Source organism: Stenotrophomonas sp. VV52 (assembly GCF_002893095.1).
Taxonomy (GTDB): domain Bacteria; phylum Pseudomonadota; class Gammaproteobacteria; order Xanthomonadales; family Xanthomonadaceae; genus Stenotrophomonas; species Stenotrophomonas aracearum.
On the sequence record NZ_PKQQ01000001.1, the window covers coordinates 626760 to 682077 of the forward strand.

The window sequence follows — 55318 nt, forward strand, 5'->3', positions numbered from 1 at the left end:
GCCAACCGGGCAAAGCGCATGGATTCGCCGCACATGCGCGACATCCTGCCGCAGGGCGATGAGGTATTCGTCGACGCCGGCTATATCCGCGTGTTCCAGGATATCCGCGGCAAGCACGGCTCCGAAGGCGACTACGTGATGACCCGGCCGCTGCGCGGTCCGCTCAATGGCACCAAGGTCGACCACGCCACCGATGCGTGGGACACCATCGACTGGCTGGTCAAGCATGTGCCGGAAAGCAACGGCAAGGTCGGCATGCTCGGCTCGTCGTATGAAGGCTTCACCGTGGTGATGGCGCTGACCGACCCGCATCCCGCGCTGAAGGTGGCCGCGCCGCAGAGCCCGATGATCGATGGCTGGATGGGCGACGACTGGCTCAACTACGGTGCCTTCCGCCAGGTCAACTTCGGCTACTTCACCGGCCAGCTGGCCAAGCGTGGCAAGGGCCCGTCCATTCCCAGCGTCGGCTACGACGACTACACCACCTTCCTGCGCGCCGGGTCGGCCGGCGACTATGCCAAGGCCAACGGCATCGACCAGCTGCCGTGGTGGCACAAGCTGGTGGAACACCCGTCCTACGACGCGTTCTGGCAGGAACAGGCGCTGGACAAGCGCATGGCCAGCACCCCGTTGAAGGTGCCGACCATGTGGCTGCAGGGCCTGTGGGACCAGGAAGACATGTGGGGCGCAGTGCACAGCTATGCGGCGATGGAACCGCGCGACACTGGCAATACCCTCAATTACCTGGTGATGGGCCCGTGGCGGCACAGCCAGGTGAACTATGACGGCGCCAACCTGGGCGCACTCAAGTTCGACGGCGACACCGCGCTGCAGTTCCGCCGCGACGTGCTCAAGCCGTTCTTCGACCAGTACCTGGTCGATGGCGCGGCCAAGGCCGATACCCCGCCAGTGCTGATCTACAACACCGGCGAGAACCATTGGGACCGCCTGCAGCAGTGGCCGCGTACCGCCGCGCAGACCAAGCCGCTGTACCTGCGTGCCGGCGGCAAGCTCTCGTTCGAGGCGCCGCAGGCGGGCGAGGCGACCTATGACGCGTACGTGTCCGACCCGGCCAAACCGGTGCCGTTCGTGCCGCGCCCGGTGCGCTTCGCCGACCGCGACATGTGGACTACGTGGCTGGTCAAGGACCAGCGCTTCGTCGATGGTCGCCCGGACGTGCTCACCTTCGTCAGCGAGCCGCTGACCGAACCGCTGCGCATCGGCGGCGCGCCCCAGGTGAACCTGCAGGCGGCCACCAGCGGCAGCGACAGCGACTGGGTGGTGAAGCTGATCGACGTGTATCCGGACCAGGTGCCTTCGACGCCGGAAATGGGCGGGTATGAGCTGGCGGTGTCGATGGCGATTTTCCGCGGGCGCTATCGCGAGAGCTTCAGCGAGCCGAAGGCGATTGCCGCGAACCAGGTGCTGGATTACAAATTCGGCCTGCCCACCGCCAACCATGTATTCCAGCCCGGCCACCGGGTGATGGTGCAGGTGCAGTCGACGCTGTTCCCGCTGTACGACCGCAACCCGCAGACCTTCGTGCCCAACATCTACCTGGCCAAGCCGGGCGATTACCAGAAGGCGACCCAGCAGGTGTGGCACGCACCGCAGCAGGCGAGTTTCATTTCGTTGCCGGTGTATTGATCGAAACGAAGGTGCCGGGCCGCGTGCCCGGCACCTTGTGCATCATTCCGCGACGTTGGAGCCCGACACGCTCGGGTAATCCGTATACCCCTCGGCACCACCGCCATACAGGGTGTCCGGATTGAAATCCGACAACGGAACGTCATTGCGCAGGCGCTCCACCAGGTCCGGGTTGGCGATGAATGCCCGGCCGAAGGCGATCATGTCGGCGTAGCCACTGGCAATGGCCGCCTCGGCGCTGGCCTTGTCGTAACCGTTGTTGGCGATCCACGACCCACGGAACTTCGCCCGCAGCGCGGCGTAGTCGAACGGAATGTTGTCGCGTGGACCGCCGGTGGCGCCTTCGATGACATGGATGAAGGCCAGCTCGCCAATCGCATCCAGGCGCTCCACCGCGCGTTCGAACAACGGCTGCGGGTTGGAATCGTGCGCGTCGCTGGCCGGGGTGGTCGGCGACAGGCGTACGCCGGTGCGCTCCGCGCCGATCTCCGCGACCACCGCACGCACCACTTCCTCAAGGAGACGCGTGCGGTTCTCGATGCTGCCACCGTATTCGTCGGTGCGATGGTTGCTGCCATCACGCAGGAACTGGTCGATCAGGTAACCGTTGGCGGCATGCACCTCGACGCCGTCGAAACCGGCGGTGAGCGCGTTGCGCGCGGCCTGGCGGTAGTCCTGGACCACCCCGGGAATTTCCTCCAGGCGCAGGGCGCGCGGCGCGGACACGTCTTCGAAGCCGTTCGCGGTGAAGGTCTTGGCATTGGCACGGATCGCGCTGGGCGCCACCGGGACTTCGCCTTCCGGCAGCAGGCTGGTGTGCGAAACGCGGCCCACATGCCAGAGCTGCAGCACGATGCGGCCGCCCTCGGCGTGCACCGCGCCGGTCACCTTGCGCCACGCGTCGATCTGCGCCTGGCTGTAGATGCCGGGCGTATCCAGGTAGCCCTGGCCCAGCGGGCTGATCTGGGTCGCTTCGGCAATGATCAGCCCGGCGCTGGCGCGTTGCTGGTAGTACTGGATCGCCAGCGGATTCGGCACGCGGCCTTCGATGGCGCGGTTGCGGGTCAGCGGGGCCATCGCGATACGGTTGGCGACCTCGATCGCGCCAAGCCGGGTGGGAGTGAACAACGTTCCGTCAGTGGACTCTGTCATGAAAGTGCCTTGGGGGATGGGAAATCGTGCAGGGGTACGACACCCAGCATAGGGGCGCGTGCGTTGCAGCGATGGGAAGCATTGTTGCGGGGCCTCCCGTGCACGTTGTGTAACGTTTTGCAGGCGTAAGGTGGGATCGAATCCAGGCAGAGGCAAGCGCAATGATCGATTATCAGCTGAAGGGCAAGGTCGCCATCGTTACCGGCGGCGTCTCCGGCATCGGCTTGGCCGTGGCCGAACTGTTCGCCGACTCCGGCGCGGCGGTGGCGGTGTGGGACCTGAAGGACGACGCGGTGCAGAAGACCGCCGAGGCGATCCGCGGCAAGGGCGTGAAGGCCATCGGCATCGCGTTGGACGTCACCGACGAAGCCGCCGTGGAAGCGGCGGTGCAGCGCACCGTGCAGGAACTGGGTGGGCTTGATATTGCAGTCAACAACGCCGGCATCGGCGGGCCCTCCGCGCTCAGCGGCGATTACCCGATCGACGGCTGGAAGCGGGTGATCGACGTCAACCTCAACAGCGTGTTCCTGTGCCAGCGTGCCCAGATCCAGGCGCTGCGCAAGGCCGGCAAGGGCGGCAGCATCGTCAACATGGCCTCCATCCTGGGCCAGGTCGGCTTCGCCAACTCGGCCGCCTACGTGGCGGCCAAGCACGGGGTGGTGGGGCTGACCCAGACCGCCGCGTGGGAGCACGCCAGCGACAGGATCCGCGTCAACGCGGTGGGCCCCGGCTTCATCGCCACGCCGTTGCTGGACAAGATGGATCCGGCCGTCAAGAAGGCGCTGGAGGCCAAGCACGCGCTTGGACGGCTGGGCAAGGCCGAGGAAGTTGCCGCGCTGGTGGCCTGGCTGGCCAGTGACGATGCGTCGTTCGCCACGGGTACGTATTACGCCATCGACGGCGGCTACCTGGCGCAGTAATGCGGCGCAGCAGGGGCGGATGCACCGCTCCTGCACGTCGCGCTCACATCCCATTTCACGGAATTCCCACGACGATCAGGCAACGCTCCACCCATCGCCACTGGAACCTGATGGGAATGGAACAAGATCTATCGATCCTGCTGCGCATTGGCGCTGCCATGCTGTTCGGCGGCGTGCTCGGCATCGAGCGCGAAATGGGCAAGCATGCGGCGGGGTTGCGCACGCACATGCTGATCGCCGGCGCGGCCGCGTTGATCGTTGGCCTGGGCGACAGCATTGCCGAGCATTTCCAGCAGGAGCGCTATCGCGACCTGCTGCAGGTCGACCCGGTGCGTCTGATCGAGGCGGTGGTGGCGTGCGTGGGGTTCGTGGCCGCAGGAACGATCCTGCGCGGCAGCCGCGAGGACGAGGTCAGCGGGCTGACCACGGCCAGTTCGCTGATCATGGCCGCGGCCATCGGCATCGCGGTGGGGATCGGGGAGTACGTCATCGCCATCGGCGTGAGCGTGCTGTGTGTGATCGTGCTGACGGTGTTCCGCCGTCTGGCCAAGAAGCTGGAGTAGTCGTCATGTGCAGCGAGCGACCGTTCGAGATCCAACGTATCGACCACGTGGTGCTGCGGGTGCAGGACCTGCAGCGTGCGTTGGCCTTCTACTGCGACGTACTGGGCTGCACGGTGGCGCGCGAGCGCCCGACCCTGGGAATGATCCACCTGCATGCGGGCAGTTCGATGATCGACCTGATCAGCGTGGACGGTGCGCTGGGCAGCCGCGGTGGCCCGGCCGCCGGGGCGCAGGGCCGCAACCTGGAGCACCTGTGCCTGCGGATCGAGCCGTTCGACGAAGAAGCGCTGCGCGCGCACCTGCAGGAACAGGGCGTCGCGGTGGATGGGCAGGTACGCAGCAACCTGGGCGCGGAGGGAGACGGCCTGTCGCTGTACCTTCGCGACCCGGATGGCAACGCCGTCGAACTGAAGGGACCGACCAGCCCCTGCTGCGGCTGACTTTGGTCTAATGGGCGGACTGCATTCGCATCCGCCATGGTTGGACCATGATCATCTCCGCTTCCACTGATTACCGCGCTGCCGCGCAGCGCCGGCTGCCGCCGTTCCTGTTCCACTATGCCGACGGCGGCGCCTACGCCGAGCACACCCTGCGCCGCAATGTCGACGACCTGGCCGATATCGCCCTGCGCCAGCGGGTGCTGCGCGACATGGGCGCGCTGAGCCTGGAGGCCGAGCTGCTGGGCGAGCGCATGGCGATGCCGGTGGCGCTGGGGCCGGTGGGGCTGACCGGCATGTTCGCGCGGCGCGGCGAGGTGCAGGCCGCGCGCGCGGCGGCCAGCCGCGGCATTCCGTTCACGCTGTCGACCGTGTCGGTCTGCCCGATCGAGGAAGTGGCGCCGGTCATCGGCCGGCCCATGTGGTTCCAGCTGTACGTGCTGAAGGACCGCGGCTTCATGCGCAACGCGCTGGAGCGGGCCAAGGCAGCCGGCGTGACCACGCTGGTGTTCACCGTGGACATGCCGGTGCCCGGCGCGCGCTACCGCGATGCGCACTCGGGCATGAGCGGGCCGAACGCGGCGATGCGGCGCATGCTGCAGGCGGTGACCCACCCGCGCTGGGCGTGGGACGTGGGCCTGCGCGGGCGGCCGCATGACCTGGGCAATGTTTCAGCGTATCGCGGCAGCCCGACCGGGCTGGCGGATTACATCGGCTGGCTGGGCAGCAATTTCGATCCGTCGATCTCGTGGAAGGACCTGGAGTGGATCCGCGAGTTCTGGAGCGGGCCGATGGTGATCAAAGGCATCCTGGACCCGGACGATGCGCGCGACGCGGTGCGGTTCGGCGCCGATGGCATCGTGGTCTCCAACCATGGTGGGCGGCAGCTGGATGGCGTGCTCTCCACCGCACGGGCATTGCCGGCGATTGCCGCAGCGGTCAAGGGCGAGGTGGAGATCCTGGCCGATTCGGGCATCCGCACCGGGCTGGACGTGGTGCGGATGCTCGCGCTGGGCGCCGACGGCGTGCTGCTGGGGCGCGCGTTCGTTTACGCGCTGGCCACGCATGGCGAGGCCGGCGTGGCCAACCTGCTGGACCTTATCGCGAAGGAAATGCGGGTGGCGATGACGTTGACCGGCGCGCGGACGTTGGCCGATATCAGCGAGGATTCGTTGGTGCAGCGCAGCCGGGCAGAGCCCGGCTCTACTCACATTTAACTTCGGTAATCACGTTGTTCCTGTCGATGAACACGCGGAGGCGGTCGTCGCGGGTGGCGCTGGCGGTGATGGTGGCCGGGCCGATCGGGTCGATCAGGCCGGCGCCGCTCTGCTTGAGCAGGGCACGCATGTTGGCTTCGTCGGCCGGCTTGCCGATGGCCCAGGCCAGCGGTTCGGCATGGCACTGGCCACTGCCGGTGATGTGCGGGCCCGGCGCGGTGGCGCAGGCTGACAGGGACAGGGTGGCCACTGCCACCAGCGTAATCAGACTGCGCGAACGAAGTGCCATGGGTCGCTCCTGCGGGGGCCAGCGCTGACCATACCACCGCCGCACGGCGCGCGCTCAGTGCGCCTGGCGGGCATGCGTGGTCGAGGTATCGCCCAGCGCGGACCACACCTTCTCCAGGTGCTGCACGAACACCGGCGGTGCAGAAGCCAGGCTGGGGCTTTGGTGGCGTTCGCCGTCGAACCGCGCCTGGCCGGCGGCGTCCAGCCGGGTTTCGCCTTCGATGCCGTAGCCGGTGCTGCCGTCGATCAGGCTCACGTGCAACTGGTGCGGGTCGCTCCCGTTGCCGCAGAACGTATGGCTGGCCAAGGTGATCTCGGCCTGGCCGTCGCCGTCCAGGTCGGTGGCGCCCACGTGCTGCAGCAGCCAGGCCGCCTCCAGCACCGGACCGGCACAGGGCTGGCGGATCTGGCGTTGCCACTGCTTGGTCCATCCCTTGCGGGGCCCTGACCGGACGTACAGCCGCGCGGTCAGGATCGCCACGTCGAGCGAACCGCTACCGGTCGGGTCGTTGATCACCGCCGCGCTGCGTTCCAGCACCAGCACCCCTTCGCCATGCAGATCGCGGTAGTGCACGCGGCGTAATGTATCGTCGTTGCCGGGCATGGGGTCGGCCGCCACATCCTGTGCGGAGAGCAGGGTCAGGCCGGGCAGCTGCGCGGAAGGCGCGGCGTCGTCACAGGCGGCGAGGGCAGCGCAGACCGTGCCCAGCAGGGCAGGGCGGAGCAGGCCGATCAGGCCGGGAGCAGGGAGGCGGGCGTTCATGGGAGATCTGCTGCGGAACGGAAGCGATCATGTCCCGTGACCTCCGCGATGACCATGCAGGGCGTCGCTATCAGCCCGATTTCCCGGATTTGCTGCAATGCAGCGAGAAACGTAGGACTCCGCTGAACCGGGGGCGCAGCAGGCAATCGTCAAACAGCCACGCTATAGTGACCGATCAATGCGGTGCCCGCTTTCGCGCCCGGGCTGTCTGGCGCGTCGTATCCAATCACATTCATGACTGCTGAAACGACTACTCCGCCGACCGATTCCACCCAGGCTTCCGGCCCGCTGTTCTACCGCCAGCCGCTGCCGCTGCAGTCGGACAAGCACGCCAACTGGCGCCTGCGCCCGGGTTCGCTGGCCTTCGCTGCCGACACCAACGCCATTCCGGCGGTGATCGGCGAATTCGGCATGGCCGCCCAGCACTTCCCCATCCTGTTCACCGGCAAGGACGCTGCGCCGATCGTGGCGGTGGGCCTGGCCCGCAACAACCTGTTCGTCAATGACGGCCGTTGGGCCGACAACACCTACGCTCCGGCCTACCTGCGCCGTTACCCGTTCGTGTTCATGCAGTCCGAGGAAGACGGCAACTTCCTGCTGGCGCTGGACGCCGATTCGGAGCAGGTCAACCAGGGCGAGAACGAAGAAGGCGAACCGCTGTTCGTCGACGGCAAGGCGACCGAGCTGGTCGACAACGCCATGAAGTTCTGCGCCGACTTCACCCGCGAACACGAGCAGACCCGTCAGTTCAGCGCCGCGCTGCTGGCCCAGGACCTGCTGGTGGACCGCAGCATCGACGTGACCCTGAACAACGGCGAGAAGATGTCGGTCAACGGCTTCCACGTCGTCGACGTCGAGAAGTTCGCCAAGCTTCCCGACGACATCATCGTCGCCTGGCACCGCAACGGCTGGCTGGCGTCGATCCACCACCACCTGAGCTCGCTGGCGCGCTTCAACGCGCTGGTGCAGCGCCAGAGCGAGCAGGCCCAGGCGGCCTGATCAACGCGACAGTGCCGGGCAGAGCCCGGCACTACGTGTGGACGAAAACGGCGACCCTTGAGTCGCCGTTTTTCATTGGTAGAGCCGGGCTCTGCCCGGCTGCTTCACCCCCAGCTCTGGATCAACTCCAGTACCTGCGGCTCACGCGGCTTCTGCAGCAGCTCCGGCAGCAGCGCGTCGTAGGCGGCGCGGTAGTCGGTGGACTGGTGGGCCAGGAAATCCTGCACGGAGTCTTCGTCCCAGCGCTCGTACAGGGTGAACAACGTGGGGTCGTTGGCATCGCGGTGCAGGTCGCAGGAGATGAACGCCGGTTCGTCGGCCATGCGGTCGATCAGCGCGTGGACCGCGTCCAGCCAGTCCTGCACGCGTTCGGGCTTGACCTGGAGGCGGACGTAGAAGGTCAGGGGCACATCGGTGGCAGTCATCCGGCGGTTCCAAGCGGGGGGTGATGGCCATTGTAGCGGGTTGTCCGAGTACACCGTTTCAGATGGCAAACCGACGTTAGGTGACGCATTTGAACCCAAATGCGGTCCTCACTTACTCCGCGGTAAATGAGTGTGCTATTAAGTCGGGGCGCCGCTGGCGCACGCTTCAGGGGAGGGTCTACGCAGGTTAATTGTGACGTACGTCACGGCGTAGCTGTATCCGCTTGAAAGTCGTGAAGGACTTTCTCCGCAACTGACAAGGACAGGGGATGGAAGCACTACGTGGTTTCACGGGGTTGATGCTCGGTGTTGGCCTTTGCGCGGTTGCCGCCACTTCCCGGGGCGCCGAGCCCTATCAGGAATACAGCAAACGCATTGAAGCGGCGCAGACCCTCACCGCGCTCAAAAGCGAGTTGATGGGCGACAGCGTCAGCGTCTACAACGGCGCTACCGACTTCTCCGTTACCGACATCGAGCTTGCAGGCTCGGGCATGCCGGTCAGGCTCACCCGGCGGCTTTCGGTGGAATTGACGCCGATCGGGTGCAGCGCAGCGAGTGCGTGGCCAAAACCAGTGGCCAGGACCTGTACTACGTTCTGAGCACGCCCAACCAGTTCGATGTCATGTCGCTGGTATCGAAGGAACTGAGCGGGCCGGGCATTCCACAGCCGCTGCTCTGGACCTACGCCTACACGCGCGAGCGTCAGGCGCTCTGGGGCGGTGGCCAGCCGACGCCGTATCCCTGTCAGAGCTGCCCGACCACCAAGGCCAATACGGTCAATCAACCGGATGGGTCCCGGATCGTCTACGACTACGGCTTCCTGTATGCGTGGAATGACGGGCAGCTGATGGGGTCCACCACCTATGACCCGGCCGGCAACATCCTTACGTCCACCCGTTCCGAGCTGATGAGCGACGCGCAGCTGGCGACACAGCCGTTCTACCCCAACTACGGACTCAGGGTCGGCGGAGATGACATCGGCACCCTGAAGGTGCGCCCGATGGTGAGTACCAGTGTGACCCAGCAGGGAGCCACCTATTCGTCCACCACCAACAGCTTTGACGCCTACGCCCGGCCCACCAGCGTCACCCGCGGGGCGGCAGTATCGACAGTCATGGCAAGGCTCCGGAAACGCGACGTCGGGGAGGGCGCGCGCCCGCTGTTCAGGCACGCGCTGTGACGGTTACGTGCGCAGCCTAGTGATGCCGTTCTCACGCCGAAATTGGCCCTTGGGCCCATGCCCACGCATGGACCCAAGGACCAATTGCCGGGTGCTTGGGCCAGGCCCAGCATGGCGAGGGAGGACAAGGGCGTGCAGGCTGGCGCCGAACCCTGACCCTGTTGGACGGCGCGCAGCGACTGCGCAAGCGGAGGTTGCATGCATACGCACACGATCCAGGCGCTTACCGCCGCACTGCTGCTGGCGTTCGGCGCCGACGCGGCTGCTGCGCCGCCGGCCGCGTCCACACCGGCGGTGGGCAGCCCGACCGCGAAGACCTCGTTCTCGAAGGAGCAGCTGGACCAGATGCTGGCCCCGGTTGCGCTGTATCCGGATTCATTGCTGGCCCAGGTGTTGATGGCCTCCAGCTACCCCGGTGATGTCAGCGACGCGGTCGCCTGGTCCAAGGCGCACCCGGACGCCAAGGGCGAAGACGCCGTGCGCCAGGTCGCCAACCAGGCCTGGGACCCCAGCGTGCAGTCGCTGGTGGCGTTCCCGCAGCTGCTGGCCGTGCTCGGCCAGGACCCGGCATGGGTACAGAAGATGGGCGATGCGTTCCTGGCCCAGCCCGACGCGGTGATGGACTCGGTACAGCGGCTGCGCCGCCAGGCCGAAGCGGCTGGCAACCTCAAGACCAATGAACAGCAGAAGGTGGCCACCCAACCCGGCGCAGAGTCCTGGACGCCGCCAACCATCGTGATCGAATCGGCGCAGCCGGACGTGGTGTACGTGCCCAGCTACAACCCCAGCGTGGTGTACGGCAGCTGGGCGTATCCGGCGTATCCGCCTTACTACTACCCGCCCCCGCCGTACTACTACCCGGGCGGGGCGCTGCTCAGCTTCGGCATCGGCGTGGCGGTGGGCGGTGCGTTGTGGGGCGACCTGGACTGGGGCCATGGCGATATCGATATCGACGTGAACCGCTACAACGAATTCAACAGCAACCGGCAGATCAACCGCAACGACAGCAAGTGGAAGCACAACGCGGCCAACCGTGACGGCGTGCCCTACCGCGACAGCGCCACCCGCGAGCGCTTCGCCGGGCAGCGCGACGGCACCGCACAGCGCGAAGGTTATCGCGGGCGCGACGACGCCCGTGCGGCCGAACGCGACCGTGCCCGGCAGTCGATGGAAAGCCGTGGTTTCGAGCCGCCTGCCACCAGCAACCGGGAGGCGCGCGAGCGGGCCGGTGCATCACAGCGCGAAATGGGGCAGCGAGCCGGCGGCGCCGGCCACGGTCGCCCGCCTGGCAGCCAGCACGACAATGCCTTCAGCGGCGCGCGCAATCCGCATCAATCGTTGTCCGATGCCAACCGGGGCCATCGCAGCATGCAGAGCTCGCAGCGCCCGGCCAGTTCGCGTCCGCAGGGCAGGCCGATGAGCCGGCCGGCGGCCGCGCCCCGTGGTGGTGGCGGCCGTCGCCGCTGAACGGAGACTTCCCATGATCGTTCGATTATCCGTGTTGAGCCTGGCCTGCACCGCGTTGCTGGCGCTGCCGGCTGCGGCCCAGCAGACCTATCCCACGCCTGCCGCCGCAGCCGACGCGCTGATCGCCGCACTCAAGGTGCGCGACCAGCAGCCGGAACAGGTGGCCACCGTGCTCGGTGCCGACTGGGAGCTGTACGTGCCGCGCAACAGCATCGACCGCCAGGACGTGGACGCGTTTGTCGCGGCTTATCAGGTCAAGCATGCGATCAAGGCCGGTACACATGGCCGTTCGCTGCTGGCGGTAGGCAACGAGGGGTGGACCTTCCCGTTGCCGCTGGAGAAGACCAGCGGCGGCGTGGCGTTCGACCTGAAGGGTGCCGAGCCGGAGCTGCGCGCGCGCCGGATCGGGCGCAACGAGCGCGAAGCGGTGCAGGCCGTACTGGCCTATCGTGACGCCCAGTTCGAGTACGCCGAGCGCGACCGAAATGCCGACTCGATACCCGAGTACGCGCAGAAGCTGCGCAGCAGCGAGGGCAAGCACGATGGGCTGTACTGGCCGGCCGATGCAGGCGGTGAGAGTCCGCTGGGCCCGTTGTTCGGGGATGAAACGCCGGATGGCGAATGGCACGGTTACCACTATCGGATCCTGCTGGGGCAGGGCGCGTCGGCGCCGCGCGGCGCGTATCCGTATACGGTGGCGGGCGCACTGACCCGGGGCTTCGCACTGGTGGCGTGGCCGGCGCATTACGGCGACAGCGGCGTGATGACCTACACCGTCAGCCATGCCGGCGAGGTGTTCGAGAAGGACCTGGGGCCGGATACGGATAGGGAAGCGCGCGCGATGACCTTGTTCGATCCGGACAGCAGTTGGCAAGAAGTGCCGACCCCGTAGTGCCGGCCGCCGGCCGGCTCCCATGCCATCAGGGGCGCCCTTCCCAATACTCCTTCGGCACGATCTTCGCCGACTCGGGATCCGCTTCGTAGTTCGGCGACATGATCTGCACCCCGGCCGCATTGAACGCATCCTGGATGTTGGCATGCAGTGCGCTGCGCACCTGCCAGCGGCGACCCACCTCGACCACCCGCGCGCGCAGCGTGTACCCCACCGCGAAATCGCCCAGTTCGGATTGCACCACGTGCGGCGGCGGCTGCAGCACCACGCCGTCGGTCGCCTCCGCCGCCTGCAGCAGCAATCGGTGCACCTGCCGCCACGGCGCGTCATAGCCGATGGTCAGCGCGGTCTCCAGCCACATCCCAGGGCCTTCCGGGTCGCGCGCGTAATTGCGCAGCTGCCCGGAGAGCACCACGTTGTTGGGGAAGCTGATCTCCACCCCCAACGGCGTGCGCAGGCGCGTGGTGAACAGCCCGATCTGCTGCACCACGCCTTCCGTGTCGCCGATCCGCACCACGTCGCCGAGCGCCATGGTGCGCGAATAGAGCAGGGTGAAGCCGCTGGCGGCCTGGCCGATGATGCTCGACGCGCCCAGCGACACCATCAGGCCGACGAACACACTCAAGCCTTTGAACGCGTCGGTCTCCGCGCCGGGCAGGTAGGGATAGGCCATGGCCAGCGCGAACAGCCAGATCACCACGGTGACGATCTTGCGGGTCGGTTCGGCCAGCGGCTGGTCGATGCCGACGAACTGGAAGCGTCCCGTTGCCACCCCGTCGAAGACGATGCGCACGGCCTGCACCACCACACGCGCGGCCAGGAAGATCAGCAGCGCGGTGAACAGGTCCGGCAGGGCCAGCAGGGTGGCCTGGCCGAACTGCGAGAAGCGGCTGGCGATCCAGCCGCCCATCGCGTCGGCCCAGGGCTGCGTGTACGGGAAGCGACCGAACACGAAGCGCAGCCATTCTTCCAGCAGCACCAGCACCAGCAACCACCCCACCAGCCGCCCGAGGCTGCGCGCACTGGTGACCAGGCCGAACAGCAGCTGGCGCGCGGAAGGACTGCGCAGCTGCTGCACGCGATGCTGCACCAGCGCGTCGACCCGGCGGCGCATGCGCCGCGCGCACCAGCGCACGAACCACAGCAACGCCCCTGCGACCAGGGTGGCCAGCAACGCCCATGCCGCGCCGCCCAGCAGCCGTTGCGGCAGCCGCGCCTGTTCGGCCGCGTCCACCGCCACCTGCATGCGCTGCACGGTGCGCTGCTGCAGCTGGGCGAAGCTTTCGTTGCCGAGCACGTCGCGGTCGGCCGGTGTCAACACCGTCACCAGCTGGCCGCCCGCCAGCAGCACCACGCCCTGCGGCACCGCCTGCGTGGTCATCGCCGCATGCCCCGGCAGGTCGACGATGCGCGCCAGGTTGGCTTCGGCCGCACGGGCGCGCATGGCCGGGCTGTTGCCGTACAGCGGCGCGCGGAAGGTGACCAGGTCGCGGTTGAACCAGTGCGCGGTGGCGGTTGGCGCGGCGGCGGTCGACGCTGCCGCCGGCGCGGGTGGCGGGGTAGCCGCAGCCACGCCGGGCGCCGCAAGCGCGGCCAGCAGGAACAGGCGCCGCGCCAGCCGCCAGGCCAGCGGGTGCGGAAGAGAACGAGCGCGTTGCTGGATATCCATGAGGTCACCGGCTCATTGCGACGATGCGCTGCTGCGCAGCCCGACCAGGCGTGCCACCAGCAGGGCCAGGAACAGCTGGCCGGTGATCGCCTCCAGCGTGGCCAGACCTCGCGCGACCTGGCTGACCGGGGTGATGTCGCCGTAGCCGAGCGTGGCCAGGGTGACGAAGCTGAAGTACAGCGCGCTGCCCATGCCGAGCCCATCCTGCGCCGGCTGCCCGCCGACGGCCATCGAGCCGGGGGAGATCGCCGACACCGCAGCGAACACCACGCCGCCGCACAGGCCCAGCAGCAGATACGCGCTCAGCGCCGCGGACAGGTGTTCGCTCTGCACCCGCTGGCTGGACAACGCATAGCGCACTGCATGCCAGGCGGCTACGGTGGCCAGCACGCCCCATAGCACTGCGCCGCTCAATGCCAGCGCGCCGCCGGCATCCCGTGCCCACCAGCGCAGGCCCTGCGCGACTACGACCAGCACCAGCAGCAGGTGGCGCTGTACGCGCTTGCCGATGGGAAACAACGCGGCCAGCAGGCTCACGCACAGCAGCAGCTCCATCACCCGGTGGCCGAACGACAGCGCTTCCAGCAGCGGCCCCAGGGTCAACGTGACCAGCAGCGCGCCGAACAGGATCGCGTAACGGTGGCGGCGCAGCAGCACGGGCAGGGGCGGGTGCATCGGCGGTCATGCCAGGTCGGGCACGAACCAGAACAGCGTGGCCAGGATTGCGTACAGCCCGAGCAGCTGCACACCGCGCAGCCAGTCGGAGCGTCCGTCGCTGGCGACCTGGCCGGTGATGATCACTGCCACCAGCACGCTCAGCAGCAGGCCGGGGCCGAATTCCAGGCTCATCGGCGCCGGCCCGACGACATAGCTCAGCAGCACCAGCAGCGGCGCCACCAGCAGCGCGAGCTGCACGCCCGAGCCCAGCGCGATCGACAGGCTGAGGGTCATCTGGTTCTTCCGTGCGGCCACCAGCGCAGTGGCCTGTTCGGCGGCACCGCCGATCACGGCGAGCACGAATACGCCGGTGAAGGCGTCAGAGAAGCCGAGCTGGTGGCTGGCGGGTTCAACCACCCCGACCAGGATCTCGCTGAGCCAGATGATGCCCAGGCTGGTACCACCGAGCAGCAGCGCGGCGCGGGCGTTGGACATCGGTGCGCCGTGCATGTCGTGGGCGGCGTGGTCGGCACCAGCGCCGCTGCGCGACGCGCGCAGGGTGAACACCACCGTGGCCACGTAGACCAGCAGCAGCACCCCCGACAGCACCAGGCTGATGTCCTGCAGGGTGTCGGCGGCGCCGGGCACCACCGCCTTGTAGGACGCCGGCAGGATCAGCGTGAACACCGCCAGGGTCAGCATGGTGGCCTGCATGCGGGCGCTGCGCGCGTCGTAGCGCTGTTCACCGTTGCGCAGCCCGCCCAGCACCATCGACAGGCCGAGCACGAACACGATGTTGCCGATGATGGTGCCCGCAATCGACGCCTTGACCATGCCGTGCAGGCCTTCGCGCAGCGCCGCCAGCGCGATGATGAACTCTGCCGCATTACCGAAGGTGGCGTTGAGCAGGCCGCCGATGCTGGGGCCCAGGCGCGAGGCCAGCGCCCCGGTGGCGCGCGACATCAGCGCCGCCAGCGGCACGATGGCGAATGCGGTGGCGCCGAACACCAGCAGGGCGCTGTCCGGCATCACGTAGTGCAGCACGATGGCCAGCGGAACCAGCAGCAGCATCCAGTACATGGGGATCCTTTATTGGGCGTCGGGCGCAGGCACGGGTTGCGCGCTGTAATCGCCACCCAGCGCCAGGTACAGGTCCACGCGCCGGCTCAGGCGGTCGCGGCGCAGGCTGAGCAGGGCCGAGCGGGCAGCCAGGGTCTGCATGTCCTGCGCCTGCACGGCGCGCTGGTCGGCGCGCCCGATCCGTTCGGATTCGCGCACCTGGCGCGCGGCCTGCTCGTTGGCGGACAGTGCGTCGGACAGCAGTGCTTCGCGCTGGGCCAGCACGCGTTCGGCCGTGAGCGCATCTTCCACTTCGGCCAGCGCCACCAGCGCACGCCGCGCATAGTCGGCCACCGCCTGCTTCTGTTCGGCCGAGCGCAACCGCACCTGGCCGCTGAGCGCGCCGCCGGTGTACAGCGGCACGATGCCGGTAGCCGAAACGCTGGAGGTAGTCTGCTCGAGGTCGTCGCGGGTGCGCACCGCTGCATTGCTCAGTCGGCCATAGCCGGCCGACAGGGTCAGCGTGGGCAGCATCGCCGCGCGTGCTTCGCCGACCTTGTCGAAGGCGGCGGCGACGCGGCGCTCGGCGGCGTACAGGTCCGGGCGGCGGTTCAGCGCGTCGATGGGCACGCCGGCCGGTACCGCAGCCGGCAGCGGGGTGAGCGTGGTCGCCGCCTGCAGGGTGGCGCCGGGATAGCGCCCAAGCAGGATTTCCAGCGCACGCGCAGCACTGCGGCTGGCCAGTTCGGTCTGCTGGCGCGCGTCCTCGAAGGTCGCTGCGTTCGCGCGTGCGGCCAGCGTGTCATTGGAGCTGCCGGCGCCGATCCGCTCGCGCTGCCCGGCCAGCGTCGCCAACTGCTGCGCGCTGGCGGCCACCCCGGTGGCCAGCTGCAGCTGCAGGCGTGCCTCGGTGGCGGTGAACCACGCGCGTGCCACGCCCGCTGCCAGCGACTGCTGCGCATAGCGGTAGTCGGCGTTCTGCGCGTCGCTGGCGGCCATGGCGGCGTTGCGCGCATAACGCAGCCGGCCCCACAGGTCGATCTCCCAGCTCATGCGCAACATCAACCCGCTCAGCAGCGGCACGAGGTCGGCGATCGGTTTGGAGCCGGCGCGACCGATCAGGCCGATCGCCGGTCGCAGTTGCGCCTGGGCGATGTCGACCTGTGCATTGGCCTGTTCGACCCGGCTGGCGGCGATCAGCAGGTCCGGGTTGCGGTCCAGCGCCTCATGCACCAGTGCGGTGAGCTGCGGGTCGTTGAATGCGGCCAGCCAGCCCCGGTCGACCTGCGCCTGGCTGGCCTGTGCCGACCAGTTCGGCGGAATGGCCACCGTGTTCAGGGCCTCGGCGCGGATCTGCTCGGCGGTCGGCTCGGGCGCGGTGGCGCAGCCGGCCAGCGCAATGGCCAGTGCGAGGCCGGCCATGCGCGGCAGTGGCGGGCGACGGGATGCGGGCGGGCGAGGGTCCATGGCCGGCTCAATGCAGCTTGAGGACGAGCCAATCCAGCTTGCTGCCCACGCGCAGGATCACCCGGCGCACGATGTGGATCAGCTTGCCGTGCTCGGTGTAGATCGCGCCCTGGCCCTGCGCGCCCATGGCGATGAAGGTGTCGCGGTCGCGCCCGTCCGGCCGCAGCCGCACCGCGATGCGGCCCGGTGGCAACGGGGTGGCGCCGCTCTGCGGAATCATGCCGCTGATCGGCAGCTGGCCGGTGCCGGAGGCCCACACCACCGAGTCGACCCGGCACTTGATGATGCGGTTGGGGTACACCTTCAGCGCGATCTCGGCCTCGTTGCCGGGCGCCACGTTGCCCAGTTCGTTCTGCGCGAACATCGCCAGGATCCACTGTTCGCGCTCGACGAAGGTCATCACCGGGGTCAGCGGCAGGCTGGCGGCATAACTGCCTTCGCGCAGCTGCAGGTTGATCACGCTGCCGTCGGCCGGGGCGCGGACCACGGTCTGCTCCAGCTGCCAGCGCGCTTCCACTATCTGCGCCTGCAGCTGCACCAGCCCGGCCTGGGCCTGGGCCACTTCGGAAAGCTTGCCGTCCTGGGTCTGCGCTGACAGCTTCTGCTGCACCTGGGCCATCTGCGCGGTGGTGGAGACCAGGTCCGAACGCAGGCTGGCTGCTTCGGTCTGCGCCTGTTCGTGGTCGAAGCGCGAGCCTGCGCCCGTGCTGGCCAGCTCGCCGGTCTGCTGCTGGCGGCGTTCGGCCAACTGCAGGCGCACCGCCAGCGCTTCGCGGGTGGCGCGCGCACCGCGCAGCTGTTCGCCCAGTTCGCGCTGGTAGGCGTCGGCGCTGTCCAGCTTGGCCGACAGTTCCGGTAGCTTGGCTTCCAGTGCGGCCAGCTGCTGCTGGTAGGGCACCGGGTCGATGCGGAACAGCACGTCGCCCTTGCGCACCGGGCGGTTGGCTTCCACCGGCACCTCGATCACCCGGCCGGTCACCCGCGGCACCACCTGCACCACGTAGTTGATCGCGCGCACGTCGGCCGACGAAGGGGCGACCACGTTGAGGACCAGGATCAGCGCGGTCATCGCGAAGATCGGCAGCGAAATGACGATCACCTGCGAAACGAAATTCCACGGCAGCCATTTGAACTTGAAGAAGATCAGCCAGACGAAGAACGAGTAGATGAGCAGCAGGATGATTTCCATGGCCTAGCCCTGCGTTCCGTGGGTGGGGTCCGGGCGGCCGGCTTCGACCGCGGCCAGCCGGCGTTCCAGCTGGTCCACCCGCTGTTGCCACTGTTCGGCGGTCGGCACGCTGGGCTCGGGCTCCAGCGGTGCTTCCACCCGCGCATCGTGCAGCGGCGCCAGGGCCGCGTCGTGGTCGTCGTGGCTGGCCTTGTCGGTGCCGTAGGCGATCTTGTGCAGGACCGGCTTGGTGTAGGCCCAGAGCCAGGCCAGCGGCCAGAGCAGGCCGCCGAACAGCAGCGAGAGCAGGCACAGGGTCTTGATCGCGTCCAGCTGCGGGTGGTGGCGCTGGTGGGCGATCTTCTCCGGCAGGATGTGTACCATCCAGAACACCGCGATCAGCACCACCGGCACCACGATCAGGGCCAGCCAGGCGATGGCGTTGGCCATGGTGTCCAGCGCGTCGCCGCTGAGGAAAGAGGCGTGGGCGTCCGGCGTCCAGCACAGGCCCATGGCCAACAGCAGAAGCCAGGCGGGCAGCGCCAGTGGCGATGAACGGTTCATGGTGCCTCCGGTCGGCCGGCGGGTGAGGGGGAACGCCGTCTGCGATGACGCTCGATGGCGGCCTGGGTGGCGCCGATCAGCGCATCCCCATCGACCGGTTTGCACAGGTAGGCGTCGGCACCGCGGTCCAGCGCCTGCTGCCGGCTTTCCGGGTTGTCGCTGCCGGTGACCACCACCACCGGAATCCGCAGCGACTGCGCCTTCATGCTGTCGAGCACGTCGAAGCCGCTGGGGCCGGGCATGCGCAGGTTGAGGATCACGCAGTCGGGCAGGCTGCGTGCGGCATGGCGCAGGAACTCCGACCCCGATTCGTAGGCCAGTACGTCGAACCCGGCCGAACGGAGCAACCGGCGCAGCGCTAGCCGCACGTCGTCCTCGTCGTCGACCACCGCAACCACTGGCGCTCGTGCTGTCATTGGCCGAGAACATCGCCTGCACCGCCTGCGTGGGCAATTGGCCCTTGGCCCCATGTCCGCGCCCAACCGGTAGTTTTGCTGGCCGCACTGCGTAGTTATTCGGATGACCACGCGGCAGGCCCGGGTCTAGGCTGGAGGCCAATCCACGAAATGGGAGTCGTGTGTGATGAAAGCCTTTGCGATTGCGGTCCTCGCTACGGCGCTGGTTGCCTGTACGACCACGCCCACCGTCCACACCGACTTCGACCCGAGTGCGAACTTCGCCTCGTTCAAGACCTACACCTGGGCCATGAAGCCGCAGGGCGGCTCGCCGCTGGTGACCCAGCGCATCGTGGACGGGATCGACGCGCGGCTGGCCGCGCGCGGCTGGACCCAATCGCCCAACGGCGACGTCGCCTTGGCCGCGCATATCGTGACCAGCCAGCGGCAGACCCTGGATACCTTCTATACCGGCAGCAACATGGGCGGCTGGGGCTGGCGCGGCGGCGGCTGGGGCGGCGGCATGGGCATGGGCTCGTCCACCACCACGGTACGCACCTACGACGTCGGCACGCTGGTGGTGGACATGTTCGACGCCAAGAGCAAGCAGGCGGTCTGGCGCGGCACCGCCAGCGCCACCGTGCCGTCTTCGCCGGACCGGGTGAACGCCACCGTGGAAGCCGGCCTGGACAGGCTGTTTGCCAGCTTCCCGCCGGGCAGTGCACCGGCCAAGTGAGCGCGCACCACCTTTGACGTTTCACCGCGCGGCGTCGTGCCGAGGCCCATCCCTCCCACCGGCACGATGCCGCGCACTTTTTGACGAGGTGCAGCGTGACGACACGTGCGAGCGCGGCCGTGCTGTGCCTGGTGTTGGGTTGGCTGGGCCCGGCGCACGCCGCTCCGGAGCACGGCCTGTCGGTGTTCCGTGACAGCGAAGACGATCGCTTCGACATGTCACGCTGGCTGCTGGAGCACCGTGGGTTCCTGCCGGTGCCGATCATCATCACCGACCCTGCGGTGGGCAACGGCGGTGGCCTGGCGCTGGCGTTCTTCCATCGGCCCGCGGACACCGCCGCCACGCGGCCAGGCAGCGATGGCCGACAGCAGATGGTGGCGCCGGACATCTACGGCGGCGCGGCGATGCGCACCGAGAACGGCACCAAAGCCTACGGCATTGGTGCCTCGCTGCATTTCGACGAAGACCGCTGGCGTTACCGCGGCGGCGTGGCCAAGACCTCGATGAACCTGGGCTTCCATACCCCGGGCACGCGGCTTCCACCGCTGGAGATCGATTACAACCTGGACGGCCTGATGTCGTTCCAGCAGGGTTTCCGCCGGCTCGGCTACCAGGACCTGTTCCTTGGCCTGGCCTGGATCTACATGGACCTGGACGTGGGCTTCGATGTCGCCTCGGACCGTGTGAACTTCACCCCGCCCGAGCTGGCCTCGCGCAGCTCCGGGCTGGGCATGTCGCTGCAGTACGACAGCCGCGACAACACCTTCACCCCCCACAGTGGCTGGCTGGGCATGGCCGAAGGCAACTTCTACCTGCCCGGTATCGGCAGCGACGGCGCCTTCCAGAGCTACCGCGCGCATGCGTTCGGCTACTGGCCGCTGCTGGACAAGCGGCTGGTACTGGGCGGGCGCGTGGACACGCGCTGGGCCAATGGCGAGATCCCGTTCTACCGGCTGCCGTACATCGACCTGCGCGGGATCGGGTCGGCGCGCTACCAGGACACCCGCGCGGCGGTGCTGGAGACCGAACTGCGCTGGAACATGACGACCCGCTGGGCGTTGATCGGTTTCGTGGGCGCCGGGCGCACCTGGGGTCGCCACAACAGTTTCGGCGACGCCGACAATGAAGTCTCCAAGGGCGTGGGGTTCCGTTACCTGATCGCCCGCCAGCTGGGCATGCATGTCGGCGTGGACTACGCATGGGGCCCCGAGGACTCGACCTTCTACATCCAGGTGGGGAGTGCATGGCGATGAAACGCTGCCTTGGCTGGTTGCTGCTGGCGCTGCCCGGATGGCCGGGCGTGGCATGGGCGGCAGAGGAAACCGAAGTGCTCAACGGCAACCAGTGCGGGCATCGCGAACCGGGCGATACCCGGCCCCGGATCGGCGTGGCGCTGGGCGGCGGTGGCGCGCGCGGCATCGCGCACGTGCGCATCCTGCGCCAGCTGGAAGCGCTGCACATTCCAGTGGACTGCATTGCCGGCACCAGCGCCGGCGCGCTGGTCGGCGCGCTGTACGCCTCGGGCAAGACGCCCGAACAGATCGAGAAGGTGGTGCTGGACACCAACTGGATGGCGATGTTCAGCGATACGCTGCCGCGCCGCGAGCGCTCGCTGCAGCGCAAGGGCGATGACTACGAGCAGCTCGCACCGATTGGCATTGGCCTGGGTGGGCAGGGCAAGCGCATCCAGCTGGCCGGCGGCATGGCGCAGGGCGAACGGTTGATCGCGCTGTTCGAAACGGCCACCGGCGGCAGCCGGGTCAGCGGCGACTTCGACGATCTGTCCATTCCGTTCCGTGCCATCGCCACCGACCTCAATACCGGCGAGGCGGTGATCCTGGACCACGGCAGCCTGCCGATGGCGATGCGCGCCAGCATGTCGCTGCCCGGCATCTTCCGGCCGATCACGATTGGCGACCGGGTCCTGCTCGACGGTGGCGTCTCCAACCAGGTCCCCATCGACGTGGTCCGCGCGATGGGCGCCGACCGGGTGATCGCGGTGGACGTTGGCACGCCGCTGACCGAGCTGGACCGCGACGCCAGCCTGGTCGATGTGATCGGCCAGCTGAGCGGCTTCCTCACCACGCGCAACGCGCAGCGGCAACTGGACACCCTGGGGCCGCAGGACCTGCTGATCTCCCCGCCGCTGACCGGCAAGGTCGCCACCGGTGACTTCGACAAGGCGCCACTGGCGCTGGAGATCGGCCAGCAGGCGGCCGACACCGCCACGCCGGCATTGCGCGCCTTTTCGCAGCCGGAGGCCACCTACCAGCGGTGGTACGCGACCCGCGAACAGCGTGCGGCCAGCGCTGCGCCGGCGCCCATCGCCTTCATCGAGGTGGAGAACCACACCCGCTACGCCGACGCACTGCTGTTGTCCTACCTGCCGGTGGAGATCGGCAAGCCGCTGGACAGCAAAGGCATGCAGGAGGGCGTGCTGCGTGCCTACGGCATGGATACGCTGGCCAGCATCGGCTATCAGGAGACCCGGCGCGACGGCCGGGTCGGCGTGGTCATCACTGCCTATGAGAAACCCAACGGCCCCGCCTACCTGGAGGCCGGGTTGCGGTTGAGCAACGACCTCGACGGCAACCACGAAAGCAACCTGCGCGCGGGCCTGCTGTTCGCGCCGTTGTCGCCGTACGGAGCCGAGGCGCGGGTGACGTTGCAGATCGGCAGCGAACCGGCGATCAGCGGCAGCTACTACCACCCTTTCGACGTCGGCAACCGCTATGCGTTCGAGGCCGAGGGCGGTTACGAGACACGCAGCTTCAACGTGTTCGACGGCAACGGCAACAAGACCTCGCGTTACCGGGTGCAGCGCACCGGTGCCAGCGCAGGCCTGGTCCGCAATGTGTCCAACGTGCTGGCGCTGCGGGTGGGACTGGAGCGGTTTGCCGGCGATGCGCGCATGGACATCGGTTCGCCGCAGGTGCCGCGCACCTCGTTCGACGAAGGCGCGATTACCGCCAGCGCGACCTATGACAACATCGACAGCCTGTACTTCCCGCGCAACGGCTTCCTGGTCAATCTGGGGACCTACCAGTCGCAGAAGGGACTGGGCGCGGATGAACGCTTCGGCCAGATCGACCTGGACGCGGTGGGCGCGTTCCCGATTGGCAGCAATGCCGTGCAGCTGGGGCTGCGTTACCACGTCACCGCCTCGGGCACCGCGCCGCTGCAGAACCTGTACCGCCTGGGCGGGCGCTGGCGCCTGGCCGGGTTCCAGCAGAACGAGCTGACCGGCCAGGACTACGCGCTGGCCTTTGCCGGTTACACCTACGAGCTGGGCAAGGTGCTGGGGCGTTCGGCGCAGGTGGGCGGCACGGTGGAGTACGGCAATGCATGGCAGCGCCGTTCGGACATGTCGATCAGCGACGGGATATGGAACGGCAGCCTGTTCCTGGGGTTCGACTCGTGGATCGGCCCGTTGATCTTCGGTGTCGGCATGCGCGAAGGCGGGCACCGCGTGGTGTTCATCGAGTTGGGGCAATCGTTGTAATGGGGAGCCGGCCAGCGGCCGGCACTACAGCACCTGCGACAGGATCACCCCCAACGCCCCGATCCAGCACACCAGCACGAACCACGCCAGCACGCCATTGGCGGTGAGCCCGCGCTTGCGCACCAGCAGGCTCACCACCAGTGCCCCGATCAGGGGCACCAGGAACAGGGCCAGGAACCACAGCCAGGGATGCTGGAACGCGTGGTTCATCGCGGCGGGTCCACCACCACGTACTGCACGGTGGTGCCGACGTACCGCGGCTGGTACCAGCCGTTGCTGCACTGCTGGTAGCCAATGCCATTGACCACGATGGTGCTGCAGTCCACCGGCAGCGTGTACACCACCGAGCCGATGGCGGCGGCAGTGAGCGCTACCCCGGCGGTGACCGCGGCGGCATCCCAGAAGGGGTGGTCCCAATAGGGCGGCGGAGGCGGCGGAGGGTAGGGATGCGGGCCGGGGCCGGGACCGGGACCTGGGCCCGGATGTGGACCCGGACCAGGGCCAGGACCGGGACCAGGACCGGGATGGGGACCGGGGCCAGGGCCAGGACCCGGGCCAGGTCCAGGTCCAGGATGCGGCCCGGGATGCGGGGCGAATCCGCCGCCGCCGTGGAATCCACCGCCCCCGCCGCCGAAACCGCCGTGGCCGGCGATGGACGGATGGGCGAATCCGCGCATGCCGGGGCGGGCGTCGGCCGGTGCAGGGACCAGCAGTGACGCGCCACTGGCGCACAGCAGGGCGGTTAACAGCGCAGTGCGCAGAGTCGCGGTCGTGGTCGTGGTCATGTCACTGGCCTCCCGTGACGGTGTCGTCGGCCGCGACGGCAACCGGCACGAACACGATGCGGGTGGCGCCGTCCGGTCGGAACACCAGGTCATTGGCGGCCACGCTGCGTTTCGTGTCCCAGTTCAACGTCGCCAGATAGCTGGGCAGCGCCGGATCGGAATGGCTGGTGATCAACAACTGCAGTGGCAGCCGGGTGGTGTCGGAGATCCACACCTGCCAGTCCACCCCCGGTTGGCGGAACGCATAGTGGCGGGTGGGCTGTTCGTCGATGCGTTCTGTGCCGACGAACAGCGCCGAATCGATGCGCTCGGTCGGGAATCCCGGCGTGCCCCACAGGAACAGATCCGCCAGCGGGAATTCGATGCCCAGCTGGGTGGCCGAGTCGCTCAGCAGCGCCTGGCTGCTGCGATCCAGGTTCTCGACCTGCGCGTAGAACTTCTGCGCAGGGGAGGCAATCGTCAGCGTATGGCCGTCGTAGAACAGCTGGCGGTGCTGGTGGTCGCTGCGGACTTCGACGAAGAAACGGTCCGGGCCCAGCACCTTGTAGTCCACCGTACCGGCCAACGCCAGCTTCTGGCCATCATCGAGCACATACTCGGTGCGCGTGGTGGCCGCTAGGGTGAACTGCGGCAGCGCACGCAGCGCCTTGCCCATGCGCTCCAGCGCGGCAATCGCATCCGGGTCCCGGGTGGCTGCGCCCACGGTTTCGCTGGCGGTGGGTGGCGCGGCGACTGCCGTCGACCACGCCCACGGCGCAGCCAGCAACAGGGCCAACAACAGGCAGGAACGGGACCGGCGCATGGGGCTCTCCTGTGGGTGATGGCCCCTACCACCGGCCATGCCCCACTGTGCGCACCCGCTGCCGGGCCGACAACCGGAGTTACACCGAACCGCCCTAGGTATTTTTACCGGTTACGGCGCGCGGCGCGGCCTACACCGCGCGGATCGACCAGCACGCGGCGTTGAACACCACGTTGTCGCCCTGCACGAACGGCGCGAACGCATCGACCACCGTCTGCAGGATCCGGGTGCGGTCGGCTGGCGCCAGATCGGCCGCGCGCAGCGCCTGGCCGACCGGGCCCAGCAATGAGACGTAGGTGGGCAGCTGGTCTGCCGGGATGCTGCATTCGACGTCCAATTGCGTGATCTGGATGTCCTTCCAACCGGCGTCCTTCAGAATCCCCCGCACTTTGTCCGCATCGGCAAACGCAAACTGGCCGGGCCCGCCTTCCGCACGCGCAGGCAGGGTCAGCAGCGGCGCGGCGACGCGCTCGGCAGTGGTCATGAACGGGTTGTCGGCCGGGCCGCGCCAGGCGATGGCATGCAGGCTGCCGCCGCTGCGCAGGGCGCGCCGCAGGTTGGCGAAGGCCTGCACGGGATCGTTGAAGAACATCACCCCGAAGCGCGAGACGATGCGGTCCAGGCTGGCGGGGGCGAAGGCGTGCTGTTCGGCATCGGCCACGGTGAAGTCGATGGATTGGCCTGCAGACCGTGCGCGTTCGCGCGCGACGTCAATCATCGGGGCGGAAATGTCGACGCCACTGCAGCGCCCGTGGGGCCCCAGCCGGTCGGCAATGGCCATGCATACCGCCCCGGTGCCGCAGCCCACGTCCAGCACATGCGCGTCAGGAACGGCACCGATGGGGTCGGCAAGCAGGGGAACGAAACCGGCGAACATGCCATCGAGCAGCGACTGCGCCTGCACCCAGGCATCGCCGGCCGGGCCATTCCAGAGATCGTGTTGGGTCGGAGCGGTGGAGGTCATGGGCAGCATTCGTTGGATGGGTTGTGGCGCATCCTGCCACCTCAACCGTGATTGAGGTCAAGAGCGGCCGGGCAGAGCCCGGCGCTACGGCGTTTCTTCGTTCAACCCCCAAAGAACCCTACCAACAATTTCACATTCAACAACACGATCACCGCACCGATCACCCACGCCAACCCCAGCAACCAGCGGGGCGCCACCAGCGCGCCCATCCGCGCCTTGTCGCCCACGAACATCACCAGCGGGATCACCGCGAACGGAAGCTGCATCGAGAGCACCACCTGGCTCAGCACCAGCAGCCGGGCCGTGCCCTGTTCGCCGTAAATGGCGGTCACGATCACCACCGGCACGATGGCGATGCCCCGGGTGATCAACCGTCGTGCCCACGGTGCGATCCGCAGGCGCAGGAAGCCTTCCATCACGATCTGCCCGGCCAGCGTGGCGGTCACCGTGGAATTGATCCCCGAGGCCAGCAACGCCACTGCAAACAGCGTGGAGGCAATGCCGACACCCAGCATCGGCGCCAGCAGTTCGTAAGCTTGTTCGATCTCCTGCACATCGGTGCGGCCGTTGGCATGGAACACCGCCGCCGCCAGGATCAGGATCGCCGCGTTGATGAACAACGCCAGCATCAGCGCGATGGTGCTGTCGGTCACCGCCCAGCGCAGCGCGCTGCGCCGCCCAGGGTCGGTGCGCGGGTAGGCGCGGGTCTGCACGATGGACGAATGCAGGTACAGGTTGTGCGGCATCACCGTGGCGCCGATGATGCCGATCGCCAGGTACAGCGCATGCGGGCTGGTCAGCACTTCGGCGCGCGGGATGAACCCGCCCAGCACCGCGTGCAGCGGCGGTGCGGCCAGCGCGATCTGGATCGCGAAGCAGGCGAAGATCACCAGCAGCAGCGCGATCACGAACGCTTCCAGCGCACGGAAGCCACGATTGATCAGCCACAGCACCAGCACCACGTCCACCGCGGTGATGATCGCGCCCATCAGCAGGGGCAGGCCGAACAGCAGCTTCAGTGCGATGGCGGTGCCGATCACCTCGGCCAGGTCGCAGGCGATGATCGCGAGCTCGCACAGCAACCACAGGCACAGGTTCACCGGTTTGGAGAAATGGTCGCGGCAGGATTGCGCCAGGTCGCGCCCGGTGGCGATGCCCAGCCGCGCCGACAGCCCCTGCAGCACGATCGCCATCAGGTTGGAGAGCAGGATCACCGAGAGCAGCAGATAGCCGAACTGTGCGCCGCCGGCGATGTCGGTGGCCCAGTTGCCCGGGTCCATGTAGCCCACGGAGACCATGTAGCCCGGGCCGAGGAAGGCCAGCAGCCGGAACCACCAGTGCCCGCCGCTGGGCACGGCCACGCTGGCGTGCATTTCACCGAGGCTGGGGGTTGGGGTGGTGGGGTGCGCGCTCATGCGTCGAATATAGCAGAGGCTATGTTATGCAGTCTGTGCAAATTCCGTAGCGCCGGGCTCTGCCCGGCTGTGCGTCAGGCGCGGGATGGCAAAGGCAACGAACGCATCCCGTGGGTGTACCGCAAGCTGGCCTTCATGCTGTCGATGAAGGCGCGCAGGCGAGTGGGAATCTGCCGCGCGGCCGGGTACACCAGGTGCACCGGCAGCGGCGGCGCCTCCCAGCCGGGCACCAGCTGCAGCAGACGGCCCTCACGCAGGTCGTCGGCCACCAGCCACGCCGACACGACCGCCGCGCCCAGCCCAGACAACGCCGCGCGGCGCACCACGAACAGGTTGTCGGTGAGCAGGCGCGGTTGGATGTCCACCCGCAGGGCCGGGCCGTCGTCGGCGGGCAGCAGGCTGAAGCGCTCGCGGTAGAACGTGGTCAGCGCGATCCACGGCAGGCCCGGCAACAGGGCGGGGTCGTGCGGGTCGGCCGTGCCCAGCAGCGACGGGGCGGCAATCACGATGCGCGGCACTTCGGCCAGCGGCACCGCGACCAGTTGCGGTGCATCGACGCCGCCGACCCGGATGGCACAGTCGATGCCATCGGCGATGAAGTCCACCGGGCTGTCTTCCAGCATCCATTCCAGGGTCACCTGCGGGTGGCGCGCCATGAACTGCAGCATCGGCTCCAGCAGCTGGGCCTGGCCGAACGCATGCGGCACCACCACGCGCAGGCGCCCGCGCGGCACATCGACCTCGCCGCGCAGGTCGGCCTGGATCGCGTCCCAGTCGTCCACCAGCGCACGGGCGTGGGCGTAGCAGCGCTCGCCGTCTTCGGTGAGGGTCATCTGGTGGGTGGAGCGCTGGATCAGGTGCAGGCCGAACAGGCGTTCCAGGGTCTGCAGGCGTCGGCTGACGGTGGGCTGGGTGGTGCCCAGCTGCACGGCAGCGGCCGACAGGCTGCCGCTTTCCACGATGCGGACGAAGGTATGCAGCAGATCGATCCGGTCCGCGCCGGCGGCGGGGGACGGTGTGGTCATACAACCTTCGTATGATGGATATGTACTCAAGCCTACTACACGCAGGGGCGGCCAGAGAGGAACCTTGCGGCACTCTCTTTCTGCCTGGAGTGGCTCATGTCCACCACGCATATCCCCGCCGTCTCGCACGCCTCACATGGCGTGCCTGCGCGATTGATCGTCTCGCTCGCGGCCGGCGCTGGTTTCTCGGTCGCCTCCATCTACTACAGCCAGCCCATGCTGGGCGTCATCAGCGGCGGCCTGGGCAGCAGCGAGCAGGCCACCGGCATGGTGCCCACGCTCACCCAGCTGGGGTACGCGCTGGGCATCCTGCTGCTGGCACCGCTGGGCGACCGCTTCGACCGCCGTCGGCTGATCCTGGTGAAGTCGCTGGTGCTCGCGGCGGCGCTGACCTTCGCCGCCATCGCCGGCAACCTGCCCACGCTGCTGCTGGCCAGCCTGCTGATCGGGCTGATGGCCACGGTCGCACAGGACGTGGTGCCGGCCGCGGCAACGCTGGCGCCGGAGGCGCATCGCGGCGCGGTGGTCGGCAAGGTGATGACCGGCCTGCTGCTGGGCATCCTGTTGTCACGGGTGGCCAGCGGGCTGGTCGCACAGTGGCTGGGCTGGCGCGCGATGTTCGGCTTCGCGGCCGGCTCGGTGGTGCTGATGGCGCTGGCCCTGGCGCGCGAGCTGCCGCACATGGCGCCGACCACGAGGCTGGGCTATCCGGCGTTGCTGCGCTCGTTGTTCGGGCTGTGGCGCGGGCAGCCGCCGCTTCGCCGCGCGGTGTATGCGCAGGGCCTGCTCGCAGTGGGCTTCAGTGCATTCTGGTCGACCCTGGCGGTGATGCTGCACACGCGTTTCGAGCTGGGCAGCGCGGTGGCTGGTGCGTTCGGGATTGCCGGTGCGGCCGGTGCCTTGGCCGCGCCGCTGGCCGGGCGTTGGGCCGACAGGCTGGGCAGCCACGCGGTGGCGCGCATTGCGATCCTGATCGCGCTGGCCGGGTTCGGGTTGCTGCTGCTCGACCCGTGGCTGCCGCAAACGGCGATCCTGCCGTTGCTGGCGATCAGTGCGGTGGTGTTCGACTTCGGGTTCCAGGCGGCGCTGGTCTCGCACCAGACGCTGGTCTATGGGCTGGCGCCGGAAGCGCGCAGCCGGCTCAATGCGTTGCTGTTTACCGGGGTGTTTCTCGGCATGGCCGCAGGTGGGGCGCTGGGGGCGGTGATGCTGGCGCACTTCGGGTGGACCGGGGTGGCGATGTTGGCGGCGGTGACGGCCGGGATGAGTTTCGTGGTGCGCCGGCGTTAGGCGGTGGGTTCGGCCGTGTCGTCCAGGCTGATGATGCCGCGCTTGAGCGCCAGGGTGACCGCGTGGGTGCGGTCGCGGGCGCCGAGCTTCTCCATGATGTTCTTCATGTGCGCCTTCACGGTCTGCTCGGAGATGTGCATGCGCTCGCCGATGCCCTTGTTCGAGCGCCCGCCGGCCACATGCCCCAGCACTTCGGTTTCGCGCGGAGAGAGGCTGTCTTCGACCACGTGCGCGGCGATGCTGGCCGCCAGCGGTGCGGGAATGCCGGCGCGCTTGCCGCTGTGCACGGTGCGGATGGTGTCGACCAGCTCGTGGCGCAGCATGTCCTTGAGCAGATAGCCGCTCGCCCCGGCCTGCAGGGCACGCACCGCGCGGACGTCGCCGCGGTAGGTGGTGAGCACGATGATCCGGGCGCGCGGGTCGTGCTGGCGGATCCGGGTGATGGCCTCCACCCCGTCCACCCCAGGGAGTTGCAGGTCCATCAGCACCACGTCCGGCCGCAGGGCCAGGAACTGGGCCACCGCTTCCTCGCCGTCGGCGGCTTCGCCGAGCAGGTGCATGTCCGGCTGCAGGCCGAGCAGTGCGGCCAGGCCGTCGCGCAGCAGGGGATGGTCGTCGACCACCAGGATGCCGATGGGCGTGGATGCAGCGGTCATGCGGTCTCTCCGGTAGTGCGCCGCCAGCGCCAGCGCCGGCGGTGATGGCGATAGATGCGCTCGCCAGGCAGGAACAGTGCGATTTCGGTACCGATCTGCGGGCGCGACCACAAGCGCAGCCGCGCGCCCAGGCGTTCGGCGCGCTCGCGCATGCCGACCAGGCCCCAGCGGTCGTCGGGCAACTGCGGCGGCAGCCCGCTGCCATTATCCCTGATGTGCAGGCGCAGTCCGCGCCGTGCGTAAGCCAGTTCGATATCGACGGCGGCCGCCGAGGCGTGCTGCAACGCGTTGAGCAGGGCTTCGCGGCCGATCAGGAACACTTCTTCGGCGGCGTCGTGGCGCAGCGGCCGTGGGGTGCCTTCGATGTTGAGGCGCAGCGCCGGGCTGTCGAGCTCGTCGGCGCGTTCGCCGTAGACCTGTACCAGCGCTGCGCCCAGGTCCTGGTAGTCGGTGCTGCCGTCGCGCAGCAGTCGCACCCGCTCGCGCGCTTCGCCGAGCGCCTGTTCGGCCTGCTGCATGGCCGCTTCCAGCGCGGCGCGGACGTCGGGCGTGGCCTGCGGGGAATGGCTCACCGCATGCAGTCGCAGGATCAGCCCCTGGGTGCCCTGCAGCAGGGTGTCGTGCAGCTCGCGCGCGATCCGCTCGCGCTCGGCGTGGCGTTCCTTCAGCCGCGCGCGCACCAGCAGGGTCAGGCTGCGGCTGCGCAGGCGCATGGCCAGCCCGATCAACGCCAGCATGGCCAGCACGCAGGCGGCACCGAACCACAGGGTCTGGTACCACAGTGGGGCAATGCGGAAGCTGCGCTGGGCCAGCGCCGTGCTCCAGACCTGGTCTTCGTTGGCGGCGCGCACCTCGAAGCGATAGGCGCCGGGTGGCAGGTTGGTATAGAACGCGCGGGTCAGGTTGCCCGCGTCCTGCCACTCGTCGTCCAGGCCCACCAGACGGTGCTGGTAGCGCACACGTTCGGGCCGCGACAGCGACACCGCCTGGTAGTCGATCTGCAGCTGCGCGGTACCCGGTGGCAGCTGCAACCCGTCGCGGAGCGGTTGCTGGGTGCCGGCCGAGGACAACGCGCCGATCCGGGGCACCAGCGGCGGCGCGTCGGCGCGCACGTCCTGCGTGTCGAGCCAGGCCAGCCCCTGGTTGGTGGCCAGCCAGAGCAGGCCGTCGGCGGCCAGCACCGCGCTGGGCACCGGGCTGGCCTGTGTCGCGATGCCGGGCATGCCATCGGGCGTGTCGAACAGGCGCGGCGCGGTTTCGCGACCGGCATCGACCGCGCGCTCGAAGTCCGCGGCCTCGGCCCGGACCAGTCCACGGCTGCCGTTGAACCAGTAGCGGCCACGCGCGTCGCGGACGATGCCGGTGATGCCTTCGAACAGGCCATCGCCGGCGGCGCGCGCGGTGCGGAAGCGACCGTCGTGGCCGAGCAGGGCCAACCCGTTCTCGCCGGCCACCCAGATCCTGTTGCCGGCGTAAGCGGTGGCAGTGACCGGCCCGACGTCCAGCCCGTCGGCACGGGTGTAGTGGCGGTAGCGGCCGCCGCTGCCGACGCGCACAGTGCCGTCCGGATAGCCGATCAGGCGCTGGCCGTGGCTGCCCACCGCCAGTGCGGTGCAAGCCTGGCGCGGCAGCGACGGATCGCGTGTCCAGCGCCCCGCGCGGTACTGCAGCAGCGTGTCGCTGCCCAGGCAGAACCAGGCTTCGGCGCGACCGAGCGGCAGCAACGCGCGTAGTTCGTGCGGCACCGGAAAGCCGGGCGGTGACAGCGCCTGCCGCTGGCCGTCCACGATCCGCACGATCGCGCTCCAGTCGCCCAGCCAGAGGGGTTGCCCGGTGGCCCGTGCCGCGTCCCGTTGCACCGCAGGCGTGGCATCGCGCAGGGCGCGGCGCAGCGCCAGCGGCTGCAGGTCGACCCCATGGCCGAACACCTCGCCGTCGGGGGCGCGGTACAGCGCCCGCAGCGGATCGCCCGGATCGGGCAGGACCAGCGCATGCACCTGGTGTTCGCGGAAGCGGTTGAGCCCGAGGTTGGTGCCGACCCAGAGGTTGCCCTCGCGGTCCTGCAGCAGCGGACCGGCGGTGGTGGAGGCCAGGCCCTGCGGGGCATCGAAGCGGTCGATACGCTGCCCGCGGTCGTCATCGGTGACATGGAAGATGCCGCCGTTGGCGACAAAGCTGCCCCACAGGCTGCCGTCGGCGGCAAAGCGGATCCGCCCCGCAAGCAGCCCCGGCAGGCGCCGTGCCTCGCGCTGCGTGGCGGGGAGCAGGCCACGTGCATCGGCAACCGGCATGATCCCGCGCTGGCGATCTGCCAACCACAGCTGGCCGTCGCCGCGCAGCGCAAGCGAGGAGAACGCGGAGACGGCCAGGCCAAGACGTTCGAAGCGGGTGGCACGCGCGCGCAGCCGCCACAGCTCACCCCCGGCGAGCAGCCACAGGGTGCCCCGCTGGTCGCGCAGCGCCCAGTGCGCGGCCACGTCGCCGATGCCCATGGCTGCGGTGGGCGCGCGCCAGCGTGCCCCGTCGAACCAGCGCAGGCCTGCGTCGGAGGCCGCCCACAGACGGCCGCTGGCGTCGCGCTGCAGGCGCGGAATCAATCCCGGACGCAGCCCCTCGCGGATGCCGAAGCCGCGCGCGCCATGTGCGTCGAGACGGGTAATGCTCCCGTTGTAGTAGGCGATCCAGATCGTGCCGTCCGCGTCGACGGCCAACGAGGTCATGTTCGCCGAGGGAAAGGAACCGCCATTGGGCGGCGCTACGCGCTCGAACTGGCGCCCATCGAAGCGGTACAGGCCGGCACCGGTGGCCAGCAGCAGACGGTTGTCGGCCAGTTGGGCGATGTCCCAGATATCGCCGGGCGCGCCCTGGCCGACCCGCCATGCGCTGTGTTCGTAGTCAGACAGTGAGGTCGCTGCGGCGGGCGGCATGGACAGCAGGCACAACGCCGCCGCCAGCAGCCAGCCGCACGCCCATCGCCACCTGGTCGCCGGGGCGGTGGATCGGGACACGAAAGGCACACGCTGCATGCGCGGATTGTCTCAGGCCGGGGCGCGGGCATGACTCCCCATTCGGGGCAGGCGCAAGGGGTGCGCAATGGGGTAGTGGCATGTGCCTCTCCCCCAAAAGAGTAGCTGCGCCCACCACCCAAGGGGGGTAGGGCATTGGCGCCGTCGCCGTCACCATTTCGTTACCCATCCCGCAAGGACTTCCGATGACCACCGCCACCGCCGTACCGGGCAGCTCGCTGCTGTCGCCGACCAACCACGCCCTCGTACTGATCGACTTCCAGTCGCAGATGGCGTTCGCCACGCGCAACATCGACATCGCCGCGCTGCGCAACAACGTGGCGATGCTGGCCAAGGGCGCGGCCGGCTTCAAGGTGCCGGTGGTGCTGACCACGGTGGCCGAAAAGTCGTTCTCCGGCCCCATGTTCCCGGAACTGCCCGCGATCTTCCCGGGCCAGAAGGTGCTGGACCGCACCACCATGAACAGCTGGGAAGACCAGCCGGTGGTGGATGAGATCAACCGCATCGGCCAGAAGCGCGTGGTGCTGGCAGGCCTGTGGACCAGCGTGTGCATCGTAGGCCCGGCGTTGTCGGCGATCGAGCAGGGCTTCGAGGTCTACGTGATCACCGACGCCTGCGGCGATGTCAGCGACGAGGCACACGAGCGTGCGGTGACCCGCATGGTCCAGGCCGGCGCGGTGCCGATCACCGCCCTGCAGTACGTGCTGGAACTGCAGCGCGACTGGGGCCGCGGCGAAACCTACGACCTGACCACCGGCATCGCCCGCGAACATGCCGGCGGTTACGGGCTGGGCATCCAGTACGCCAAGGCGATGTTCGGCGCGCAGGAAGGCGGCCACTGAACATGGCCGGCAGCACCACCGGCCTGGACCTGGGGCTGCTGGTGCTGCGGCTGGCGGCGGGTGGTTTCCTGCTGCCGCACGCGCTGGGCAAATTGTTCGGCTGGTTCGGCGGCCCCGGCCTGGGCGGGTTCGCCGAGGAGCTGCGCGGATTCGGCCTGCCTGCACCCGCACCCGCACCGCTGCTGCTGGCCGTGGTGCAGGTGCTGTGCGGGCTGGCGGTGCTGCTGGGCTGGCAGACCTGCGCAGCCGCCAGCATCGCGGCGCTGTTCCTGGCCACCACCGCCGTGCTGGCCCTGCCCAAGGGCTGGTTCTGGATGCACGGCGGCATCGAATACCCCCTGTTCTGGACGATGGCCCTCCTTGCCATCGCACTGGCCGGACCCGGCGCACTCGCGCTGCAGTCCCTGTGAGCGGAGCGCCCCACATGACCTCTGATCCCACCCTGCCTGGCCGCCGCGACCTGCTGCTGGGTGCCGGTGCCGCCATGGCGCTGGGCCTGGCCGGCCGCGCCTTCGCTACTTCTTCGGAGAAACCCATGACCACGCTGCTGATCCGCAACGCCCGCATCACCACGCTCGACCCCCGCGTGCCGCAGGCCGATGCGCTGGCGGTGGTGGACGGGCGCATTGCTGCCATTGGCGCCGAAGCGCAGGTGCGCGCAGGTCTTGTCGACGTCACCGTGATCGACGCCGGCGGGCGCCGCCTGGTGCCCGGCCTCAACGACAGCCACACCCACCTCATTCGTGGCGGGCTGAACTACAACCTGGAACTGCGCTGGGACGGACTGCGCTCGCTGTCCGACGCGATGGCCATGCTCAAGGCGCAGGTCGACAACACCCCGGCGCCGCAATGGGTGCGCGTGGTCGGCGGCTTCACCGCGGAGCAGTTCGTGGAAAAGCGCCTGCCGACCCTGGCCGAACTCAACGCCATCGCCCCGGACACGCCGGTGTTCCTGCTGCACCTGTACGACCGCGCGCTGCTCAACCGTGCCGCGCTGCGGGCCTGTGGCTACGACAGGAACACGCCGGACCCGCCGGGCGGGCAGATCGCGCGCGACAGCCTGGGCAACCCCACCGGGCTGCTGCTGGCCAAGCCGAACGCGCTGATCCTGTACGCCACCTTGGCCAAGGGCCCGCGCCTGCCAATCGAATACCAGGCCAACTCCACCCGGCACTTCATGCGCGAGCTCAACCGGCTCGGCATCACCTCGGTGATCGACGCCGGCGGTGGCTTCCAGAACTACCCGGAGGACTACCAGGTCATCGAGCAGCTGCACCGCGACGGCGACCTCACCGTGCGCATTGCCTACAACCTGTTCACCCAGAACAAGGGCAAGGAGGTCCAGGACTTCCAGCAGTGGAGCGAGATGCTCGCGCCGCGCCAGGGCGATGACCTGCTGCGCCACAACGGCGCAGGTGAGATGCTGGTGTTCTCCGCTGCCGACTTCGAGCTGTTCAACGAGCCGCGACCCGAGCTGCCGCCGGGCATGGAGCCGGAGCTGGCCGAGGTGGTGAAACTGCTGGTGGAGAAGCGCTGGCCGTTCCGCATCCACGCGACCTATGACGAAAGCATCGAGCGCATCCTGGATGTGTACGAGCAGGTCAACCGCGAGATCCCGTTCGACGGCCTGCACTGGTTCATCGACCACGCCGAAACCATCACCCCGCGCAACATCGACCGCATCCGCGCGCTCGGCGGCGGGCTGGCGATCCAGCACCGCATGGCCTACCAGGGCGAAGCGTTCGTGCAGCGCTACGGCGCCGAGGCGGCACGGCACACCCCGCCGGTGCGGCGCATGCTGCAGGCCGGGCTGCCGGTCGGTGCCGGGACTGACGCCACCCGCGTGGCCAGCTACAACCCATGGGTGGCGCTGTCGTGGCTGGTGACCGGACGCACCGTGGGCGGGCTGGCGCTGTACGGCGAAGAGAACCTGCTCGAACGCGAAGAGGCGCTGCGCCTGTGGACGCAGGGCAGTGCGTGGTTCTCCGGCGACGACGGCCGCAAGGGCACGCTGGCGGTGGGCCAGCTGGCCGACTTCTGCGTGCTGTCCTCGGACTTCTTCGCGGTGGACGATGCTGCGATTGCCGATATCACCAGTGTGCTGACCGTGGTCGGCGGGCGCGTGGTACATGGCGACGGCGAATTCGGCCCGCTCGCACCGACGCTGCCGCCGGCCATGCCGGACTGGTCGCCGGTGAACCGCTTCGGCGGCTATCACGTGGGCGGTGCGGCCACCGGCTTGGCGGCGCATTCTCATGTTCATGGCGCAGGCGGGTGCCGCACCCACGCGCACGGGCACGCGGCGGCGCACCCGGTGCCGACCGACGCGCCGAACGCGTTCTGGGGCGCACTGGGATGTTCGTGCTTCGCGTTCTGACCCTGGCGCTGGCGACGGCGGTGCCGTCGTTGGCGAGTGCGTGCGCCAGTGATGCAAGCGGACGTTGCATTGTTCTGGACGGTGGCGGTGAGATTCAGCTGGATGCCTCGCTGCGCCTGCGCGGGATGTATTACGACCCGACCCGGTTCGGCATCGGTGGGCGCGAGGACGGTTATGGGCTGCTGCGGGCGCTGGCCTCGGCTGCGGTGCAGCGCAACGGGTGGGAAGGCTTCGCGCAGCTTGGCGTGCATGCCGAGCAGGGCCGTAACGGCGGGCCCGGCGGTACGGATCGTGGCGCGCTCGATCTTCAGCAGGGCTATGTGCGCTGGCACGGTGAACACCTCAGTTGGCAGTTGGGTCGCCAGGAAGCGGCGTACGGCAGTTCACGGCTGCTGTCGGTGCGCGATGGCCCCAACATCCGGCTGGCCTTCGACGGCGTGCGCGGGCGCTGGCAGCAGGGTGGCTTCAAGCTCGACCTGATGGCGCTGCGCCCGGTCGACAACCGTAGCGGTGCGTTCGACGACCGCAGCGACCGCGGCCAGCACCTGGCCGGGGGCTATGCCACCTGGCAGCGCGGCAGAGCGGGCAACGGCACCGATCTGTACCTGCTCGACTACGGCCGCGACGGCGCACGCTTTGCCAGCGCCGTGGGCAACGAGCGGCGGCGTTCGCTGGGCGCGCGCTGGTTTGCGCTGCAGCCGCGCTGGGACGCCAACATCGAACTGGTCGCGCAGCAGGGCACGCTGTCGCGCAGCCAGGGCAACCTCGACATCCGTGCCTGGACCCTGGCCACCGACAGTGGGCTGCGCTGGCCAACGCACCGCTGGCAACCGCGGCTGGGCATCAAGCTGGACATCGCCAGCGGCGACCGCAACCCCCAGGACGGGCGGCTGGGTACCTTCAACGCGATGTACCCGAAGTCGGCGTACTTCAGTGAGGCCAGCCTGCTGGCACCGGCCAACCTGATGGATGTGCAGCCCACGCTGACACTGACGCCGCGTCCCGGCCTCAGCACCGGGTTCGGCTGGCAGCTGGCATGGAAGCACCAGCGCAGCGACGCGGTCTACACCACCCCGGCGCCGCTGGCGGCGGTCCCCGGCACGGCCGGCACGCCGCGCCGGATCGGCCAGCAATACAAGTGGGAAACCAGCTGGGAGGCGACGCCGCAGTGGACCTGGAAGGGTCAGCTGGCGTGGTTCGACGCCGGTCCTGGCCTGCGTACGGCCGGTGGCCGCGACACCTTCTTTGCATCGGTAGTGGGAGCATGGCAATGGTAGACACACACGAAAATGCGGCGCCGGGCGCGTGGTCGCCGCTGAAGATCAAGCTGTTCCGGGCGATGTGGCTGGCGATCCTGGGCAGCAATGTCGGCACCTGGGTCAACGATGTCGCTGCCGCCTGGGTGATGGCCGAGCGCACCGGCTCGCCGCTGATGGTGGCGCTGGTGCAGTCGGCCACGACCGTGCCGGTGGTACTGCTGGCACTGGTGGCAGGCACCCTGGCCGACATCGTCGACCGCCGCCGCTACCTGCTGTTCACCCAGGGCTGGATGCTGCTGGTGGCGGCTTCGCTGGCGACGCTCACCGCGTTGCAGATGCTGACCCCGCCGCTGCTGGTGGCCCTCACCTTCGCGATGGGCTGCGGCGCGGCGATGGCGATGCCGGCCCAGGCCGCCATCGTCTCCGAACTGGTGCCACGGCCGATGCTGGCCTCGGCGGTGGCGCTGAACTCCATCGGCATCAACATCGCCCGTTCGTTGGGCCCGGCCATCGGCGGCCTGATCGTGGCGCAATTGGGTGCGGGCTGGGCGTTCGGCCTGAACGCGCTGAGCTTTGCCGCCATGCTGTGGGTGCTGTTCACCTGGAAGCAGGACGTGCAGGCCTCCAGCCTGCCGCCGGAAGGCTTCGGTGCCGGTCTGCGTGCCGGTCTGCGCTATGCGCTGCGGGCCGGGCGCCTGCAGGCGGTGCTGATCAAGTCGGCCGGGTTCTTCTTCTTCGCCAGCGCGGTCACCGCGTTGCTGCCGCTGGTGGTGCGCGGCGAAATGAAGGGTGGGGCCGGCACCTACGGCCTGCTGCTGGGCTGCATCGGCATCGGCGCGGTCACCGGCGCCCTGTTGTTGCCGCGCCTGCGCGCGCGCATGGACCGCGACCTGCTGGTGCTGCTGGCCACGCTGGCCTGCGCGCTGAGCCTGCTCGGCCTGGCGTGGCTGCGGCATTGGGCGTTGCTCCCGGTGGCGATGCTGGTGAATGGCTTTGCGTGGATCACGGTGCTCTCTTCGCTCCAGATCGCCGCGCAGACTGCGGTGCCGGCCTGGGTGCGGGCGCGCGCGCTGTCGCTCTACATCATGGTGTTTTCGCTGGGCATGGCCGCCGGTGGGCTGAGCTGGGGCAGCATCGCCCAGCGCACCTCGATCCCGTTCGCGCTGACCGTGGCTGCCATCGGCGCCGTGGTGGCGGGCCTGCTGGTGTGGCGGGTGCGCATTGCCGGCAGCGAAGAGCTCGACCTGCGTCCGGCCGGGCATTGGCCCGCGCCCGAGCTGGCGGTGCCGGTCACGCATGATCGTGGCCCGGTGCTGGTCACCGTGGAATACCACATCGACGACGCCGACCGCGCCGCGTTCCACCGTCTGCTGGGTGAGCTCGGCCGCACCCGCCGCCGCGACGGCGCGGTGATCTGGGGCGTGGCCGAAGATGTAGCCACGCCCGGCGTGCACATGGAGTATTTCGTGACCAGCTCGTGGATCGAGCACCTGCGCCAGCATGAGCGGGTGACCGCCGAAGACCGCACGCTGCAGGACCGGGTGCGCGCGCTGCACCGCAACGAGCACGCGCCGATCGTGCGGCACTTCGTCGGCGGCAGCGGCGCGCTGGAGGCCCTGCACGGCGACCATGAGCACCACGCATTGGGTTGAAGGCCGCGGGCCGGACGGGTCGTGCCACCGTTTTAACTGGATACGGCGTATGGTCGGCGCTCTTTGAGAGGAGCAGATGCATGCGCTGGATCGTGTTGTTGGCCGCTTTGGCCATGCCGTTGGTGGCGTGGCTGTCCCAGACCGGGGAATTCGGTCCGACCAATGGCGCGATATCGGACCGCTATCCCACGCTGCTGGTGGCGGCCGGGTATGCGTTTTCGATCTGGGGCCTGATCTTCCTGTGGGACGTGGCCTTCGGGCTGTGGCAGCTGCGCCAGCGCCGACCCGATGACAACGCCGGCGTGCGTGGTTGGGCGGCGGTTGGTTTCGCGCTGACGGCCGCGTGGATGCCGGTGTTCTCCAACGAACTGTTCCTGCCGGCACTGGCGATCATCTGGTGCGCGCTGGTGTGCCTGCTGGTGGCCGCCGTGCGTGCCGCGCCGCCGACCGCGAGCGCGGGGCAACGCGCGTTCGCCGCGTATCCGCTGGCGCTGCATGCCGGCTGGCTGACCATGGCCGCCTTCCTCAACACCGCTCAGGTGATCGTGGCCTACCAGTGGCTGCCGACCGGCAGCATGCTGGGCTGGAGCGTGGTGCTGCTGGCCATCGCCACCGTGCTGGCCTGGGTGATGAACTACCGCCTGCGCGGGCACTTTGCCTATCCGGCGGCGGTGCTGTGGGCGTTGGTCGGGGTGTATGTGAAGCAGTCCGACTGGCGCCTGCCGGGCGCCGACACCATTGCGGTGCTGGCCCTGGCCATTGCCGCGCTGCTGGTGCTGCAGACCCTGCTGCTGCGCACGCGTGCCTGGCGCACGCCGCGCGCGGGCGTGGTCGCCGCGCACCGCCATCGTCGTTGAAGAAGGAGAGGAACATGCGCGTTGCACTGCATGAGCAGTTTGGTGACCCGACCGAGGTCCTGCACGGCGGCGAAGCGCCGACTCCACAGCCCGGCCCCGGTGAAGTGCGGGTGCGCACGGTGCTGGCGCCGATCCACAACCACGACCTGTGGACGGTGCGCGGCCAGTACGGCTACACGCCCACGCTGCCGGCCATCGGCGGCAGCGAAGGCACCGGCGTGATCGATGCGCTGGGCGAGGGCGTGACCGGGCTGCAGGTGGGCCAGCGGGTCAGCGCCGCCTCGGTGCATGGCACCTGGGCCGAGTACTTCATCGCCCCGGCGAAGATGGTGATCCCGATGCCGGACAGCATTGACGACAACACCGCCGCGCAGCTGATCGCGATGCCGTTGAGCGCGCTGATGCTTCTGGAGTTCCTGCAGGTGAAACAGGCCCAGTGGATCGTGCAGAACGCGGCCAATGGTGCGGTTGGCAAGGCGCTGGCGATGCTGGCCAAGGCGCGCGGCGTGCACTGCCTCAACCTGGTCAGGCGCGATGAGGGTGTTGCCGAGATGGAGGCGCTGGGGATCGAGAACACGATTTCCACGGCATCCGAAGACTGGACGAAGCAGGTCAAGACGACGGTGGGGGACGGCGTTGTGGCTGCGGCCGTCGACTCGGTCGGCGGTACGGCCAGCGGTGAGCTGATGAAGCTGTTGAGCGAGAACGGCACGCTGGTGTCGTTCGGCTCCATGACCGGCGAACCGATGCAGATCGGTTCGGGCGATGTGATCTTCAAGCAGGCCACGATCAAGGGATTCTGGGGCAGCAAGGTCAGCCAGGCGATGGCGCCGGAAGACAAGCGGCGGCTGGTAGGTGAGTTGTTGACCCTGGCCGCCAAGGGCGGATTGAGCCTGCCGGTGGATGGGGTCTACGGCTTGGATCAGGTTGCGGAGGCGGCCACGGCGAGCCTGCAGCCAGGCCGCAACGGCAAGGTATTGTTGAAGCCGTAGAGCCGGGCTCTGCCCGGCTCGTCGCAGGGCCGGCTAAAATCGGGTTCCCCGATCCATACCTGAGCACCGCCATGAATGACACCCGCTTTTACCCCATCGGCACCCCCAACCAACCGTGGGGCGCCGCCGAAAAGGCGGAATGGCGGGCAAGGCAGGTGCCGGTGCGCTCGTACACCGACGACGTCGTCCCCAAACTGGACGCATTGCGCGACCGGTTCGACGTCACCCAATACGGCACCCTCGACTACGCTCCGCACAGCTACCCGCTGTTCGCCGTACGCAGCCGCGACTGGAATCCGTCACTCCCGTCCGTCCTCGTCACCGGCGGCGTCCACGGGTACGAAACCAGCGGCGTGGAAGGCGCGCTGCAGTTCCTCGACACCCGCGCAGCCGACTACGCCGGCCGCGCCAACGTGCTGGTGGTGCCGTGCGTGAGCCCGTGGGGCTATGAGCGCATCCAGCGCTGGAACGCCGATGCCATCGACCCGAACCGCTCGTTCGTGGCCGACAGCCCGGCCCAGGAATCCGCCGCGCTGATGGCGCTGCTCGAGCCGCTGCGCGTGGGCATGGTCATGCACATCGACCTGCACGAAACCACCGACAGCGACGAGTCCGAGTTCCGACCGGCGCTGGCCGCACGCGACGGCAAGCCGTTCGAGCCGGGCCTGATTCCCGATGGCTTCTACCTGGTCGACGACACCGAAAACCCGCAGCCGGCGTTCCAGCAGGCGGTCAACGCGGCGGTGGAGCAGGTCACCCACATCGCCCCGGCCGACGAGCGCAACGAAATCATCGGCTCAGCCGTGGTCGCGCCCGGCGTGATCCAGTACCCGCTGAAGACGCTCGGCCTGTGCGCCAGCATCACCGGCGCGCGCTTCACCACCACCACCGAGGTCTACCCGGACAGCCCGCGCGCGACCCCGCAGCAGTGCAACGACGCGCAGGTGGCCGCGGTGTGCGCGGCCATCGACTACGCGCTGGCGCATTGACCGCGCCTTGTTGATCAGGCCTTGACCCAGCGGGCGCTGATGCCGACCAGCAGCAGCGCCACTGCAACCAGGCAGAACGCAAAGACCAGGCTGCTGGCCTGGGCCACGAAGCCGATCAGCGCCGGCCCCGCCAGCACGCCGGCATAGCCCAGCGTGGTGATCGCCGGAATGGCCAGGCTTTCCGGCATGGTTTTCTGGTTGCCGGCCATCGAGAACAGCGCCGGCACGATGTTGGCGCAACCGAGGCCGATCAGCGCATAGCCCAGCAGCGCCAATGGCAGCGTGCCGGCGAAGGTGGCCACGCCGAAGCCCAGCGCGCCTACGATGCTGCCGAGCAGGATTGCGCGCAGGCGCCCCAGTTTCGCCACTACGCCGTCGCCCACCAGCCGGGTCACGGTCATGGCGATGGCGAAGGTCATGAAGCCCAGCCCGGCGCGGTCCGGCGGTACCTGCTGCACCTCGTGCAGGAATACCGCGCTCCAGTCCAGCATCGCGCCTTCGGCCAGGAACGCGACGAAGCACAGCACGCCGATCGCCAGCACCACGCCATGCGGCATCGCGAACACCGGCGCGCCGCTGGGTGCGCGGTCGCGGCGCCAGTACCGCACCGACAGCGCCAGCACGGCCAGCATCGCCAGCGAGCCGAGCACGCACACCCATAGCGGTGCCAGCTGCAGCGACAGCAACGCGGTCATCGCGGCGGCACCGACCGCGCCGCCAATGCTATAAAACGCGTGGAAGCCGGACATCATCGGCTTGCCGCTGTCGCGCTCGACCATCACCGCCTGGATGTTCATGGTGCAGTCGCAGGCGCCCACGCCGGCGCCAAACACGAACAGCGCCAGGCCGAGTGTCCACGGGGACGGGGCCATGGCCAGCAGCGGCAGGCTGGCCACCACCATCAGCAGCGTGGCGACCATCACCGCGCGGCAGCCATGCCGGGCGGCCAGGATCCCGGCCAGCGGCATCGCCAGCAGCGAGCCTGCGCCCAGGCACAGCAGCACCAGTCCCAGCGTGCCTTCGTCCAGGCCGGTGCGGGTCTTGGCGAACGGCACCAGCGGCGCCCACGCGGCAGTGGCGAAACCGGGCAGGAAGAATGCGGCGCGGGTGGCGTGTTGTTCGGCGCGCGGGGTGCGAGCGGCGCTGGCGAGCGCGTCGAGCGGTTCGGACATGGAATGAAAACGTTTACATGGGTGGCGCACAGCTTACCCGGGCGCCGGGGAGGGTGGTCAATCCCGGCGCGCCAGTTCGGGGCCGAGCAGTTCGGCCACCCAGTCCATGAACGCCGACACGCGGCGCGGCAGGTGCCGGCGCTGGGCGTAGAGCAGGGTGACCGGCATCGGCTCGGCCACGCAGTCCGGCAGCACTTCCACCAGTTGCCCAGCAGCCAGCGCCTGGCGCGCGCCCAGGCGGGGCACCTGGATGATGCCGAGCCCGGCCAGCGCCGCTGCGCTGTAGGCCTCGCCGCTGTTGACCGTGACCGCGCCGCGCATCGGCACGCTGCGGTACCCCTGGCCGTCGTGGTACTCGAAACCCGGCGAGCGCTGGCCCAACGTGCCCACGTAATGCACCAGCGCGTGGGTTGCCAGGTCCTCCACGCTGCGCGGCACCCCGTGCGCAGCGAGGTAGCCGGGGCTGGCGCAGTTGACGATGTGCATCGCCCCGATCGGGCGCGCGACCAGCGTGTTGTCGTCCAGCGGCCCCACCCGCAGCACGCAGTCGAAGCCCTCGCGGACCAGGTCGACACGGCGGTCAGTGCCGCTCAGCTCGATCTCCAGCCCCGGATGTCGGTCGAGGAAGTCGGGAAGGTGGGGAATCACCCACTGCCGGGCCAGCCCGCTGGACATGTCCACCCGCAGCCGGCCCTTTAGCTGGCCGGTGTCGCGGCGGAACATGCCCTGCAGGTCCTCCATGTCGTCCAGCAGGTCGCGCGCGCGTTGCTGGAACTGTGCGCCGTCCGCGCTGAGCCGCACGCGACGGGTGGTCCGGTGCAGCAGCTGTACGCCGAGCTCGGCCTCCAGCCGTTGCACGGCCAGCGACACGCTGGCCTTGGGCAGGCCGAGCTGTTCGGCCGCGGCAGTGAACGAGCCCAGTTCGGCGACCCGCAGGAAGCTGCGCAGCTGATCGAGGCGATCCATGGATTGTTCGTTTCAGTTGGACAGTCAAATCAGGATCGCGTGATTTATGCGTGCTGGCAACACCAATAGTCTGGCTGCACCCCAACCCAGGAGCGCCCCCAATGAGTACTTCGACTTCCCGCATCGTGCTGGTCACCGGTGGCAGCCGTGGCCTTGGCCGCAACGCCGCCCTCGCGCTCGCCGCTGACGGTGCCGACATCGTGCTGACCTATCGCAATCAGGCGGACGCGGCCAACGAGGTCGTTGCGCAGATCCAGGCGCTGGGTCGTCGTGCCGCCGCGCTGCCGCTGGACGTGGCCGACAGTGCCGCGTTCCCCGCGTTCGCCGATGCGGTTCGTGCGCAGCTGCAGGCATGGGGCGAAACCACCCTGCAGGGCTTGCTCAACAACGCCGGTGAAGGCCTGCACGCAATGATTGCCGACACCACCACCGCCCAGTTCGACCACTTGGTAGCGGTGCATCTGAAAGGCCCGTACTTCCTGACCCAGGCGCTGCTGCCGCTGCTCGGCGAGGGCGGCCGCATCCTCAATGTCTCCAGCGGCCTGGCCCGTTTCGCACTGCCGGGCAGTTCGGCCTACGCGATGATGAAGGGCGGCATCGAGGTGTTCAGCCGGTACCTGGCCAAGGAACTGGGCGCGCGCGGGATCAGTGCCAACACGCTGGCGCCGGGCGCGATCGAGACCGACTTCGGCGGTGGTCGTGTGCGCGACGATGAGGCGATCAACGCCATGGTCGCCGGGAACACCGCATTGGGCCGCGCGGGCAAGCCGGACGATATCGGTCCGGTGGTGGTCGCGCTGCTGTCGCCGGCCACCGGCTGGATCAACGCACAGCGCGTGGAAGCATCGGGCGGCATGTTCGTCTGAGTGCGAAAGCGTCGCATTCGCGGCAAGCCGGTATGATGGCCGGCCTTGCCGCTGTTGTCGGGATTCTCTTGCGCTCTTCCGTACCGATGCACCCGATGGGTCGCGTATTCGCTGTCGTGGCCCTGTTGGAGGCCTTTACCTGGGCCGGCCTGCTGGTCGGCATGTACCTGAAGTACCACGCCGCCGAGCCGACCACCGCCGGCGTCGCGCTGTTCGGCCCGGTGCACGGCGTGGCCTTCATGGTCTACGTGGTGGTCACCGTGCTGGCCGCGGTCAAGCTGCGTTGGCCGTGGTGGGCGGCCGCACTGGCCCTGCTGGCGGCGGTGCCGCCGCTGGTGACGCTGCCGCTGGAGTGGTGGTTCAAGCGACGCGGCCTCCTGGTCGCACGTCCAGCCGCGTAACGGTGGTCGTGCTCAGGCCGAGCGCGCGAGGGCGGCGCGGATCGCGTCGGGCGACTGGAAGCCAGGCAGGCGCAGCACTTCCTGGCCGTCGCGGACCACGCTCAGGGTGGGTGTCTGGCGCAGGCCCAGGCTGCGGAAGAACACTTCGCCAATGGCTTCCAGCCGCACCTTGAGCAGCACCAGTTCGTGCGCCTCCGGCGCATCGGCCACGGCGGCCAGCGACATCGCCAGCATCCGGCAGCCGGGGCAGTTGTCCTTGTGGAAATCGACCAGCAGTGCCGGGTGGTCGGCGACGGCGGCGTGGTACTGCTCGGGGGTGTCGGCATGCAGGGTCAACATCAGGCAGTGACTCCAAGGGGTTGCAGGACGCGGTCGGTCCAGCGGTGGATGGCGCGGGTATCGGCCGGGCCATGCGGCATCTGCTCGATTTCCAGCACGGGGTGGGGCGAGCCGAAGTGGCGGGCCAGCCGATGCGCGGCGCCGCAGTAGTACTCCAGGCCCCACTGGGTTTCGCCGGTGCCGAACACCGCCACGGTCTCCGCAGGGGGACTGCCGGCGATGTCGTGCAGGGCGGCGACGAAGCGCTTCATCTCGGCCGGGTTTCGCCCGGCGTTGTCGGTCCAGCAGCCGAGCAGCAGGCGGTCGTGCGGTTGCGCGGCGGTCGCCGCCGCCTGCGCGTCATCGACATCCATCAGTTGCACGCGGTGACCGCGTGCGCTGCAGTGCGCCGAGACCTGGCGCGCCACCTCACGGGTATTGCCGCTCAGCGATGCGTAGCAGACCAGCACATCCATGGGCAGGACCTCACAGGTCGTCGAAGCCATTGTCCGAGTTGGTCTTCTTGTAGCTGGCATTGCGCATTTCGAAGAAGTCGGTCTTGGTTTCGGTGAAGTTGTCGGCGTAGGCCTTGATCCACGGCATCACGTTGGCGTTGGCGTCGCCGTACAGCTGTTCGATGCCGAGCATGCCGGCCATCTTGTTGGCGCGGTACTTCACGTAGCGGATCATCTCGTCCACGTCGATGCCGTCGATCCCATCCAGCACCTCGCCGGTCCAGCGCGTCTCCAGCTGGATGGCATGCTCGAACGCTTCGTGCACATAGGCGGTGAGCGCATCGCCCTGCAGCTGCTGGTTTTCGCCGATGATGGCGCGGATCAACTCGCTGATGAACTTGGTGTGGGCCAGCTCGTCGCGGTTGATGAAGCTGATGATCTTGCCGGTGCCGGTCATGCGGTTCTGCCGCACCAGGTTGTAGAAGAAGGCGAATCCCGAATAGAAATTGATGCCTTCTAGGATGGAAGACTGGATCAGTGAGCGGATCAGGGTCTCGGCGGTCTTCTCCCGCATGAAGTCGTCGTAGGACTGCATGATGGGCGCATTGCGGGCGAGGATGGTCGGGTGGGTCCGGGCCAGTTCGAACACCCGGTTCTGGTCGGCCAGCCCGGCGATGGAGGCCAGCACGTAGCTGTAGCTTTCGTTGTGGATCACTTCCTGCTGGCCGATGATCGCCGCGTTGGCATGCGCGGCGGGGTCGGTGATGTACTCGGCCACGTTGTAGATGAAACGGGTCTGCGGCGAGTCGAGCGTGGCCAGCAGGCCGATGATGGAGTCGTAGGCATTTTTCTCGCGCGCGTTGAGCTCGCCGTACTGGCGGGCGTCGCCCTTCATGTCCACTTCGTCGGGAATCCAGAAGTTGGTCGAGAGTTCCTTGTAGGCCCGGTAGAAGGATGGGTAGGGAATGTCGTTCCAGTTCAGGATGCCGCTGGTGCGGCCATTGATGATGCCGGTCGAGCGGTTCGGGTGGCGCGGTTCAAGGATCTTGATGCGTTCGAGCGGGGTGGACATGGAAGTTCCATCGTTCGGGAAAAGGACGGTAGAGCCACGCCCTGCGTGGCTGCGCAACCAAGGTCAGGACGAACACCACTCGCACTCGTCTATGTCGATATCGTTCGACCTGACGTAATACGTTGTCTTCAACCCCTCCCTCCAGGCACTCATATGCAGCGCCAGCAACGTGCTCGCACGGATCGTGCTCGGCACGTACAGGTTGAAGCTGATCGACTGGTCGACATGGCGCTGCCGTCGTGCGTTCTGCCGAATGCTGGCGAACTGGTCCAGCCGGTACGCGCCCTTTTCGTAATACGGGTAGGTTTCCAGCGACAACTCCGGCGCGGCCACCGGGCGACGGAAGTCCTTCTTCTCCTCGTAATAGAACGCCCCGTACACCGGATCGATCGACGCGCTGGAACCGGCGATCTGTGCCGTACTCATGTTCGGCGCCACCGCCAGCAGCCAGCCATTGCGCAACCCGTGCGTGGCCACCTGTGCCGCCAGTGCCTGCCAGGCCGGGCTGTCGTAGCCGCGCGCGCGGAAGTACGCGCCGGTCTGCCAGTCGCTGCCGGCGAAGGCGCTGTACCGTCCCTTTTCCTGCGCCAGCTGCAGGCTGGCCTGGATCGACAGGAAGTTGATCCGCTCGTACAGGCTGTCGGCGTAGTCCTCGGCCTGCACGCTGTCCCACTGGATGTGCTGCTGGGCCAGCAGGTGGTGCCAGCCGAACGTGCCCAGGCCGATCGCGCGGTACTTGCGGTTAGTGATGGTGGCCTGCGGCACCGGCAGCTGGTTGAGGTCGATCACGTTGTCGAGCATGCGCACCTGGATCGGCACCAGCCGCTCGAGGACATCCGCGGAGAGCAGGTCCGGCGCTGCAGTGACCGCGCGACCCAGGTTGATCGACGACAGGTTGCAGACCACGAAGTCGCCGGCCTGGCGGGTGGTGACGATCTGGTCGCCGCTGATCATCTCCTGGATCATGCGGGTCGGGCTCATGTTCTGCAGGATCTCGGTGCACAGGTTGCTGGAATACACCGTGCCGGCATGCTTGTTCGGGTTCTTCCGGTTGACCTCGTCGCGGTAGAACATGAAGGGATTGCCGGTTTCCAGCTGGCTGACCATGATCCGCTTGAACAGGTCGATGGCCTTGAGCGTGCGCCGGCTGATCCGTTCGTCGGCCACCACCTCGGCATAGCGCTCGCGGAAACTGCCTTCGCCGCGCTTTTCGTCATGGAAATCCTGCAGGTACCAGCCCTTGATCCGATGCACCTCGTGCGGGTCGAACAGGTACCAGTCGCCACGCCGCTCCACCGCTTCCATGAACAGATCGGGCAGGCAGACCGAGGTGAACACGTCGTGCGCACGCAGGCGCTGGTCGCCGTTGTTCAGGCGCAGGTCCAGGAAGGCCTCGATGTCGCGGTGCCACACATCCAGGTACACCGCGATCGCGCCCTTGCGCTGGCCCAGCTGGTCCACGCTCACGGCGGTGTTGTTGAGCTGCTTGATCCACGGCACCACGCCACCGGAGGAGTTGGCCACGCCACGGATCGGCGCCCCGGCCGAGCGCACGTAACCCAGGTAGGCGCCCACGCCACCGCCATGCTTGGACACCCGCGCCACGTCGGTGTTGGAGTCGTAGATGCCCTGCAGGCTGTCGTCCACGGTGTCGATGAAGCACGACGAGAGCTGCCCGCCGACCTTGCCGGCATTGGCCAGGGTCGGCGTGGCCACGGTCATGTACAGGTTCGACAGCGCCCAGTACGCCTCGCGCACCAGCCCCATGCGGCGCTTGCGCGAGCGGTCGCCCTGCAGGTGCTCGTGCTGCATCAGGTACAGCGCGATGGTCAGCCAGCGCTCCTGCGGCAGTTCGAACACGCCGCGCGAGTGGTCGGTGGCCAGGTAGCGTGTCGCCAGCAGGTACAGGCCGTTGTAGGCGAACAGATGGTCGCGTTCCGGTTCGATCATCTGCCCGGCTTCCTCCAGTTCCTCCTTGGAATAGGCCTTGAGGATGTCGATCGAGTAGACGTTGCGGTCGGCCAGGCTCTCCTGCAGGCCCACGTAGGAGCCGTAGCGCAGGGCGGCGTCGTAGAAGCGGTTGCGGCTGGCGCGCTTGTACAGGCGACGCAGGTAGAGGCGCGCGGCGAAGTGTTCCCAGTCCGGGGCGACCAGGTCGATGCGCGACTCGGCCTCGCGGATCAGCAGGTCGACCAGGTCGTCGGCGCTGAGCTGGGGGCGCCGATGGATCAGCGCCAGCACCGCACGCAGGTAGTCGGCCAGGTCCAGCGTGGGGAAGTCCGCATGCACGCTGCGCAGCGCACGCTCCAGTCTCGCCGGGTCGAACGGCATGCGCCGGTTCCCGGCTTCCTTGGTGATCCAGAGCGGGGCGTGGCCGGCCTCTGCAACCGGCGCGTCCGACAGCAGCGAGGTGGCTGCGGTGTGGTCATCGTGCATCGTCAATCCTTCTTCCCTGTGCCGTTCGGAGTGTCGTGAGACAGAAACCGGGCCTGGCGGAAGCGGGGAGCCGATGAACACAACATAGTGTGGGTCTGTCTCATCGTCAACATCATATGTAGTGTTGACGAGCGGACAGAGATGACCGATTGCCGCAGTTTCGGCGGTTACTTCCAGGGCAGTCCGCGCAGCTGCAGGGCGCGTTGGTGCATCAGTTCGGCATGCAGCCGCACGTAGTCTTCGTCGGTGAACGCCTGCGCCATCGGCGAGCGTGCGGCCTCCTGCGCGACGCGGGCGCGGGCCTGGTCGATGTCGTCGCTGCGCAGCGCCAGGTCGGCCATCACGATCACCCGGCCGGGCTGTACTTCCACGTAGCCACCGGAGACGTATACGTGCAGCGGCGGCTCCGCCTTCAGCGGATACACCGACACCATGCCTTCGCGCAGCGTGCCCAGCAGCGGGGCATGCCGTGCCATCACCCCGAAGCGTCCATTGCTGCCCGGCACGCTCACTTCGCGCACGTCACCGCTCCACAGCTCGCCGGCCAGGCTGATGACCTGCAGTGCGATGCCCTGTGCGTCGTCCAGCAGCGCGGGCAGGGGAGGTGATGCCATGGGACACATCCAGTGGAACTGTCTGCAGCTTAGAGAGCCGGGTGCAAACCGGGGGTGATTGACCGCCACAATCCAAATGCGAGCTGTTATCATTTACGCTGATAGCCACGCCGGTGCCCGCACTGACGAAGCCGACTCAATCGAACGCCCGCCCTGCGCGGTGCGTGTCCATTCCTGTCTGCTTCTGGTGGTGCATGCGTTCAACCCCTGTCGTTTCCAGCCTACCGGCCCTGGTCTTCGCGGCCTGGGTCGGGACCATGGCGATGATGGCGTTCGTGGCCGTGATCGGCCCGGTGGTCCGCCTGCTGGGACTCTCGGAGTGGCATGCCGGATTGTCGGTGACGGCGGCTGGCGTGCTGTGGATGCTCTCCGCACGCCGTTGGGGCGCACTGAGCGACCGGATCGGACGCCGCCGCGTGCTGCTGACCGCGCTCGCCGCGTATGCGGTGATCTATGTGCTGATGGCCGTGTTCGTGGACGCCGCGTTGCGCTCGGCGCCGGCGGTGTGGGTGTCGGTACTGGTGCTGGTGGGTACGCGTGCGCTGGTCGGTTTGTTCTATGCCGCCGTTCCGCCGACCGCCGCCGCGCTGGTGGCCGATGAAGCCGCGCCGGGCCAACGCGCCGGTGCGATGGCCAAGCTCGGCAGCGCGAATGCGCTGGGCATGGTGATCGGGCCCGCAGCGGCCGGTTGGGTCGCCTTCCACAATCTCGCGCTGACGTTGTACGTGGCCGCATTGCTGCCGGTGCTGGCGCTGCTGGTGATTGCATGGCGCCTACCGAAGGCGGCTCCGGCTGCAGCAGCGGGCAAGGGGCCGCAGGCGCCCCTGGGCCGGTTCGATCCACGCCTGCGCCTGCCGATGATGGCCGTGTTCGCCGCGATGATTTCGGTGACCATCGCGCAGGTCACGGTCGGCTTCTTTGCCATCGACCGCCTGCAGCTGGCCCCCGCGGCCGGTGCGCGCATGGCCGGGCTGGCGCTGACGGCGGTGGGTGTCGGCCTGATCCTGGCGCAGATGCTGGTGATGACCTTCAAGCGCATGCCACCCCGCCACTGGATCGCGCTGGGGGCGCTGATCGCGGCGCTGGGATTCGGTTCGGTGGCGCTGGTCACGTTGCCCTGGCAGCTGCTGGCGACCTATGCGGTCGCGGCGTTTGGCATGGGCTTTGTGTTTCCCTCGTTCCAGGCGCTGGCCGCCGATTCGGTGGAGGCGCACGAGCAGGGCGCCGCCGCCGGCGCGGTGGCGGGCGTGCAGGGGCTGGGCATGGTGATCGGCCCGATGGTCGGCACCCTCCTGTACCGCATTGCGCCCAGCGTGCCGTACCTGCTGGTCGGCGCGGTGCTGTCTGCGCTGGCAGTCGCGGCGTTGCTGCACGGCAGGCGTGCGCCATGAACGATGCCGTCCGCACATGCGACACCGTCGATGGCACCGCTGAAGACGTGGCGGTCGACACGGCGACGCGCTTCCAGCTGCGCGTGGCCGGGCGCACGCTCGAAGCGCGCGGCTGCCTCGCAACGCTGTCCGCTGGTGGCACCGCCACGCTGGAGGCGCGCGTGCGCGCGTTCTTCGCGGCCCGGCAACGCGGTCCGGCGCTGCTGGTCGGGCTGGTGCCCTTCGACCCGCAGGCGCCCGATGCGCTGTTCCAGCCGCAGTCGCTGGGGCAGGGCAGCCGTGAGCCCGCGTCCGTGTCGCCGCGCTTTCGTGGCGGGATCCATGCCGAACCCGCTGCCGCGCAGTATGCCGCGAGCGTGGCAACGGCAGTGTCCCGGCTGCGCCAGCCAGGCGCACCGCTGCAGAAAGTGGTCCTCGCACGCACCCTGCGTGTGCAGTCGCACACCCCCATCGATCCGCACGCGCTGGTCGCGCGGCTCGGCCGCGACCCGGACGCGGTGACCTACCTGGCACCGCTGCCGGTTGCCGCCAACCAGCCTCCGGCATGGCTGGTCGGGGCCAGCCCGGAACGGCTGGTGTCGCGCCGTGGCCGCCAGGTGCTCTCGCATCCGCTGGCCGGTTCGGCGGCACGCCATGCCGACCCGGAACAAGACGCCCGGGCCGCGCGTGAGCTGCTGGCGTCTGCGAAAGACCACGATGAGCACCGCTACGTCGTCGAGGCCATCGTCGAGGCGCTGCGGCCGTATTGCGATGCGATCGATGCGGCGCCGCAACCCACGCTGCATGCCACCACCACGCTGTGGCACCTGGGCACGCGCATCGAAGCGACGCTGCGCGATCCAACAACCTCGGTCGCCACGCTGCTGGCCGCGCTGCATCCCACCCCGGCGGTGTGTGGCACGCCGCCGAGCCTGGCGCGCGACGCCATCCACGAACTGGAGCCGGTGCCGCGCGGGTTTTACGCCGGTGCGGTTGGCTGGATCGATGCCAACGGCGATGGCGACTGGTACGTGGCGATCCGCTGCGCGCGCGTGCAGGGCACGCAGGCCTGCATCCACGCCGGTGCCGGCATCGTGGCCGGTTCCGAACCGGCGGCGGAAGTGGCCGAGACCGCGACGAAATTCGGGGCGCTGCTGGCCGCGCTGGGCGCGGACGGTGCCTTGTCGACTGATTCCTGGAGTTGCTGATGGTTGTTCCCGTTGCTCCCGCCCGCGTTCCCCTGCGCCAGGCCTGGCCGCCGGGGCTGGTTGCCCGCTATCGCGCCGCCGGGTACTGGCGCGGCGAAACCTTTCCCGGCTTCCTGCGCGAGCGCGCGCAGCAGTACGCAGATGACATCGCCGTGGTCGGCGGCGAGCGTCGGCTGAGCTATGCGCAGCTGTGGGATGAGGCCGGGCGCATCGGCGCCGGCCTGCTCGGCCACGGGCTGCAGCCCGGCGACCGGGTGGTGGTGCAGCTGGGCAATACCGTGGAATTCGTGACCGTGGTCTGCGGCCTGTTCCGCGCCGGGCTGGTGCCGGTGTATGCGTTGCCCGCCCACCGCTTCACCGAAGTGGCGCACGTGCTGCGCAAGGCCGAGGCCAACGCCTACATCACCACCGCGCAGTACGAAGGCTTCGATTACCGCCTGTTGGCGCGCGAGCTGCAGGCCGCGATTCCCGCGCTGCGCCACGTGCTGGTGGTGGGCGATGCCGCCGAGTTCACCGCGGTCGACGCGTTGCAGGGCGACACCGCGCATCTGCCGCCCGACCCGGACCCGCAGGCGGTCGCGTTCCTGCAGCTGTCCGGTGGCAGCACCGGCCTCTCCAAGCTGATTCCGCGCACGCATGACGATTACCTTTACTCGTTCCGCGCCAGCAACGCGATCTGCGGGATCACCCGCGACAGCGTGTACCTGGTCGCCCTGCCGGCCGCGCATAATTTCCCGATGAGTTCGCCGGGTTTCTTCGGTGCGCTCTACGCCGGCGCGCGCGTGGTGCTCAGCGCCGGCGCCGGGCCGGACACGGCCTTCCCGCTGATCGCGCGCGAGCGGGTGACCTGTGTCGGCCTGGTGCCACCGCTGGCGCTGCTGTGGGCGCAGGCCGCGGCCACCACCGCGCATGAGCTTTCCAGCCTGCAGGTGGTGCAGGTGGGCGGCGCCAAGCTGGTGCCGGAGGCCGCGCGCCGGGTGATCGACGGACTCGGCTGCCAGCTGCAGCAGGTATTCGGCATGGCCGAGGGCCTGGTCAACTACACCCGCCTGCATGATCCGCTGGACTGCGTGCTCGGCACCCAGGGCCGCCCGATTTCGCCGGACGACGAAGTTCTGGTGGTGGACGACCACGGCCACCCGGTCGCACCGGGCGAGGTCGGCCACCTGCTCACGCGCGGTCCATACACGATCCGCAGTTACCACAACGACCCCGGCGCCAATGCGCGTTCCTTCACCGAGGACGGCTACTACCGCACCGGCGACATGGTCCAGCAGCTGCCCGGTGGCTATCTGGTGGTGCAGGGCCGCGCGGGCGACCACATCAACCGCGCCGGCGAGAAGATCTCCGCCGAGGAGATCGAGGACCACCTGCTGGCGCACGCCGGCGTGTTCGACGCCGCCGTGGTCTCGATGCCCGACCCGTACCTGGGCGAGCGCAGCTGTGCGTTCGTGATCGCGCGGGGTGAGCGCCCCAGTGCGGCCAGCCTGAAGGCCTGGGTGCGCGGGCGCGGCCTGGCCGCCTTCAAGGTGCCTGACCAGGTGGTGTTCGTTGATGCCTTCGGTACCACCGCGGTGGGCAAGGTCAGCCGCCGCGAACTGCGCGCCCAGCTGCGCGCCCAGCACATTGCACAGACAGGAGAGACGCGCTGATGGCGTTGCCCCGCATTACCGATTACGCCTTGCCCACCGCCGCCGAGCTGCCGCCGCCGCGTGGGCCATGGCGGCCGGAGACGGCGCGCCTGGCGCTGCTGGTGCACGACATGCAGCGCTATTTCCTGGCGCCCTTCGGTGCCGACAGCGCGCCGCTGTCGCCGGCGGTGGCCAACATCGCGCGGTTGATCGCGCACTGCCGTGCACGCGGGATTCCGGTGTTCTACACCGCGCAGCGCGGCCACCAGGACCGCCGCGACCGCGGGCTGCAGGCCGACCTGTGGGGCCCGGGGATGCACGCCACCGCCGAGCATGAAGCCATCATCGACGCGCTGGCGCCAACCGACGGCGACCATGTGCTGGTCAAGCACCGTTACAGCGCGTTCCAGCGCAGCAACCTTGAAACCCTGATGCGCGTGCGCGGCCGCGACCAGCTGCTGGTTACCGGCGTGTACGCGCATATCGGCTGCACCGCCACCGTGGCGGAGGCGTTCCAGCGCGACATCGAAGCCTTCATCGCCGCAGACGCGGTGGCCGACTTCTCGCGCGAGGACCACGATCAGGCGCTGCGCTGGATCGCGCGCACCTGCGGCGTACCGATGACCACCGACCAACTGCTGAAGACGCTCGCATGACCGATTCCCTGGCCCCCGCGCCGCTCACCCTGGAGCGCATGCGCGCCGATGTCGC

Annotated in this window: 56 protein-coding genes (2 of these 56 only partly in view); 30 read left to right on the forward strand and 26 right to left on the reverse strand. The window is 68.7% G+C overall.

Annotation, left to right across the window (positions count from 1 at the left end; genetic code table 11):
* Positions 1–1647, forward strand: the 3' portion of a protein-coding gene (locus tag C2U58_RS05275; protein WP_102944844.1) for a CocE/NonD family hydrolase. 246 nt of this gene lie to the left of the window's left edge; the window shows 1647 of its 1893 coding nt (coding positions 247–1893); its start codon lies off the left edge, out of view; its stop codon occupies positions 1645–1647.
* A gap of 42 nt (positions 1648–1689) precedes the next feature.
* On the opposite strand, the gene C2U58_RS05280 is transcribed toward C2U58_RS05275, so the two are convergent.
* The gene (locus C2U58_RS05280) at positions 1690–2799 is read right to left on the reverse strand and encodes an alkene reductase (RefSeq protein ID WP_102944845.1); all 1110 of its coding nucleotides are present in this window, start codon (positions 2797–2799) and stop codon (positions 1690–1692) included.
* Positions 2800–2960: 161 nt separating this feature from the next.
* Between C2U58_RS05280 and C2U58_RS05285 the strand changes: the two genes are divergently transcribed.
* The 4 genes from C2U58_RS05285 to lldD all read left to right on the forward strand — a co-directional run bounded on the left by C2U58_RS05285 (position 2961) and on the right by lldD (position 5936).
* Positions 2961–3719 carry an SDR family NAD(P)-dependent oxidoreductase gene (locus C2U58_RS05285; RefSeq protein WP_102944846.1) on the forward strand — a complete coding sequence of 253 codons (759 nt, stop codon included), beginning with the start codon at positions 2961–2963 and terminating at the stop codon, positions 3717–3719.
* Between the two features lie 110 nt (positions 3720–3829).
* On the forward strand, positions 3830–4282 hold the full coding sequence (locus tag C2U58_RS05290) for an MgtC/SapB family protein (RefSeq protein ID WP_102944847.1): 453 nt from the start codon (positions 3830–3832) through the stop codon (positions 4280–4282).
* Positions 4283–4287: 5 nt separating this feature from the next.
* Positions 4288–4722, forward strand: coding sequence for a VOC family protein (locus tag C2U58_RS05295; RefSeq protein WP_102944848.1), 435 nt, complete (start codon positions 4288–4290; stop codon positions 4720–4722).
* 47 nt (positions 4723–4769) lie between these two features.
* Positions 4770–5936 (forward strand): FMN-dependent L-lactate dehydrogenase LldD, encoded by a 1167-nt coding sequence (gene lldD, locus C2U58_RS05300; RefSeq protein ID WP_102944849.1) that lies wholly within the window; start codon positions 4770–4772, stop codon positions 5934–5936.
* On the opposite strand, the gene C2U58_RS05305 is transcribed toward lldD, so the two are convergent.
* Both C2U58_RS05305 and C2U58_RS05310 read right to left on the reverse strand, forming a co-directional pair.
* Positions 5923–6225, reverse strand: a complete 303-nt coding sequence (locus C2U58_RS05305; RefSeq protein ID WP_102944850.1) for a hypothetical protein — start codon at positions 6223–6225, stop codon at positions 5923–5925. The genes lldD and C2U58_RS05305 overlap by 14 nt on opposite strands.
* Before the next feature lie 54 nt (positions 6226–6279).
* Complete coding sequence (locus tag C2U58_RS05310; protein ID WP_102944851.1) at positions 6280–6987, reverse strand: hypothetical protein; 708 nt, start codon at positions 6985–6987, stop codon at positions 6280–6282.
* A 234-nt stretch (positions 6988–7221) separates the two neighbouring features.
* Between C2U58_RS05310 and C2U58_RS05315 the strand changes: the two genes are divergently transcribed.
* Entirely contained in the window at positions 7222–7986 is a 765-nt protein-coding gene (locus C2U58_RS05315; protein ID WP_102944852.1) for a SapC family protein, read from the forward strand.
* Between the two features lie 104 nt (positions 7987–8090).
* Here the strand turns inward: C2U58_RS05315 and C2U58_RS05320 are convergent, their stop codons facing one another.
* Positions 8091–8411, reverse strand: a complete 321-nt coding sequence (locus tag C2U58_RS05320) for a putative quinol monooxygenase (protein WP_102944853.1) — start codon at positions 8409–8411, stop codon at positions 8091–8093.
* A gap of 269 nt (positions 8412–8680) precedes the next feature.
* Between C2U58_RS05320 and C2U58_RS05325 the strand changes: the two genes are divergently transcribed.
* The 4 genes from C2U58_RS05325 (at position 8681) to C2U58_RS05340 (ending at position 11950) form a co-directional block, all read left to right on the forward strand.
* Positions 8681–9010, forward strand: coding sequence for a hypothetical protein (locus C2U58_RS05325; protein WP_102944854.1), 330 nt, complete (start codon positions 8681–8683; stop codon positions 9008–9010).
* Positions 8971–9591, forward strand: a complete 621-nt coding sequence (locus C2U58_RS05330; protein WP_146033409.1) for a hypothetical protein — start codon at positions 8971–8973, stop codon at positions 9589–9591. The genes C2U58_RS05325 and C2U58_RS05330 overlap by 40 nt, the downstream gene beginning before the upstream one ends.
* 198 nt (positions 9592–9789) lie before the next feature.
* On the forward strand, positions 9790–11058 hold the full coding sequence (locus C2U58_RS05335) for a DUF3300 domain-containing protein (RefSeq protein WP_102944856.1): 1269 nt from the start codon (positions 9790–9792) through the stop codon (positions 11056–11058).
* Positions 11059–11071: 13 nt separating this feature from the next.
* Positions 11072–11950, forward strand: coding sequence for a DUF2950 domain-containing protein (locus C2U58_RS05340; protein ID WP_102944857.1), 879 nt, complete (start codon positions 11072–11074; stop codon positions 11948–11950).
* A 28-nt stretch (positions 11951–11978) separates the two neighbouring features.
* Here C2U58_RS05340 and C2U58_RS05345 read toward each other — a convergent pair whose 3' ends face one another.
* From C2U58_RS05345 to C2U58_RS05375, 7 genes are read right to left on the reverse strand one after another with little or no spacing between them, the layout of a single operon-like run.
* A complete protein-coding gene (locus tag C2U58_RS05345; RefSeq protein WP_102944858.1) occupies positions 11979–13619 on the reverse strand; it encodes a mechanosensitive ion channel family protein in 1641 nt (546 codons plus the stop codon).
* 12 nt (positions 13620–13631) lie between these two features.
* Positions 13632–14294 (reverse strand): potassium channel family protein, encoded by a 663-nt coding sequence (locus tag C2U58_RS05350; RefSeq protein WP_102944859.1) that lies wholly within the window; start codon positions 14292–14294, stop codon positions 13632–13634.
* A gap of 6 nt (positions 14295–14300) precedes the next feature.
* Positions 14301–15356, reverse strand: coding sequence for a calcium/proton exchanger (gene cax / locus C2U58_RS05355; RefSeq protein ID WP_102944860.1), 1056 nt, complete (start codon positions 15354–15356; stop codon positions 14301–14303).
* A 9-nt stretch (positions 15357–15365) separates the two neighbouring features.
* Complete coding sequence (locus tag C2U58_RS05360; RefSeq protein ID WP_102944861.1) at positions 15366–16802, reverse strand: efflux transporter outer membrane subunit; 1437 nt, start codon at positions 16800–16802, stop codon at positions 15366–15368.
* A gap of 7 nt (positions 16803–16809) precedes the next feature.
* Entirely contained in the window at positions 16810–17991 is a 1182-nt protein-coding gene (locus tag C2U58_RS05365; protein WP_102944862.1) for an HlyD family secretion protein, read from the reverse strand.
* 3 nt (positions 17992–17994) lie between these two features.
* On the reverse strand, positions 17995–18534 hold the full coding sequence (locus C2U58_RS05370) for a DUF3302 domain-containing protein (RefSeq protein WP_216362385.1): 540 nt from the start codon (positions 18532–18534) through the stop codon (positions 17995–17997).
* Positions 18531–18950, reverse strand: coding sequence for a response regulator (locus tag C2U58_RS05375; RefSeq protein ID WP_102944863.1), 420 nt, complete (start codon positions 18948–18950; stop codon positions 18531–18533). Before C2U58_RS05375 ends, C2U58_RS05370 begins: the two co-directional genes overlap by 4 nt.
* A gap of 166 nt (positions 18951–19116) precedes the next feature.
* Here C2U58_RS05375 and C2U58_RS05380 point away from each other — a divergent pair, with 166 nt between their 5' ends.
* From C2U58_RS05380 to C2U58_RS05390, 3 genes are all read left to right on the forward strand, one after another.
* Positions 19117–19665 (forward strand): DUF4136 domain-containing protein, encoded by a 549-nt coding sequence (locus C2U58_RS05380; RefSeq protein ID WP_102944864.1) that lies wholly within the window; start codon positions 19117–19119, stop codon positions 19663–19665.
* 95 nt (positions 19666–19760) lie between these two features.
* Complete coding sequence (locus tag C2U58_RS05385) at positions 19761–20918, forward strand: BamA/TamA family outer membrane protein (RefSeq protein ID WP_253256645.1); 1158 nt, start codon at positions 19761–19763, stop codon at positions 20916–20918.
* Positions 20915–23167 (forward strand): patatin-like phospholipase family protein, encoded by a 2253-nt coding sequence (locus C2U58_RS05390; protein WP_172448074.1) that lies wholly within the window; start codon positions 20915–20917, stop codon positions 23165–23167. The genes C2U58_RS05385 and C2U58_RS05390 overlap by 4 nt, the downstream gene beginning before the upstream one ends.
* 24 nt (positions 23168–23191) lie before the next feature.
* On the opposite strand, the gene C2U58_RS05395 is transcribed toward C2U58_RS05390, so the two are convergent.
* Together C2U58_RS05395 and C2U58_RS20365 are read right to left on the reverse strand one after the other, a co-directional pair.
* Entirely contained in the window at positions 23192–23377 is a 186-nt protein-coding gene (locus C2U58_RS05395; RefSeq protein ID WP_102944866.1) for a hypothetical protein, read from the reverse strand.
* Complete coding sequence (locus tag C2U58_RS20365; RefSeq protein WP_301182351.1) at positions 23374–23508, reverse strand: hypothetical protein; 135 nt, start codon at positions 23506–23508, stop codon at positions 23374–23376. Before C2U58_RS20365 ends, C2U58_RS05395 begins: the two co-directional genes overlap by 4 nt.
* 243 nt (positions 23509–23751) lie before the next feature.
* On the opposite strand from C2U58_RS20365, the gene C2U58_RS20370 reads away from it, so the two are divergent.
* The gene (locus tag C2U58_RS20370) at positions 23752–23883 is read left to right on the forward strand and encodes a hypothetical protein (protein ID WP_301182352.1); all 132 of its coding nucleotides are present in this window, start codon (positions 23752–23754) and stop codon (positions 23881–23883) included.
* Between the two features lie 70 nt (positions 23884–23953).
* Here the strand turns inward: C2U58_RS20370 and C2U58_RS05405 are convergent, their stop codons facing one another.
* The 4 genes from C2U58_RS05405 to C2U58_RS05420 form a co-directional block, all read right to left on the reverse strand.
* Entirely contained in the window at positions 23954–24754 is an 801-nt protein-coding gene (locus C2U58_RS05405; RefSeq protein ID WP_172448075.1) for a DUF2092 domain-containing protein, read from the reverse strand.
* A gap of 130 nt (positions 24755–24884) precedes the next feature.
* Complete coding sequence (locus C2U58_RS05410; protein WP_102945025.1) at positions 24885–25718, reverse strand: class I SAM-dependent methyltransferase; 834 nt, start codon at positions 25716–25718, stop codon at positions 24885–24887.
* Between the two features lie 101 nt (positions 25719–25819).
* The gene (locus C2U58_RS05415) at positions 25820–27133 is read right to left on the reverse strand and encodes an Nramp family divalent metal transporter (protein ID WP_102944868.1); all 1314 of its coding nucleotides are present in this window, start codon (positions 27131–27133) and stop codon (positions 25820–25822) included.
* Between the two features lie 74 nt (positions 27134–27207).
* Positions 27208–28158, reverse strand: a complete 951-nt coding sequence (locus C2U58_RS05420) for a LysR family transcriptional regulator (RefSeq protein WP_102944869.1) — start codon at positions 28156–28158, stop codon at positions 27208–27210.
* Between the two features lie 96 nt (positions 28159–28254).
* Between C2U58_RS05420 and C2U58_RS05425 the strand changes: the two genes are divergently transcribed.
* Positions 28255–29448 (forward strand): MFS transporter, encoded by a 1194-nt coding sequence (locus C2U58_RS05425; RefSeq protein WP_102944870.1) that lies wholly within the window; start codon positions 28255–28257, stop codon positions 29446–29448.
* Here the strand turns inward: C2U58_RS05425 and C2U58_RS05430 are convergent.
* A complete protein-coding gene (locus tag C2U58_RS05430; RefSeq protein WP_102944871.1) occupies positions 29445–30104 on the reverse strand; it encodes a response regulator transcription factor in 660 nt (219 codons plus the stop codon). The genes C2U58_RS05425 and C2U58_RS05430 overlap by 4 nt on opposite strands.
* A complete protein-coding gene (locus C2U58_RS05435; RefSeq protein ID WP_172448076.1) occupies positions 30101–33112 on the reverse strand; it encodes a sensor histidine kinase in 3012 nt (1003 codons plus the stop codon). Before C2U58_RS05435 ends, C2U58_RS05430 begins: the two co-directional genes overlap by 4 nt.
* Positions 33113–33315: 203 nt before the next feature.
* On the opposite strand from C2U58_RS05435, the gene C2U58_RS05440 reads away from it, so the two are divergent.
* From C2U58_RS05440 to C2U58_RS05475, 8 genes are all read left to right on the forward strand, one after another.
* On the forward strand, positions 33316–33972 hold the full coding sequence (locus C2U58_RS05440; RefSeq protein WP_102944873.1) for a hydrolase: 657 nt from the start codon (positions 33316–33318) through the stop codon (positions 33970–33972).
* Between the two features lie 2 nt (positions 33973–33974).
* The gene (locus tag C2U58_RS05445) at positions 33975–34382 is read left to right on the forward strand and encodes a DoxX family membrane protein (protein WP_102944874.1); all 408 of its coding nucleotides are present in this window, start codon (positions 33975–33977) and stop codon (positions 34380–34382) included.
* A gap of 125 nt (positions 34383–34507) precedes the next feature.
* A complete protein-coding gene (locus C2U58_RS05450; protein ID WP_172448088.1) occupies positions 34508–36349 on the forward strand; it encodes an amidohydrolase in 1842 nt (613 codons plus the stop codon).
* Positions 36328–37626, forward strand: coding sequence for an alginate export family protein (locus tag C2U58_RS05455; protein WP_102944876.1), 1299 nt, complete (start codon positions 36328–36330; stop codon positions 37624–37626). Before C2U58_RS05450 ends, C2U58_RS05455 begins: the two co-directional genes overlap by 22 nt.
* Positions 37620–39260, forward strand: a complete 1641-nt coding sequence (locus C2U58_RS05460; protein ID WP_102944877.1) for an MFS transporter — start codon at positions 37620–37622, stop codon at positions 39258–39260. The genes C2U58_RS05455 and C2U58_RS05460 overlap by 7 nt, the downstream gene beginning before the upstream one ends.
* Positions 39261–39340: 80 nt before the next feature.
* Positions 39341–40117: a hypothetical protein gene (locus C2U58_RS05465; protein WP_102944878.1), complete on the forward strand. Its 777-nt coding sequence runs from the start codon at positions 39341–39343 to the stop codon at positions 40115–40117.
* A gap of 14 nt (positions 40118–40131) precedes the next feature.
* Positions 40132–41109 (forward strand): zinc-binding dehydrogenase, encoded by a 978-nt coding sequence (locus tag C2U58_RS05470; protein WP_102944879.1) that lies wholly within the window; start codon positions 40132–40134, stop codon positions 41107–41109.
* A 71-nt stretch (positions 41110–41180) separates the two neighbouring features.
* Complete coding sequence (locus C2U58_RS05475) at positions 41181–42098, forward strand: M14 family metallocarboxypeptidase (RefSeq protein ID WP_102944880.1); 918 nt, start codon at positions 41181–41183, stop codon at positions 42096–42098.
* A 14-nt stretch (positions 42099–42112) separates the two neighbouring features.
* On the opposite strand, the gene C2U58_RS05480 is transcribed toward C2U58_RS05475, so the two are convergent.
* Together C2U58_RS05480 and C2U58_RS05485 are read right to left on the reverse strand one after the other, a co-directional pair.
* The gene (locus C2U58_RS05480) at positions 42113–43270 is read right to left on the reverse strand and encodes an MFS transporter (RefSeq protein ID WP_102944881.1); all 1158 of its coding nucleotides are present in this window, start codon (positions 43268–43270) and stop codon (positions 42113–42115) included.
* Between the two features lie 57 nt (positions 43271–43327).
* On the reverse strand, positions 43328–44236 hold the full coding sequence (locus C2U58_RS05485; RefSeq protein ID WP_102944882.1) for a LysR family transcriptional regulator: 909 nt from the start codon (positions 44234–44236) through the stop codon (positions 43328–43330).
* Positions 44237–44337: 101 nt separating this feature from the next.
* Between C2U58_RS05485 and C2U58_RS05490 the strand changes: the two genes are divergently transcribed.
* A complete protein-coding gene (locus tag C2U58_RS05490) occupies positions 44338–45102 on the forward strand; it encodes an SDR family oxidoreductase (RefSeq protein WP_102944883.1) in 765 nt (254 codons plus the stop codon).
* Between the two features lie 86 nt (positions 45103–45188).
* Positions 45189–45503 (forward strand): DUF3817 domain-containing protein, encoded by a 315-nt coding sequence (locus tag C2U58_RS05495; protein ID WP_102944884.1) that lies wholly within the window; start codon positions 45189–45191, stop codon positions 45501–45503.
* A 12-nt stretch (positions 45504–45515) separates the two neighbouring features.
* On the opposite strand, the gene C2U58_RS05500 is transcribed toward C2U58_RS05495, so the two are convergent.
* The 5 genes from C2U58_RS05500 to atpC form a co-directional block, all read right to left on the reverse strand.
* Entirely contained in the window at positions 45516–45842 is a 327-nt protein-coding gene (locus C2U58_RS05500; protein ID WP_102944885.1) for a thioredoxin family protein, read from the reverse strand.
* Positions 45842–46297: a flavodoxin gene (locus tag C2U58_RS05505; RefSeq protein ID WP_102944886.1), complete on the reverse strand. Its 456-nt coding sequence runs from the start codon at positions 46295–46297 to the stop codon at positions 45842–45844. The genes C2U58_RS05500 and C2U58_RS05505 overlap by 1 nt, the downstream gene beginning before the upstream one ends.
* A 10-nt stretch (positions 46298–46307) precedes the next feature.
* Positions 46308–47348 (reverse strand): ribonucleotide-diphosphate reductase subunit beta, encoded by a 1041-nt coding sequence (locus C2U58_RS05510; RefSeq protein WP_102944887.1) that lies wholly within the window; start codon positions 47346–47348, stop codon positions 46308–46310.
* 63 nt (positions 47349–47411) lie between these two features.
* A complete protein-coding gene (locus tag C2U58_RS05515; RefSeq protein ID WP_102944888.1) occupies positions 47412–49784 on the reverse strand; it encodes a ribonucleoside-diphosphate reductase subunit alpha in 2373 nt (790 codons plus the stop codon).
* Positions 49785–49951: 167 nt separating this feature from the next.
* Complete coding sequence (gene atpC / locus C2U58_RS05520; protein WP_172448077.1) at positions 49952–50398, reverse strand: ATP synthase F1 subunit epsilon; 447 nt, start codon at positions 50396–50398, stop codon at positions 49952–49954.
* A gap of 194 nt (positions 50399–50592) precedes the next feature.
* On the opposite strand from atpC, the gene C2U58_RS05525 reads away from it, so the two are divergent.
* The 5 genes in view from C2U58_RS05525 to C2U58_RS05545 are tightly spaced (each overlapping or abutting the next) and all read left to right on the forward strand, a layout consistent with a single transcriptional unit that may run on beyond the window.
* Positions 50593–51789 carry an MFS transporter gene (locus C2U58_RS05525; protein WP_102944890.1) on the forward strand — a complete coding sequence of 399 codons (1197 nt, stop codon included), beginning with the start codon at positions 50593–50595 and terminating at the stop codon, positions 51787–51789.
* On the forward strand, positions 51786–52976 hold the full coding sequence (locus C2U58_RS05530; RefSeq protein ID WP_102944891.1) for an isochorismate synthase: 1191 nt from the start codon (positions 51786–51788) through the stop codon (positions 52974–52976). Before C2U58_RS05525 ends, C2U58_RS05530 begins: the two co-directional genes overlap by 4 nt.
* Positions 52976–54628 (forward strand): AMP-binding protein, encoded by a 1653-nt coding sequence (locus tag C2U58_RS05535; RefSeq protein ID WP_102944892.1) that lies wholly within the window; start codon positions 52976–52978, stop codon positions 54626–54628. The genes C2U58_RS05530 and C2U58_RS05535 overlap by 1 nt, the downstream gene beginning before the upstream one ends.
* Positions 54628–55263 carry an isochorismatase family protein gene (locus C2U58_RS05540; protein WP_102944893.1) on the forward strand — a complete coding sequence of 212 codons (636 nt, stop codon included), beginning with the start codon at positions 54628–54630 and terminating at the stop codon, positions 55261–55263. Before C2U58_RS05535 ends, C2U58_RS05540 begins: the two co-directional genes overlap by 1 nt.
* Positions 55260–55318, forward strand: the 5' portion of a protein-coding gene (locus C2U58_RS05545; protein WP_102944894.1) for a phosphopantetheine-binding protein. 211 nt of this gene lie beyond the right edge of the window; the window shows 59 of its 270 coding nt (coding positions 1–59); it begins with the start codon at positions 55260–55262; its stop codon lies off the right edge, out of view. Before C2U58_RS05540 ends, C2U58_RS05545 begins: the two co-directional genes overlap by 4 nt.

Bases quoted from the DNA above. Each gene is read 5' to 3' on its own strand.
- C2U58_RS05315 (WP_102944852.1), top strand. From the start codon at position 7,222: ATGACTGCTGAAACGACTACTCCGCCGACCGATTCCACCCAGGCTTCC.
- C2U58_RS05325 (WP_102944854.1), top strand. From the start codon at position 8,681: ATGGAAGCACTACGTGGTTTCACGGGGTTGATGCTCGGTGTTGGCCTT.
- C2U58_RS05310 (WP_102944851.1), bottom strand. From the start codon at position 6,987: ATGAACGCCCGCCTCCCTGCTCCCGGCCTGATCGGCCTGCTCCGCCCT.
- C2U58_RS05440 (WP_102944873.1), top strand. From the start codon at position 33,316: ATGACCACCGCCACCGCCGTACCGGGCAGCTCGCTGCTGTCGCCGACC.
- C2U58_RS05505 (WP_102944886.1), bottom strand. From the start codon at position 46,297: ATGGATGTGCTGGTCTGCTACGCATCGCTGAGCGGCAATACCCGTGAG.
- C2U58_RS05360 (WP_102944861.1), bottom strand. From the start codon at position 16,802: ATGGACCCTCGCCCGCCCGCATCCCGTCGCCCGCCACTGCCGCGCATG.
- C2U58_RS05280 (WP_102944845.1), bottom strand. From the start codon at position 2,799: ATGACAGAGTCCACTGACGGAACGTTGTTCACTCCCACCCGGCTTGGC.
- C2U58_RS05530 (WP_102944891.1), top strand. From the start codon at position 51,786: ATGAACGATGCCGTCCGCACATGCGACACCGTCGATGGCACCGCTGAA.
- lldD (WP_102944849.1), top strand. From the start codon at position 4,770: ATGATCATCTCCGCTTCCACTGATTACCGCGCTGCCGCGCAGCGCCGG.
- C2U58_RS05495 (WP_102944884.1), top strand. From the start codon at position 45,189: ATGCACCCGATGGGTCGCGTATTCGCTGTCGTGGCCCTGTTGGAGGCC.
- C2U58_RS05335 (WP_102944856.1), top strand. From the start codon at position 9,790: ATGCATACGCACACGATCCAGGCGCTTACCGCCGCACTGCTGCTGGCG.
- C2U58_RS05500 (WP_102944885.1), bottom strand. From the start codon at position 45,842: ATGTTGACCCTGCATGCCGACACCCCCGAGCAGTACCACGCCGCCGTC.
- C2U58_RS05390 (WP_172448074.1), top strand. From the start codon at position 20,915: ATGAAACGCTGCCTTGGCTGGTTGCTGCTGGCGCTGCCCGGATGGCCG.
- C2U58_RS05295 (WP_102944848.1), top strand. From the start codon at position 4,288: ATGTGCAGCGAGCGACCGTTCGAGATCCAACGTATCGACCACGTGGTG.
- C2U58_RS05410 (WP_102945025.1), bottom strand. From the start codon at position 25,718: ATGACCTCCACCGCTCCGACCCAACACGATCTCTGGAATGGCCCGGCC.
- C2U58_RS05380 (WP_102944864.1), top strand. From the start codon at position 19,117: ATGAAAGCCTTTGCGATTGCGGTCCTCGCTACGGCGCTGGTTGCCTGT.
- C2U58_RS05370 (WP_216362385.1), bottom strand. From the start codon at position 18,534: ATGAACCGTTCATCGCCACTGGCGCTGCCCGCCTGGCTTCTGCTGTTG.
- C2U58_RS05540 (WP_102944893.1), top strand. From the start codon at position 54,628: ATGGCGTTGCCCCGCATTACCGATTACGCCTTGCCCACCGCCGCCGAG.
- C2U58_RS05445 (WP_102944874.1), top strand. From the start codon at position 33,975: ATGGCCGGCAGCACCACCGGCCTGGACCTGGGGCTGCTGGTGCTGCGG.
- C2U58_RS05340 (WP_102944857.1), top strand. From the start codon at position 11,072: ATGATCGTTCGATTATCCGTGTTGAGCCTGGCCTGCACCGCGTTGCTG.
- C2U58_RS20370 (WP_301182352.1), top strand. From the start codon at position 23,752: ATGCGGGGCGAATCCGCCGCCGCCGTGGAATCCACCGCCCCCGCCGCC.
- C2U58_RS05345 (WP_102944858.1), bottom strand. From the start codon at position 13,619: ATGGATATCCAGCAACGCGCTCGTTCTCTTCCGCACCCGCTGGCCTGG.
- C2U58_RS05290 (WP_102944847.1), top strand. From the start codon at position 3,830: ATGGGAATGGAACAAGATCTATCGATCCTGCTGCGCATTGGCGCTGCC.
- C2U58_RS05320 (WP_102944853.1), bottom strand. From the start codon at position 8,411: ATGACTGCCACCGATGTGCCCCTGACCTTCTACGTCCGCCTCCAGGTC.
- C2U58_RS05535 (WP_102944892.1), top strand. From the start codon at position 52,976: ATGGTTGTTCCCGTTGCTCCCGCCCGCGTTCCCCTGCGCCAGGCCTGG.
- C2U58_RS05425 (WP_102944870.1), top strand. From the start codon at position 28,255: ATGTCCACCACGCATATCCCCGCCGTCTCGCACGCCTCACATGGCGTG.
- C2U58_RS05420 (WP_102944869.1), bottom strand. From the start codon at position 28,158: ATGACCACACCGTCCCCCGCCGCCGGCGCGGACCGGATCGATCTGCTG.
- C2U58_RS05460 (WP_102944877.1), top strand. From the start codon at position 37,620: ATGGTAGACACACACGAAAATGCGGCGCCGGGCGCGTGGTCGCCGCTG.
- C2U58_RS05525 (WP_102944890.1), top strand. From the start codon at position 50,593: ATGCGTTCAACCCCTGTCGTTTCCAGCCTACCGGCCCTGGTCTTCGCG.
- C2U58_RS05470 (WP_102944879.1), top strand. From the start codon at position 40,132: ATGCGCGTTGCACTGCATGAGCAGTTTGGTGACCCGACCGAGGTCCTG.
- C2U58_RS05515 (WP_102944888.1), bottom strand. From the start codon at position 49,784: ATGCACGATGACCACACCGCAGCCACCTCGCTGCTGTCGGACGCGCCG.
- C2U58_RS05480 (WP_102944881.1), bottom strand. From the start codon at position 43,270: ATGTCCGAACCGCTCGACGCGCTCGCCAGCGCCGCTCGCACCCCGCGC.
- cax (WP_102944860.1), bottom strand. From the start codon at position 15,356: ATGTACTGGATGCTGCTGCTGGTTCCGCTGGCCATCGTGCTGCACTAC.
- C2U58_RS05465 (WP_102944878.1), top strand. From the start codon at position 39,341: ATGCGCTGGATCGTGTTGTTGGCCGCTTTGGCCATGCCGTTGGTGGCG.
- C2U58_RS05285 (WP_102944846.1), top strand. From the start codon at position 2,961: ATGATCGATTATCAGCTGAAGGGCAAGGTCGCCATCGTTACCGGCGGC.
- C2U58_RS05305 (WP_102944850.1), bottom strand. From the start codon at position 6,225: ATGGCACTTCGTTCGCGCAGTCTGATTACGCTGGTGGCAGTGGCCACC.
- C2U58_RS05375 (WP_102944863.1), bottom strand. From the start codon at position 18,950: ATGACAGCACGAGCGCCAGTGGTTGCGGTGGTCGACGACGAGGACGAC.
- C2U58_RS05415 (WP_102944868.1), bottom strand. From the start codon at position 27,133: ATGAGCGCGCACCCCACCACCCCAACCCCCAGCCTCGGTGAAATGCAC.
- C2U58_RS05450 (WP_172448088.1), top strand. From the start codon at position 34,508: ATGACCACGCTGCTGATCCGCAACGCCCGCATCACCACGCTCGACCCC.
- C2U58_RS05395 (WP_102944866.1), bottom strand. From the start codon at position 23,377: ATGAACCACGCGTTCCAGCATCCCTGGCTGTGGTTCCTGGCCCTGTTC.
- C2U58_RS05430 (WP_102944871.1), bottom strand. From the start codon at position 30,104: ATGACCGCTGCATCCACGCCCATCGGCATCCTGGTGGTCGACGACCAT.
- C2U58_RS05350 (WP_102944859.1), bottom strand. From the start codon at position 14,294: ATGCACCCGCCCCTGCCCGTGCTGCTGCGCCGCCACCGTTACGCGATC.
- C2U58_RS05405 (WP_172448075.1), bottom strand. From the start codon at position 24,754: ATGCGCCGGTCCCGTTCCTGCCTGTTGTTGGCCCTGTTGCTGGCTGCG.
- C2U58_RS05485 (WP_102944882.1), bottom strand. From the start codon at position 44,236: ATGGATCGCCTCGATCAGCTGCGCAGCTTCCTGCGGGTCGCCGAACTG.
- C2U58_RS05490 (WP_102944883.1), top strand. From the start codon at position 44,338: ATGAGTACTTCGACTTCCCGCATCGTGCTGGTCACCGGTGGCAGCCGT.
- atpC (WP_172448077.1), bottom strand. From the start codon at position 50,398: ATGGCATCACCTCCCCTGCCCGCGCTGCTGGACGACGCACAGGGCATC.
- C2U58_RS05365 (WP_102944862.1), bottom strand. From the start codon at position 17,991: ATGGAAATCATCCTGCTGCTCATCTACTCGTTCTTCGTCTGGCTGATC.
- C2U58_RS05510 (WP_102944887.1), bottom strand. From the start codon at position 47,348: ATGTCCACCCCGCTCGAACGCATCAAGATCCTTGAACCGCGCCACCCG.
- C2U58_RS05455 (WP_102944876.1), top strand. From the start codon at position 36,328: ATGTTCGTGCTTCGCGTTCTGACCCTGGCGCTGGCGACGGCGGTGCCG.
- C2U58_RS05475 (WP_102944880.1), top strand. From the start codon at position 41,181: ATGAATGACACCCGCTTTTACCCCATCGGCACCCCCAACCAACCGTGG.